The organism is Vibrio sp. 10N.247.311.49 (assembly GCF_041467655.1).
GTDB classification, from domain to species: domain Bacteria; phylum Pseudomonadota; class Gammaproteobacteria; order Enterobacterales; family Vibrionaceae; genus Vibrio; species Vibrio crassostreae_C.
This window is the reverse complement of sequence record NZ_JBFSVA010000007.1, coordinates 57,672-115,342: the sequence shown is the minus strand read 5'-3', so window position 1 is coordinate 115,342 and position 57,671 is coordinate 57,672. Positions and strand designations below refer to the sequence as shown.

At 44.0% G+C, this 57,671-nt stretch carries 53 protein-coding genes (2 of these 53 cut by a window edge); 25 read left to right on the top strand and 28 right to left on the bottom strand.

Features of this window, described 5'->3' with window-relative positions; all coding sequences use genetic code 11:
* A protein-coding gene (locus AB6E54_RS09515; RefSeq protein ID WP_102428867.1) for an OmpA family protein crosses the window boundary here: on the bottom strand, positions 1 to 275 show its start. It extends 562 nt beyond the left edge of the window; only the first 275 of its 837 coding nucleotides appear in the window; the start codon lies at positions 273 to 275; the stop codon falls past the left edge of the window.
* A gap of 62 nt (positions 276 to 337) precedes the next feature.
* Positions 338 to 667: an STAS domain-containing protein gene (locus AB6E54_RS09510; RefSeq protein ID WP_102333326.1), complete on the bottom strand. Its 330-nt coding sequence runs from the start codon at positions 665 to 667 to the stop codon at positions 338 to 340.
* A gap of 311 nt (positions 668 to 978) precedes the next feature.
* Here AB6E54_RS09510 and AB6E54_RS09505 point away from each other — a divergent pair, with 311 nt between their 5' ends.
* On the top strand, positions 979 to 1,821 hold the full coding sequence (locus AB6E54_RS09505) for a DNA ligase (protein ID WP_372106309.1): 843 nt from the start codon (positions 979 to 981) through the stop codon (positions 1,819 to 1,821).
* A gap of 101 nt (positions 1,822 to 1,922) precedes the next feature.
* On the opposite strand, the gene AB6E54_RS09500 is transcribed toward AB6E54_RS09505, so the two are convergent.
* Positions 1,923 to 3,293, bottom strand: coding sequence for an MATE family efflux transporter (locus tag AB6E54_RS09500; RefSeq protein WP_372106279.1), 1,371 nt, complete (start codon positions 3,291 to 3,293; stop codon positions 1,923 to 1,925).
* A 453-nt stretch (positions 3,294 to 3,746) separates the two neighbouring features.
* On the opposite strand from AB6E54_RS09500, the gene AB6E54_RS09495 reads away from it, so the two are divergent.
* A complete protein-coding gene (locus tag AB6E54_RS09495; protein ID WP_017065861.1) occupies positions 3,747 to 4,355 on the top strand; it encodes a riboflavin synthase in 609 nt (202 codons plus the stop codon).
* Between the two features lie 168 nt (positions 4,356 to 4,523).
* On the opposite strand, the gene AB6E54_RS09490 is transcribed toward AB6E54_RS09495, so the two are convergent.
* Both AB6E54_RS09490 and AB6E54_RS09485 read right to left on the bottom strand, forming a co-directional pair.
* Positions 4,524 to 4,727, bottom strand: coding sequence for a CPXCG motif-containing cysteine-rich protein (locus AB6E54_RS09490; RefSeq protein ID WP_004733789.1), 204 nt, complete (start codon positions 4,725 to 4,727; stop codon positions 4,524 to 4,526).
* A 63-nt stretch (positions 4,728 to 4,790) separates the two neighbouring features.
* Positions 4,791 to 5,657, bottom strand: coding sequence for a fructosamine kinase family protein (locus tag AB6E54_RS09485; protein ID WP_372106280.1), 867 nt, complete (start codon positions 5,655 to 5,657; stop codon positions 4,791 to 4,793).
* Between the two features lie 585 nt (positions 5,658 to 6,242).
* Between AB6E54_RS09485 and AB6E54_RS09480 the strand changes: the two genes are divergently transcribed.
* Entirely contained in the window at positions 6,243 to 6,587 is a 345-nt protein-coding gene (locus AB6E54_RS09480) for a DUF3802 family protein (RefSeq protein WP_010440912.1), read from the top strand.
* A 107-nt stretch (positions 6,588 to 6,694) separates the two neighbouring features.
* On the opposite strand, the gene AB6E54_RS09475 is transcribed toward AB6E54_RS09480, so the two are convergent.
* A complete protein-coding gene (locus AB6E54_RS09475; protein WP_017059602.1) occupies positions 6,695 to 7,180 on the bottom strand; it encodes a C40 family peptidase in 486 nt (161 codons plus the stop codon).
* Between the two features lie 104 nt (positions 7,181 to 7,284).
* Between AB6E54_RS09475 and AB6E54_RS09470 the strand changes: the two genes are divergently transcribed.
* Entirely contained in the window at positions 7,285 to 9,330 is a 2,046-nt protein-coding gene (locus AB6E54_RS09470; RefSeq protein WP_372106281.1) for a methyl-accepting chemotaxis protein, read from the top strand.
* Positions 9,331 to 9,536: 206 nt separating this feature from the next.
* On the opposite strand, the gene AB6E54_RS09465 is transcribed toward AB6E54_RS09470, so the two are convergent.
* Positions 9,537 to 10,340: a sterol desaturase family protein gene (locus tag AB6E54_RS09465; RefSeq protein ID WP_065584420.1), complete on the bottom strand. Its 804-nt coding sequence runs from the start codon at positions 10,338 to 10,340 to the stop codon at positions 9,537 to 9,539.
* Between the two features lie 68 nt (positions 10,341 to 10,408).
* Between AB6E54_RS09465 and AB6E54_RS09460 the strand changes: the two genes are divergently transcribed.
* A complete protein-coding gene (locus AB6E54_RS09460) occupies positions 10,409 to 11,155 on the top strand; it encodes a tRNA-uridine aminocarboxypropyltransferase (RefSeq protein ID WP_017080483.1) in 747 nt (248 codons plus the stop codon).
* A 163-nt stretch (positions 11,156 to 11,318) separates the two neighbouring features.
* Positions 11,319 to 12,227, top strand: a complete 909-nt coding sequence (gene nagK, locus AB6E54_RS09455; RefSeq protein ID WP_004733781.1) for an N-acetylglucosamine kinase — start codon at positions 11,319 to 11,321, stop codon at positions 12,225 to 12,227.
* 188 nt (positions 12,228 to 12,415) lie between these two features.
* Here the strand turns inward: nagK and AB6E54_RS09450 are convergent, their stop codons facing one another.
* Entirely contained in the window at positions 12,416 to 12,682 is a 267-nt protein-coding gene (locus tag AB6E54_RS09450; RefSeq protein ID WP_017063882.1) for a DUF2960 family protein, read from the bottom strand.
* A gap of 180 nt (positions 12,683 to 12,862) precedes the next feature.
* Here AB6E54_RS09450 and AB6E54_RS09445 point away from each other — a divergent pair, with 180 nt between their 5' ends.
* The gene (locus AB6E54_RS09445) at positions 12,863 to 15,058 is read left to right on the top strand and encodes a diguanylate cyclase (RefSeq protein WP_372106282.1); all 2,196 of its coding nucleotides are present in this window, start codon (positions 12,863 to 12,865) and stop codon (positions 15,056 to 15,058) included.
* Between the two features lie 120 nt (positions 15,059 to 15,178).
* On the opposite strand, the gene AB6E54_RS09440 is transcribed toward AB6E54_RS09445, so the two are convergent.
* The 5 genes from AB6E54_RS09440 to AB6E54_RS09420 all read right to left on the bottom strand — a co-directional run bounded on the left by AB6E54_RS09440 (position 15,179) and on the right by AB6E54_RS09420 (position 20,003).
* A complete protein-coding gene (locus AB6E54_RS09440) occupies positions 15,179 to 16,996 on the bottom strand; it encodes a bifunctional molybdopterin-guanine dinucleotide biosynthesis adaptor protein MobB/molybdopterin molybdotransferase MoeA (protein WP_372106283.1) in 1,818 nt (605 codons plus the stop codon).
* Complete coding sequence (mobA, locus tag AB6E54_RS09435; protein WP_004733776.1) at positions 16,996 to 17,580, bottom strand: molybdenum cofactor guanylyltransferase MobA; 585 nt, start codon at positions 17,578 to 17,580, stop codon at positions 16,996 to 16,998. The genes AB6E54_RS09440 and mobA overlap by 1 nt, the downstream gene beginning before the upstream one ends.
* Positions 17,558 to 18,277, bottom strand: a complete 720-nt coding sequence (locus tag AB6E54_RS09430; RefSeq protein ID WP_102333334.1) for an energy-coupling factor ABC transporter ATP-binding protein — start codon at positions 18,275 to 18,277, stop codon at positions 17,558 to 17,560. Before AB6E54_RS09430 ends, mobA begins: the two co-directional genes overlap by 23 nt.
* 10 nt (positions 18,278 to 18,287) lie before the next feature.
* The gene (locus tag AB6E54_RS09425) at positions 18,288 to 18,986 is read right to left on the bottom strand and encodes an ABC transporter permease (protein WP_017059610.1); all 699 of its coding nucleotides are present in this window, start codon (positions 18,984 to 18,986) and stop codon (positions 18,288 to 18,290) included.
* A 210-nt stretch (positions 18,987 to 19,196) separates the two neighbouring features.
* Entirely contained in the window at positions 19,197 to 20,003 is an 807-nt protein-coding gene (locus AB6E54_RS09420; RefSeq protein ID WP_017068185.1) for a substrate-binding domain-containing protein, read from the bottom strand.
* 302 nt (positions 20,004 to 20,305) lie between these two features.
* On the opposite strand from AB6E54_RS09420, the gene AB6E54_RS09415 reads away from it, so the two are divergent.
* Together AB6E54_RS09415 and AB6E54_RS09410 are read left to right on the top strand one after the other, a co-directional pair.
* Complete coding sequence (locus AB6E54_RS09415) at positions 20,306 to 21,769, top strand: sigma-54-dependent transcriptional regulator (RefSeq protein WP_372106284.1); 1,464 nt, start codon at positions 20,306 to 20,308, stop codon at positions 21,767 to 21,769.
* On the top strand, positions 21,759 to 23,786 hold the full coding sequence (locus AB6E54_RS09410; RefSeq protein ID WP_102333335.1) for a cache domain-containing protein: 2,028 nt from the start codon (positions 21,759 to 21,761) through the stop codon (positions 23,784 to 23,786). Before AB6E54_RS09415 ends, AB6E54_RS09410 begins: the two co-directional genes overlap by 11 nt.
* A 368-nt stretch (positions 23,787 to 24,154) precedes the next feature.
* Here AB6E54_RS09410 and AB6E54_RS09405 read toward each other — a convergent pair whose 3' ends face one another.
* Positions 24,155 to 25,042 (bottom strand): mechanosensitive ion channel family protein, encoded by an 888-nt coding sequence (locus AB6E54_RS09405; RefSeq protein WP_017063876.1) that lies wholly within the window; start codon positions 25,040 to 25,042, stop codon positions 24,155 to 24,157.
* A 1-nt stretch (position 25,043) separates the two neighbouring features.
* The gene (locus tag AB6E54_RS09400) at positions 25,044 to 27,389 is read right to left on the bottom strand and encodes an ATP-binding protein (RefSeq protein ID WP_372106285.1); all 2,346 of its coding nucleotides are present in this window, start codon (positions 27,387 to 27,389) and stop codon (positions 25,044 to 25,046) included.
* 462 nt (positions 27,390 to 27,851) lie between these two features.
* Between AB6E54_RS09400 and AB6E54_RS09395 the strand changes: the two genes are divergently transcribed.
* Positions 27,852 to 29,435, top strand: a complete 1,584-nt coding sequence (locus AB6E54_RS09395) for an ABC-F family ATPase (RefSeq protein WP_009846736.1) — start codon at positions 27,852 to 27,854, stop codon at positions 29,433 to 29,435.
* A 222-nt stretch (positions 29,436 to 29,657) separates the two neighbouring features.
* On the opposite strand, the gene fdhD is transcribed toward AB6E54_RS09395, so the two are convergent.
* Positions 29,658 to 30,479: a formate dehydrogenase accessory sulfurtransferase FdhD gene (gene fdhD, locus AB6E54_RS09390; protein WP_372106286.1), complete on the bottom strand. Its 822-nt coding sequence runs from the start codon at positions 30,477 to 30,479 to the stop codon at positions 29,658 to 29,660.
* A 455-nt stretch (positions 30,480 to 30,934) separates the two neighbouring features.
* On the opposite strand from fdhD, the gene AB6E54_RS09385 reads away from it, so the two are divergent.
* The 11 genes from AB6E54_RS09385 (at position 30,935) to cobB (ending at position 42,524) form a co-directional block, all read left to right on the top strand.
* Positions 30,935 to 31,396 (top strand): DUF3305 domain-containing protein, encoded by a 462-nt coding sequence (locus AB6E54_RS09385; RefSeq protein ID WP_017059618.1) that lies wholly within the window; start codon positions 30,935 to 30,937, stop codon positions 31,394 to 31,396.
* Positions 31,386 to 32,069, top strand: coding sequence for a DUF3306 domain-containing protein (locus tag AB6E54_RS09380; protein WP_102333337.1), 684 nt, complete (start codon positions 31,386 to 31,388; stop codon positions 32,067 to 32,069). Before AB6E54_RS09385 ends, AB6E54_RS09380 begins: the two co-directional genes overlap by 11 nt.
* Positions 32,070 to 32,368: 299 nt before the next feature.
* The gene (locus AB6E54_RS09375) at positions 32,369 to 34,036 is read left to right on the top strand and encodes a 4Fe-4S dicluster domain-containing protein (protein ID WP_372106287.1); all 1,668 of its coding nucleotides are present in this window, start codon (positions 32,369 to 32,371) and stop codon (positions 34,034 to 34,036) included.
* 9 nt (positions 34,037 to 34,045) lie between these two features.
* Positions 34,046 to 34,684, top strand: coding sequence for a molecular chaperone (locus AB6E54_RS09370; RefSeq protein WP_017059621.1), 639 nt, complete (start codon positions 34,046 to 34,048; stop codon positions 34,682 to 34,684).
* A gap of 78 nt (positions 34,685 to 34,762) precedes the next feature.
* The gene (locus AB6E54_RS09365; protein ID WP_371724615.1) at positions 34,763 to 34,963 is read left to right on the top strand and encodes a twin-arginine translocation signal domain-containing protein; all 201 of its coding nucleotides are present in this window, start codon (positions 34,763 to 34,765) and stop codon (positions 34,961 to 34,963) included.
* 10 nt (positions 34,964 to 34,973) lie between these two features.
* Positions 34,974 to 37,829 carry a formate dehydrogenase subunit alpha gene (locus AB6E54_RS09360; RefSeq protein WP_372106288.1) on the top strand — a complete coding sequence of 952 codons (2,856 nt, stop codon included), beginning with the start codon at positions 34,974 to 34,976 and terminating at the stop codon, positions 37,827 to 37,829.
* An 11-nt stretch (positions 37,830 to 37,840) separates the two neighbouring features.
* Positions 37,841 to 38,449: a formate dehydrogenase FDH3 subunit beta gene (gene fdh3B, locus AB6E54_RS09355; RefSeq protein ID WP_004733723.1), complete on the top strand. Its 609-nt coding sequence runs from the start codon at positions 37,841 to 37,843 to the stop codon at positions 38,447 to 38,449.
* A 13-nt stretch (positions 38,450 to 38,462) separates the two neighbouring features.
* Positions 38,463 to 39,536: a formate dehydrogenase subunit gamma gene (locus AB6E54_RS09350; protein ID WP_102333340.1), complete on the top strand. Its 1,074-nt coding sequence runs from the start codon at positions 38,463 to 38,465 to the stop codon at positions 39,534 to 39,536.
* On the top strand, positions 39,520 to 39,936 hold the full coding sequence (locus tag AB6E54_RS09345) for a hypothetical protein (protein WP_017059624.1): 417 nt from the start codon (positions 39,520 to 39,522) through the stop codon (positions 39,934 to 39,936). Before AB6E54_RS09350 ends, AB6E54_RS09345 begins: the two co-directional genes overlap by 17 nt.
* Before the next feature lie 376 nt (positions 39,937 to 40,312).
* Positions 40,313 to 41,533, top strand: a complete 1,221-nt coding sequence (locus AB6E54_RS09340) for an ammonium transporter (RefSeq protein ID WP_017059625.1) — start codon at positions 40,313 to 40,315, stop codon at positions 41,531 to 41,533.
* Between the two features lie 256 nt (positions 41,534 to 41,789).
* Complete coding sequence (gene cobB, locus AB6E54_RS09335; RefSeq protein ID WP_017063867.1) at positions 41,790 to 42,524, top strand: Sir2 family NAD+-dependent deacetylase; 735 nt, start codon at positions 41,790 to 41,792, stop codon at positions 42,522 to 42,524.
* Positions 42,525 to 42,618: 94 nt separating this feature from the next.
* Here the strand turns inward: cobB and AB6E54_RS09330 are convergent, their stop codons facing one another.
* The 5 genes from AB6E54_RS09330 to potA all read right to left on the bottom strand — a co-directional run bounded on the left by AB6E54_RS09330 (position 42,619) and on the right by potA (position 47,777).
* Complete coding sequence (locus AB6E54_RS09330; protein ID WP_017059627.1) at positions 42,619 to 43,656, bottom strand: extracellular solute-binding protein; 1,038 nt, start codon at positions 43,654 to 43,656, stop codon at positions 42,619 to 42,621.
* Positions 43,657 to 43,866: 210 nt separating this feature from the next.
* Complete coding sequence (locus tag AB6E54_RS09325; protein ID WP_017059628.1) at positions 43,867 to 44,901, bottom strand: extracellular solute-binding protein; 1,035 nt, start codon at positions 44,899 to 44,901, stop codon at positions 43,867 to 43,869.
* A gap of 149 nt (positions 44,902 to 45,050) precedes the next feature.
* Positions 45,051 to 45,821, bottom strand: coding sequence for a spermidine/putrescine ABC transporter permease PotC (potC, locus tag AB6E54_RS09320; RefSeq protein WP_102333341.1), 771 nt, complete (start codon positions 45,819 to 45,821; stop codon positions 45,051 to 45,053).
* Entirely contained in the window at positions 45,821 to 46,678 is an 858-nt protein-coding gene (gene potB, locus AB6E54_RS09315; protein ID WP_017059630.1) for a spermidine/putrescine ABC transporter permease PotB, read from the bottom strand. The genes potC and potB overlap by 1 nt, the downstream gene beginning before the upstream one ends.
* Positions 46,662 to 47,777: a spermidine/putrescine ABC transporter ATP-binding protein PotA gene (potA, locus tag AB6E54_RS09310; RefSeq protein WP_017059631.1), complete on the bottom strand. Its 1,116-nt coding sequence runs from the start codon at positions 47,775 to 47,777 to the stop codon at positions 46,662 to 46,664. Before potA ends, potB begins: the two co-directional genes overlap by 17 nt.
* A 329-nt stretch (positions 47,778 to 48,106) precedes the next feature.
* On the opposite strand from potA, the gene AB6E54_RS09305 reads away from it, so the two are divergent.
* From AB6E54_RS09305 to ttcA, 4 genes are all read left to right on the top strand, one after another.
* On the top strand, positions 48,107 to 48,934 hold the full coding sequence (locus tag AB6E54_RS09305; RefSeq protein WP_017059632.1) for a hypothetical protein: 828 nt from the start codon (positions 48,107 to 48,109) through the stop codon (positions 48,932 to 48,934).
* Complete coding sequence (locus AB6E54_RS09300; RefSeq protein ID WP_372106289.1) at positions 48,927 to 49,775, top strand: glucosaminidase domain-containing protein; 849 nt, start codon at positions 48,927 to 48,929, stop codon at positions 49,773 to 49,775. The genes AB6E54_RS09305 and AB6E54_RS09300 overlap by 8 nt, the downstream gene beginning before the upstream one ends.
* A gap of 123 nt (positions 49,776 to 49,898) precedes the next feature.
* Positions 49,899 to 50,549, top strand: a complete 651-nt coding sequence (locus AB6E54_RS09295; protein WP_372106290.1) for a DUF2987 domain-containing protein — start codon at positions 49,899 to 49,901, stop codon at positions 50,547 to 50,549.
* A gap of 320 nt (positions 50,550 to 50,869) precedes the next feature.
* Positions 50,870 to 51,763, top strand: a complete 894-nt coding sequence (ttcA, locus tag AB6E54_RS09290; RefSeq protein WP_017059635.1) for a tRNA 2-thiocytidine(32) synthetase TtcA — start codon at positions 50,870 to 50,872, stop codon at positions 51,761 to 51,763.
* 103 nt (positions 51,764 to 51,866) lie between these two features.
* On the opposite strand, the gene uspE is transcribed toward ttcA, so the two are convergent.
* From uspE to ccoP, 7 genes are all read right to left on the bottom strand, one after another.
* Complete coding sequence (gene uspE / locus AB6E54_RS09285) at positions 51,867 to 52,817, bottom strand: universal stress protein UspE (protein ID WP_372106291.1); 951 nt, start codon at positions 52,815 to 52,817, stop codon at positions 51,867 to 51,869.
* A 132-nt stretch (positions 52,818 to 52,949) separates the two neighbouring features.
* Positions 52,950 to 53,696: an FNR family transcription factor gene (locus AB6E54_RS09280; RefSeq protein WP_017059637.1), complete on the bottom strand. Its 747-nt coding sequence runs from the start codon at positions 53,694 to 53,696 to the stop codon at positions 52,950 to 52,952.
* 86 nt (positions 53,697 to 53,782) lie between these two features.
* Positions 53,783 to 54,457: a sulfite exporter TauE/SafE family protein gene (locus AB6E54_RS09275; protein WP_102428850.1), complete on the bottom strand. Its 675-nt coding sequence runs from the start codon at positions 54,455 to 54,457 to the stop codon at positions 53,783 to 53,785.
* The gene (ccoS, locus tag AB6E54_RS09270) at positions 54,447 to 54,683 is read right to left on the bottom strand and encodes a cbb3-type cytochrome oxidase assembly protein CcoS (protein ID WP_017059639.1); all 237 of its coding nucleotides are present in this window, start codon (positions 54,681 to 54,683) and stop codon (positions 54,447 to 54,449) included. The genes AB6E54_RS09275 and ccoS overlap by 11 nt, the downstream gene beginning before the upstream one ends.
* Positions 54,683 to 57,055, bottom strand: a complete 2,373-nt coding sequence (locus AB6E54_RS09265) for a heavy metal translocating P-type ATPase (RefSeq protein WP_372106292.1) — start codon at positions 57,053 to 57,055, stop codon at positions 54,683 to 54,685. Before AB6E54_RS09265 ends, ccoS begins: the two co-directional genes overlap by 1 nt.
* Before the next feature lie 5 nt (positions 57,056 to 57,060).
* Positions 57,061 to 57,540 carry a FixH family protein gene (locus AB6E54_RS09260; protein ID WP_017059641.1) on the bottom strand — a complete coding sequence of 160 codons (480 nt, stop codon included), beginning with the start codon at positions 57,538 to 57,540 and terminating at the stop codon, positions 57,061 to 57,063.
* Between the two features lie 108 nt (positions 57,541 to 57,648).
* Positions 57,649 to 57,671, bottom strand: partial view of a cytochrome-c oxidase, cbb3-type subunit III gene (gene ccoP, locus AB6E54_RS09255; protein WP_017063857.1) — the final stretch only. 952 nt of this gene lie beyond the right edge of the window; only the last 23 of its 975 coding nucleotides appear in the window; the start codon falls outside the window, past its right edge; its stop codon occupies positions 57,649 to 57,651.

Below are 57,671 nucleotides of genomic sequence, written 5' to 3'. Positions count from 1 at the left end.
TCGATTGCTTGAACAACAGCAGCTGGGAAACACCAACGAGCACCTTCTTGGATCAAAGCATCAAGGTGCAATTTAGCGAGCTGCCAATCAAAGCGTAATCCATGTTCTGGACCAAGAGGCTCGTCTGGCATGACAGGAGAGAAGTCTGAGTTTTGATAGTTAATAGAATCGTAACTTTCAGCCAAACCCCCTGTGCCTTGTTCAGGATAGCTAGTACAGCCACCCAGAACGAGAGCGGACAGAGAAAGGGCTATGTAGTTTTTCAGTGTTTTCATGCCAACGTCCTATGTTTCTAATTTTTCTTATTATTTTTTGTTACTTCTAGCTTAGTGGGTCTTCATGAATTTGCAGGATTTTTTGAATTTACTGGGATAGCGTGGCCAATACGCAGCAAGCTCATAATTTCAAGCGGTTGCCCCGTCACATTTTCAAGTCGCATATTGCGCTCGCGTTCAGTCAGACGTTTGAACATATAAACAATTGCGCCAACCCCAGATGAATCTAAAAACTCAACTTGGCTAAAATCAACTTCGATTTCAGGGTGGCCATCGTTAGAAATCACATCATCGATGTCGGTTTGTGCATCACGACTGCCTGCTGCATCCAGATCACCGAAAATAGAAAGTATCAGTGTCGTTGTGTTTAAATCAATCTTACGTAGTTCCATAGCGATATCTCCTTTTAAGTATGTATGGACAACTGCACTGAATGTGCCAACTTTTATGTTGTTATTTTTCAATAAGTTATGTTTAGTACGAATTCCTATCTCAAATTGAGAAAAGACGTTTCTCAATATGAGAACTAAAAACGGCGGAATATATGAGAGTTATAGGTCATTAATTTAATGAATAAATGAAAAGGTTAGATAAGGTTGATGAGTGGATCGCATCTTCTAGCAAAGGTTGTCTACCTACGTGTCAGAACGCTTAGGATTAAAGGCGTTTGTTGACCACTACAGATATCAATACGGAGCAGATGATGAGATTAACTAAATTGGCGATAGCAACTCTATGGGCGTGTTCGCTCTCTTCTCATTCATCCTATTTACCTCCCGACCATTTGGTACTGGCCAATACATACCAACAAGGCATTGATGTTTCTGAATACTGGAAGAGTGAAAAGCTTGATGGGATTCGGGCTCTTTGGGACGGACAACATCTTTATACACGCAATGGTAATCGCATTTACTCACCCAAGTGGTTTACTGAAAACTTGCCTAAGGTCCATCTCGAAGGAGAGTTGTGGGCAGGAAGGGGCAAGTTCCACCTTGTTCAATCTACCGTTCTCGACCATACGCCGAGTGACACAGCATGGCGCCAAATCGATTTCATGCTGTTTGATATGCCCGGCGCTGCGGGAGATTATCAAAAGCGCTATTACAACATTTTGCATTGGGTAAGCGTGATTGGAGAATCTCATGTCAGCTACATAGAACATGTACCAATTCACAGTGAAGAGGCTTTGTTTCATCAACTTGATAATGTCGATGAGCGTAATGGCGAAGGTTTGATGCTTAGAAAAATCACCAGTCGTTATCAAGCAGGCCGAAGTAATGATTTGTTAAAACTGAAAAGGCATCATGATGCCGAAGCCACAGTTATTGGCTACAAGGGTGGGACAGGGAAGTATAAAGGGATGATGGGTTCAATCTTGGTTCACACAGAAGAGGGTGTGGAATTTTATATAGGTAGCGGGTTCACTGACCAAATGAGACTTGTACCGCCAGAGATCGGCAGCCGTATTACCTTTCGCTACAATGGTTTTACTCAAAACGGAAAACCCAAGTTTGCGCGCTTTGTTCGAGAGAAGAGTGAATATTAAGGCAGATACGATCTACCTGACCATTAAACGAAAAAGAGCCCTGAAAATCAGAGCTCTTTTTTTTATTCGAAATCAGATAGACCGACTTAGCGAGTACGAATCTAGCGAGAACTAAATTCTAACTGAACGTCATCGTCCTGCTTGTGCATCCAGTGTAGACGCATACCCAGCATAATCGCGGCTGACGTTAGACCGACGATGAAACCAATCCAGAAGCCGTGCGCACCCATAGGGTCAACAATCCAATCTTTCATACCCAAGATGTAACCGATAGGAAGACCAAGCAACCAGTAAGCCACAAAGGTGATGTTGAAGATTGAACGCATGTCTTTGTAGCCACGCAGAGCACCCGCAGCGATAACTTGGATGGCGTCAGTACATTGATAAACCGCCGCGAACAACAGCAACTGCATTGCAACGGTAATTACCGCAGTGTTCTCTGTGTAAAGTAATGCAACCTGTTCTCTGAACAGGACAGTTAACGCCGCTGTCATTAAGGCTGTCACTAAACCAACAATGATACCTACGTGTGTCGCGATCTTAGCGCCTTCGGTGTTGTTTTCGCCCAATTTATGCCCAACACGAATACTCACGGCTGCACCGATACTCATTGGAATCATGAAGACCAGCGAAGAGAAGTTGATCGCGACTTGGTGCGCGGCAACAATCAATGAACCCAATGGTGCAACTAACAGAGAAACCACCGCAAACAGAGTTACCTCGAAGAAGATAGCGGCCGCCACAGGGAAACCAAGTCTAAACAGACGAATTTGAGCTTTAAGTTGCGGTTTATGGAACGTACCGAAGATGTTGATTTTCGCCAAACGCTTTGATGTTAAAACGTAAGCGAACAGTAGTGTAAACATCACCCAATATACGATAGCCGTTGCAACGCCACAGCCAACACCACCCAGAGCAGGAGCACCAAGTTTTCCGTATACGAACATCCAGTTCAGCGGGATGTTTAATAGCAAGCCAATAAAACCAATCACCATCGCAGGCTTGGTTAAAGACATACCATCGGTAAAGCTTCGCAATGTTTGGAACAACAAAAACGCAGGTACAGCAAACATCACCGCATTCATATAGCCGATGGTCTTTTCCGCCATGAGTTGTTCAATGTCCATCCACTCCAATATCAATTGTGTTTGAAAAAGCACACCAATGATTGGAAGGGAGATGACGAGCGCTAAAAATGCGCCTTGTTGAATTTCGAATGGAATTTTTACTTGTCGACCAGAACCATTCAGTTGTGCAACGACAGGAACCAACGCCATCAATAGACCAACACCAAATAGGATTGATGGTAGCCAGATACTTGCTGCAATCGAAACCGCCGCCATATCGATAGCACTTACGCCACCGGCCATTACGGTATCAACAAAACCCATTCCAGTTTGTGCAACGGATGCGATCAATACTGGGGTCGCAAGTTTGATTAGATTCGAGGATTCTTCTTTGTAACGATGCACAAACAACTCCAAATAAGAGGGAAAATTAGAATAATAGTGTAGGAAAGGACATTCTGAAGGAATCAGAGACAATGATCTTAAGCTTCCACTGGACGAATCATAAAGAAATGTCACAATAACTGCTATGAAAAACTGTTATTAGGGCGTGTTGATCTTTCGAGCTGATTTTTGCAGCGAGTTGCTGGGCCTTTATACAAGGCAGAGGCTTTGATGTGTAGCTAGCCTACATGAGAAGCCGATAACGTAGTAAAAATGACCAGCAAACGCTGCCCGAAGGGTTCGAGCTGGGCGCCCCCGCAAAAAGCGTTTTACTCTTTGTTGAGGGAGATTTGCTTAGGATGCTAGGCTACTTCCCCCTCGCCGCGATTAAAACGTTTTTGACTAGGCGTCCCCATCCGAACAAAATTTAACCGCGAAAGGTCAACACGCCCTAGAATACTAAATAGGAATCTTATGTTTACAGGTATCGTTCAAGGCATGGCAACACTGGTTGCTATCAACAAAAAAGAGTCGTTTCAAACTCATACCATTGAGCTAAGCGATGAAATGGTTGAAGGATTAGCCATTGGTGCTTCAGTAGCTCATAACGGTTGTTGCTTAACGGTAACGGAAATTTCAGGTAACCAGATTGCTTTTGATTTAATGCAAGCGACATTGCGATTGACGAACTTAGGCCAACTGAATGTTGGTGACAAAGTGAATGTTGAGCGTGCAGCAAAGTTTGGTGACGAAATTGGCGGGCATAGCATGTCTGGCCACATTACTCTGATGGCTAACCTAGTCGATGTGATTAAAACAGAAAACAACCGTACGCTTTGGTTTGAGCTGCCTCAAGAATCAATGAAGTATGTGTTGAGTAAGGGTTACATCGGCGTTGATGGTTGTTCATTGACGATTGGTGAAGTGGAAGAGAACCGTTTCTCTGTTCACCTGATCCCAGAAACACTGAATCGTACTCTGTTTGGCGGCCGTGAAGTAGGCGACCAAGTAAACATTGAGTTTGATCCTCAAACACAAGCGATTGTTGATACTGTTGAACGCGTACTAGCAAACCAAAAATAGTAGTAGCGGTTTATCAACAGCATTTGCCTAAAAAACGCTGACTAAGTAAGAGTCGCAGACATTAAAAAAGAGCAAATTGAGTGCTCTTTTTCTATTTGTGTGTCTCTGCGTTTTTCTAGGCTAGCCTCAAAATCGAGGTGTAGAGCCAACTCGACAAGAGAGTAGGTGTTAGAAGACTTGTTCGTCGTCTGCATCAATCGAGAGATTAATCCTGTCTCTTACCTCATCTACCTGCATGTCGAGGTGAATGGCATTGCAACATGCTGGGCAATCGTCATAAAAATCTTGGCTCCCATTAGAAGCATCAAGCGTTATGCTGATGGCATGCCCACAGTGGGGGCAGGAGACATGTTTCTCTGTGTATTTATGCATGGCAAATTCTCCTCACTGTAACTGATACCAATCGTATTCGGTTATAAACAGCTGTAATTGGTATTAAACGGCCTGTATCTTCTGAATGCATGCTTCAGTGTGTGCTAAATATTCGCCGCCAAATTGATTGCAGTGGTTAAGAAGATGGTACAAGTTGTAAATGTCTTTCCGATCAGTATAGCCAACGTCGAGTGGATTGACGCTCTGGTAACCTTCATAAAACTCTTTAGGGAAACCTTCAAACAATTCAGTTAACGCCAAATCACACTCATGGTCCCCCCAGTAACAAGCAGGGTCGTAGCAAATTGGGCCAAACGCAGAGTTAGCAACATTGCCATTCCAAAGATCCCCATGAAGCAAAGAAGGGCGAGGGTTGTGGCCAGCAAGACGCATATTCACCACATCAACGATGTCATCGATATCACCAAACTCGATGCCTTTCTCTTTGAGCAGTTGCAGTTGGAAACCAATGCGTTGCTCAGAGAAAAAGCGACCCCATTTCTTATGCCAAGGGTTGGGTTGAAGTGTGCTGCCGATATAGTTGTCTTGGTCGCAACCAAACTCTTTTTGCTCGCCCCATTGATGAAGCCGCGCAAGCTGAACGCCGAAATCGAAGCTATTGTTGCCCGTCTCGAGCGGTTTGGTCGGCAAGTAATTCAGAATAATGAACGAGCACTCTTTGGTTTTGCCAATAAGCACCAACTCAGGAACGTAAACAGTGGAGGTTTCTCTTAACAAGCGTAAGTTCTCAGCTTCAATTTCAAACTTAGGTAAAAATTCTCGCTGATTCACTTTCACAAAGTAACGCTCATTACCATCGCTGATCATATAGCAATCGTTAATGTCGCCACCAGAAACCTTGGCACGTTCAGTAATCTGAAAGTTAAATAGAAGAGTATCTGAAAGTTGTTGAGAAATGGCCTGCCACATAGGAAATCCTCAAAGACTGAAAGTTAAAAAGATTGAAGGTTAGAAATACTGTTTGTTTAATAGCAATAGTTTAGGATAAATCTGAACAATTTATAGACGCACTCGTCAATGTTCTTAGCTCTTCTTCATCTTACGTAGAATCAATTGGCCGAATTGTGAACTCGAACTGATTCAAGCTCTTTGAAATACAAACATAAATTGAAAACCTGACGTGATGAAATAGTTTGGAACTGGTCTCACAATCGAAACGGTTTTGAACGCCACAAACTGGAAAAGAGGTTTGAGCTTGTTATTGTCTAGCGACTAAATCAAATGAGCTTTTAGAGTAAGTTGAAAGGGCTATTGTTAACTGGCGCAATACTTTGCTTCAAAGTTTGTCTTACACTTCTTTAGCGTGAATTTACTTATGTCGTAAGTAGGCAGGTATACCACATAAAGCTATATCGATTTAATTTTAAGCTGAAATACTAACTAGGATCATTTAAATGTAGTTTTGGGCAATAAAGTGATGACAAATAGCTTCATTTACATAGTATTAGGCAAGTACGTATTAATCTGCTCTAGAGCTTAAAACGGAGAATTATTGTGGTTGTAGAAACCGATGGCTATTTGGCTTTAATCGAGCACCTATCATTCAACCTTGATGTGTTTACCAATAGTAATGGTGATACTGGAAACGAAAGTGTCGAAGACATTGTTACCGACATGATTTCAACAAACATCATGGCTATTTTCGAGCAAAACCCAGAGTTGCATTCGAGCGTTCGTTTTCAACTTTTGAAAGAAGCAGATGCCGTAGTAGCGGATCTTGGTGAAGTATTAGCGGGTGTGTGGGCTAAGAAAGCGACTAACGAACAAATTGTATTCCTCGATGAGTACATCGCGTTAGTCAAGAACCTGTTTGATACTGCTGTTGCTAAATACGATTAACGGTTTGTTTGCTCATTTATCGTCGTAATTAATCAGCATAATAACAACGGGCGTTTAAGTCGTATCTTTCTAGAGTTACCTCGCTCAGCGGTTTATCTTTCGAACCGCTATAAACGCCTAAAGTGCCAAAACTTGGATGCCCAGTAAGGGTTATCTAACCTAGAAATAATGACACCTTTCGATGTCGAGGCATGTAGAAATTGGTTGTTTCCTAAATAAACGCCTACATGTCGCACCGTCATCGAAGTCTTGAAAAACACCAAGTCACCGCTTGTTGCCTGCCCATACGCAATTTCTTTTCCCTTTTTACTCTGGTCTTTTGTGGTTCTTGGTAGAGCTTGTTGAGTCGCATTTTGCACGGCGATTTGAACAAAAGCAGAGCAATCTATACCTCGAAATGAGGTCCCACCGAAATGGTATGGCACGCCTTTCCACTGTTCATACACGCTCATATAAGCGTTTGTAGTCAATTGTTCTGACTTTGATAGGGGTTTCTGTGCGGTTTGACTAAGCTGAGAAGGCGAAGGTGACGAGCTACAAGCAGCCAATGTTGCTAAAGTTATTGTAACTACGGCCATTTTTCTGATTTTCATATGTAACTCTTCTGACAAAAAACTGAAATAAAAACGTCATCAAGGACTTCTAGTATACGACCTAACTTAAGGATATCTCTTTTCGTAGTCAAACTGGATTTCACATGCCCGACACAAATTTATCAATAAAACCCTCACGTTATACATTCTCGCTCATTCAAACCGTCACTGCTGTATTTATTTCCATTCTTTTACTTGTTACTTTTTTATCAATGGTTAGCATTCGGGGCGTTGAACGGGTCGGGGGACATTTTGATGCACTCTCGGAACAAGCATTACCCCTTGCTCTACATAACGCCGAATTAACGCAAAGCGTATTAGAACAAGTAAAACTTCTCACTTACAGCACCCAATCAACCGACTTAGATACACTGAATGCCACAAGGGGCTCAATTGACCAACTCGCTACAGAGAGCAATACCACGCTAGAGGAACTCCTTTTTATCTCCCAATCTTTTCCTGATGCAATCTCTTTAGAGCAACAACAAAACCTTGTCGATGACATGGCGCAACTGCAAACCATGACCAACACGGTACTGCTGGCACAGATCGAAATTCAAAGTAAGCAAAATCTGATCGACAGTAAAATGGGCGAGTTCCGTTATGGCGTTGGATCTATCGGACCAGAAATGAATCGAATCAGCTCATTCTTGGTTGAAGACAACCCAGAAGCGAGCGATGCAGCGAACCGATTCACATCCAGTGCGTCTGCTATGGCGAACACCTTCTTGATGTTGATGATGCAACCTGACATTGATAAAGCACAAGACGAATACCGTCAATTGAGAAACCGAATCGCAGGCCTTAACTTGGCTTACAGCGATTTTGCCGATTGGCATCCAGACATCGTTGAGTTCGCGAGCTTGACGGCGCCTTACGAGATGGTGAAAGAAGGCTTTACCGAAGAAGGCGTGATCAAACAGATCCTCTTGAAACTCGAACTGGTTCAGCAGCAAGAGCAAAACTTAACGCAAGTCATTAACTTAGCGAACACCGTCATTAGCACATTGAGTCAGCTGTCTTCCACCGCTTCCCACCTGATTGATGAAAGTGAACTGGTTGTAAATCAAACCATTACCAATATTGATCGTGTGTTGTTTATCAGCGGGCTAGTGATTGCCGTAATCATTGTGATTTCATGGTTCGTGTTACGCCGTTGGATGAATAAAGGGCTTAAAAACATAACTCAACAGTTGAGTTCACTGGCAGATCATGACTTCTCTAAACAGAGTGAATTACTGGGGCCGCTAGAGCTGCAAGTTATTACTTCAAAACTCAATACGGTCGTTGATTCAACCGCAGATTCGGTTCGTTTAGTAACGCGCAACTGTGAGACGCTTTATCAAACGGCAGAAGTAAGCCACGACGCTGCAGAGCAAACCAATTCGAGCTTGAACGAGCAGAACGAATCACTTCAGAATATGATCACCACCATTACGGAGCTGGAAGCATCGATTGGTGAGATTGCTCGTATCTCTAACGCATCGAACGACGATGCTCAAATAGCAGAAGATGAGTCAGTGAATGGCAGCCAAGTGGTTGGCCTTAACCAACAACGATTACAAGCGCTTGAGCACTCTCTTAGCATGAGTGAAGAGTCGATGGCTGACTTGGATGGTCGAGTGAAACAGATTCGTGAAATGGTCGACATGATCAGTGGTATCGCTGAAAACACCAACTTATTGGCACTGAACGCTGCGATAGAAGCGGCGCGAGCAGGTGAACAAGGTCGAGGTTTTGCGGTAGTTGCAGACGAAGTGCGTAAATTGGCGAGCGGCACATCCCAGCAAACCACCAATATTCGTAGCATGATGAACGAACTAGTAGCGGCAGCAGATCGCTCACGTGCTTCTGTAACGGAATCGAGAAGTGAGATGGCCAATGCACTGGAAACCAGTGGCGATGTAAGACAAGCCTTCGAGAAAATCGAATTTGCGGTTAGCCAGATCAAAGGGCGTGTTGAGCAAATCATGGTGGCTACCGAAGAACAAGCTCGTGCAACTGTCGATGTTACCCATTCAATCACTCGAGTATCTGAGCAGGGCGAGAATACTAAGCTGCAACTTGAATCTATGATCGAGAGTTCAGAGCAAGTCGGAGAGATAGCAGGGCACCAACAAGCCATGCTTCATAAGTACGTGCTGAAATAGACGAGCGTGATAGTTAAGCTAGTGTGCGAAAGAGTTTAAGCACTAGCAGTACTTAATCATTAACTACGCTTATAACGACTATCGATACAGAAGCGCCCTTAAGTTCTCACAAGAATCTAAGGGCGTTTTGTTTTCGGATTAAGATAACTTTGGTATTAAGCTAAGGTTGGTCTCAATATAAGCTTGAGACTCAACTGAATTCGAACTTAATCTTTCGTTGTCGGGAATCGTGCAAATGGCTGACGTAACATTAAATCTAGCCGTTGCTCTTTACCATCTTGAATCTCGGGAACACCAATATGCACCTTGTCATGACCAAGCTTGGGTTGGGCGCGGTAAGTCTTAAACCAGATGTCCCACACTGATAAAAAGAAGCCAAAGTTTGAGTGCGTTTCCTTAACAATGACTGAGTGATGAACGCGGTGCATGTCTGGTGTCACAATCACTTTTCTCAATCGTTTATCGAACCATAGCGGAAGACGTGCATTACTGTGGTTAAACATCGCACTTGCATTAAGAACAATTTCAAATATCACGACCGCAATGACAGGCACACCAAGTGCGATCACCAAACTCACTTTGATGAGCATTGAAAGAATCATCTCAATAGGGTGAAAGCGCGTTCCGGTTGTGACATCAATATCTAGGTCCGCATGGTGAACTCGATGTAGCTTCCACAACCAAGGAACACGATGAAACACCAAGTGCTGCAGGTAAATGGCGCAATCTAACAGTAATACGCAGACCAGAATGGTGAGTTCTTTCGGAAGTGACAGGGTATTGAACAGACCCCATTGGTTTTCTTGCGCAATGACCGCCGCTTGGAATGCTGCAATAGGAATCAGAGTGGCTAATAGAAAGCTGTTCAAAGCGACCAGCGCAAAGTTGTTTCCCCAACGAAACCACTTGTTTTGAGTCAGTGTTTTACGCGGAAAACGGTATTCCCAAAGCGCACACAATCCAAAAACGACAATAAAACAAACAAGGCGAAGCAGTGATGGGTCTTGCATGGGAATTCCTTCTATCATTCTAAGGACACTGTAAGTACAATCGTGCCACTTTTCTAGAGTTATCGTTATTGTCCATGAGAATCCACGCTTTTCACCGTTTATATCAACATCGTTTATCCATTGCTACCAAACCGTTTAATGCGCGCGGGTGTAAAGTCGTGCGATGTGAATTCTGCAAAATCAAACAAGACAGCTGTATCTGTGAGCATCAACCTAACGTTGATACGAACGTCGCGACTATGTTGATCTTGTCAGACAACGAAATCTTAAAGCCAAGTAATACCGGCCGTTTGATTGTTGATACGGTTAAAGACAGTTACGCCTACCTTTGGCATCGTACTGAGCCAAATCAAGAGATGTTGGATGTCCTCAAAGATGACAAATACCAACCTGTGATCGTATTCCCTGAAGACTATACCGACGACAAAACGCGCGTAGTTCAAGATCTGCCACAAATGCGTGACCCAAACAAAACACTATTGCTGATTTTCATTGATGGCAGTTGGCGCGAAGCACGACGTATCTTCCGTCGCTCAGAGTATCTGCAAGATTTACCGGTGTTGTCGATTGAGCCGGAATCGGTTTCTCAATACATGATGCGTAAGTCAGACAACGAACAACATCTATCAACGGCCGAAGTAGCGAGCTTAGTTTTGAAACAAGCCGGTGAAGAACAGGGCGCTAAGACTTTACAGCTATGGTTTGAAGCATTTCGTGAAAGCTACATGTTGAGTAAGACGCGTTATAAGTCCGATCCAACCAAACCAAGCCTGAATGCTTTCATAGAGCATACTAAAAGTGAGACGTCACTCTAACCTTTAACCGCTTTGTGCTGACTTGTTGTTCAAACAGATTCGAACACGAGATAAGTTTGTTATCTATCACGGTTTGTAGGGGGAGTGTTATGGATAATGCTTCCTAGTTGTTTAATTTAAAAATTTTATTTGCCCGAATTTAGGGAAAAATTGGAGAGATTTCATGTATTACGGCTTTGATGTTGGCGGCACAAAAATTGAGTTTGGTGCGTTCAATGAAAAACTTGAGCGAGTAGCAACCGAACGCGTACCAACGCCTACTGAAGATTATCAACTGCTACTTGATACGATTGCCGGTTTGGTAAAAAAATACGATAGCGAATTCTCTTGCGAAGGCAAAATTGGCCTTGGTCTTCCAGGCATGGAAGATGCGGACGACGGCACTATGCTTGTTGTTAACGTACCGGCTTCAACAGGTAAGCCATTACGCAAAGACTTAGAAGCGCTGATTGGTCGTAGTGTTAAAATCGAGAACGATGCGAACTGTTTTGCGCTGTCTGAAGCGTGGGATGATGAATTGAAAGATGAACCATCAGTAGCTGGCCTAATTCTAGGTACTGGTTTTGGTGGTGGTTTGGTTTTTGATGGCAAAGTATTTTCAGGACGTAACCACGTTGCTGGCGAGCTCGGCCATATGCGTCTTCCTATTGATGCATGGTTCCACCTTGGCGACAACGCACCGTTACTAGGCTGTGGTTGTGGCAAGAAAGGTTGTTTAGACAGCTACCTATCTGGTCGCGGCTTTGAACTGATTTATGAGCACTACTTCGGTGAGAAAAAGAAAGCGATTGAAATCATCCAAGCGTACAACGAAGGCGAAGCAAAAGCAGCTGAGCACGTTGACCGTTTCATGGAACTATTGGCTATCTGTTTCGCAAACCTATTTACTGCACTTGACCCGCATGTTGTAGCACTAGGTGGTGGACTTTCAAACTTCGAACTTATCTACGAAGAGATGCCAAAGCGTGTTCCTAAATACCTATTGTCTGTAGCGAAATGTCCAAAGATCATCAAAGCGAAGCACGGTGATTCAGGTGGCGTTCGTGGCGCAGCATTCCTTAACATTAAGTAATCATTACTTACCGTTAAGCTAATTAAGGTTAGATAGTTAAAAGCATAAATAAAAATGCCGCAATCTCAAAAGAGGTTGCGGCATTTTTTATTGTTCGGTGCTTTCTTTAGCTGTTAGCTGTTAGCTGTTAGCTGTTAACTACAAACGAAAAGCTAGAAACGACATATCAAGAAAAGAGCCAAGAGGGCTTACTTCTTCTTTTTACCAACACCAAGATTGTCTTTTTGCTTCAACGTAAGCTTAGTAAAGCCAAGCTTGCGGAAGTAGTTGTCTTGGTAGTTGCGAACCGCTTTAGTATCAGAAATCAACTCAAGCTGTTGCTCAGTTTTTAGATACTCAGAGATATCGATGCCTTCAGCTGCAGCAACAGCTTCTTGGATCGTGCGGTGTTCTTGTTTTGAAAACAGTAACTCTTTGTCTTCGTCTTTGTAAGTGTACAGAATGGTACGAGCCATGGTGCTCTCCAATAGAATTATTACTTTGCGCGCACTCTACATAAAAAGCGTACGTGGCTCAAGGTTATGATAAAAAATCTTGAAATATTAGCGATATCAATAAAGCGAGCAGTAAGTCGCAAAAATATTTTATGGTACACTAATCACAATTTATATGTTTGATCGGCTTAAATCTAATTTATGATCAACACGCTTTACCCTCAGATTATGGGAATCATCACTCGAATTCAAAACTATCCTGGAATCAAAGGATTAGAAGAAGTTGATGCGCGAGTAAGAAAGATATGCCGTGACCATAATCAACCGTTCCCAGAGTCTATTGCGCTTTTTCTGAAGGCGTACAAAAGTGATCGCCAAGACAATCTACTTGATGCTGTCGAACATTATAAAACCTGCTTAAATGCAACCCAACCAGAAGAAGTTCAACTCACTGTTTTCGTCAACGGTCTATTGGCGTCGGTTTATAACGATTGTGGTGAATACCAATCGGCTTATGCGTGTTATGCAAAGACGTTAGAGAACTTACATCTTGTTGATGACAATATTCGAGCGCTCATCTATTGCAACCTGAGTGACATGCATTTGAGCTTAGGAAAGTTCGAAGAAGCAAAACAGTATGCACGTAAAGCGGTAACGTCATCTCAGAATGCTAACCGCCAGCTAGATTGTGCAGTGAGCCACCTTAACCTCGCTTATGGTTGTGCGTATACCGGAGAATTTGACCAAGCGATTCGAGCAATCGCTGAAGCGAAGAAGATAGCCGAGTCACTCTCAAGTAATAGAACGTTCGCACTGTGTCACGGATACCTAGCTCAAACTATGGTTCAGCAAGGTAGGGTTCAACAGGGCTGTTTTGCTCCAAGTGACGTGCTTGATGTGTTTTATCAAGCGGAACAATATTTCCTGAAAATCAACGACGACCATAATCGAATGGAAAACTTGGTGTGTTGGTTTCAATATTTGGTGGAAATAGGGGAGCTTGAACAAGCCCAAGAAAGATGTCTTTTCCTTGAGCAGAACTTTGAGCTCAAAAACAGTTACCACTTCTATAGTATTTACGCGAAGACCAAGGCGAAAATCTTTCACCTTCAACAAGATTGTAATGGCCTTGCATCACTGCAAACGGAACATATCGAGCTTTCGGAAAAATACCTCAAGGCTTACGAACGCAAACAAAGCAACCGTATTCTACAAAGCGTGGACACTCTAAGAGACAAACAACAGCACGAAGTGTTTACCCAAATGCAAAAGTACATGGGCGCGATTACCGATATCGGTCAGTTCATTGCTACCGCTCCTGATCTGTATAGCGTGCTTCCTGAAATCCTCAGTAAGATAAACACGATTCTGCCGACGTTCGAATTTGGTATTGCGCTGTATGACGACGAGTCCGACATACTCGACTACCAATACTTTGTCGATACTCAAGGCTTGGTACAAAACCTCAAAGTCACTTGCCAAGATAACCAAACCGTCGGTACTTATGTAATTCGTAAACGAGCAACAGTGCATTTGAACAGCGTCACCGATGATGCGCTAGAGCCTTATGTTGACAAGGCCTCACGTAAAGATGACGACTTAGTGGTGGTTAAAGACAAACCAGACACCAACTCCATCATTCTGACGCCGATCATTCTCAATGAAAGAGTGATAGGGCTGTTGTCCATACAGCATCATTTACCCAACCAATACCAACAACACCATTGTCAGTTAATCGAGCATTTGGCGAGTTTCATTGCTGTCTCGCTTGAGAATCAAAAGCAAAGACAGCGCTTAGAGAGTGCCAATCAAACGCTTGAGGTATTGAGCACGACAGACCCATTAACGGGTTTATCGAATCGCTATCAACTCGACAAAATTACACCTGTGTTGATTCGTAATGCTTATACGCAAAAACGGTCACTTGCAGTATTGATGATTGATATTGATGAGTACAAAGCCTACAACGATTTTCATGGTCACTTACAAGGTGATGAAGCGCTTCGTATTCTTAGTCGTTTGCTGAGAAGTACATTCTCGGCCAAGAACGATTACTTGTTCCGATATGGCGGGGACGAGTTTATGGCAATCTGCTTTGGTCAAAGTAGCGAAGATATCGAAAAGAAAGTCGTTACTCTTAGAAATGCATTGTATGAGTTGGCGTTAGTCAGTCCTAAAGCGATCAGAGCCAAGCAACTTACCTTATCAATCGGCGGGGTAAACGTTGAGCTTGTTAGCGACAACGTGGATAGCAACTTCAAGATGATTTGTGACATCGCAGACAAGCAACTGTATCGAGTGAAAGAAGGTGGTCGTAACAATTATAATCTTATCGACTGCTATCTGAATAACTGCGACTTATCCAATTGTCCGTTAGATAAGCCCACGGTCGTTTAAACTAATCGGCATATCACTCTAGCTTTCTCTGTACGAACAAAAAAGAAGCCCGCTTATATCGAATATAAGCGGGCTTCTTTTGTATATTGAGAAGCTATGGTAAATCGAGGTCGTGCTAAATCAAACGCGACCTTGTAGCGGAATGATCGTTACCGTTTCACCAACTTTCACGGTATCAACCGCTGGCGAGATTTCAATTAAGCAGTTCGCTTCGCTCATTGAACGCAGGATACCTGAACCTTGCTTGCCCGTCGTTTTCACTTCAAGCACACCCAATTCATTCATCGAGAACACACCACGGCTAAACTCAGTACGACCTTGGCGTGAACGCAGTTGTTCAGTCGCTACGGCATTTGCTTTCACTGGCGTCCAGTTCGTTTGACCTTGTAGCTTGCGGATCGCGGGTTCTACAAAGTTAATGAATGACACCATCACGGCTACTGGGTTGCCAGGTAAACCGAAGAAAGGTTTGTCTTCAATTTTGCCGTAAGCAAGAGGGCGACCTGGACGCATGTTGATACGCCAGAAGTTAATCTCACCCAACTTATCTAACGCGAGTTTGATGTAGTCAGCATCACCAACAGACACGCCACCAGAAGTCAGAACCATGTCGGTTTCAAGCGACGCTGAATGCAGCACGTCCATCATCTTCTGCTCATCATCTTCAATGATGCCGTAATCTACGATGTCACAGCCAAGCTTTTGAAGCATGCCGATAATAGTAAAACGATTTGAGTCATAGATAGAGTTTGGTTTTTGCTCGCTGCCCGGTGCTTGAACTTCATCACCCGTCGAGAACACACCCACTTTAACTTTACGCAGGACAGGGCAGGTACCAAAACCTAACGACGCCATCATGCCCATTTCAGGTGCTTCGATGCGTGTACCACGAGTAAAGACAGGTTGGCCGATTTCTAAATCTTCACCCGCCATACGGACATTTTGTCCAATTGAGATTTTCGCACCTGGGAAGCTAACCTTCTCGCCATCTTGGACGGCTTGCTCGCGCATCACAACAACATCAACGCCTTCAGGCATTGGTGCACCCGTCATGATCTTAACGGCTTCACCTTGTTGAACAGTTTGCTCGTAGCTGTGACCAGCCATAACTTCAGCAACCAGTTGGTAACTATCCAGCTCTAAATCTTCACTACGAATTGCGTAGCCGTCCATTGCTGAGTTGGTGTTTTGAGGCACATTGATTGGCGAGATTATATCTTCAGCCAAAACACGACCGTAGCCCTGCAATAGTTCAACACTCTCTGTGAGATCAAGCGCGTCAATGCTATCAACAATCTTTTGTTGGCCTTGAGTAACGGTTAAACCAGCAGGAGAGAACGAATCACAACACACTGCGGGCGTGTTGTCTTTTGAAGACGAACAAGAAACGGTTTCGCTTATTTTCGAGGAACCGTCAAACGACTGAGCATATTCAATAATGAAATCACGAATCGCTTCTAAGTCACTGATCGCCATTTGTGGCAGTTCGGATTCCACTTGGCTGTCTGCCGCGATAGCAATAATGTTGTTATCGTTTGGATATAACCAAGGTTTGCCCACTTCATCTCGGTGCAGTTCAATTTTAGGGAAGGCGATGTTCTTACAGCCTTCAACCAAAATCAGATCAAGCGTGTTGGTATCAAATCGAGTCAGCAGGTAATAAAAATCTGCTTCGGCTTCTGGTGTTTCTGTCATCATCACGTGACGATTACGAGAAGCAATCAACATTTGGTTCGCGCCCGCTTTACGTAAGCGGTAACTGTCTTTACCCGGCTTATCGACATCAAAATCGTGGTGAGCATGTTTTAACACGCCAACTTTTAAACCCGCATCAGTCAACAGAGGAAGCAGGGCTTCAAGTACGGTCGTTTTGCCTGTACCGCTATAAGCAGCAAAGCCCAATAAAGGAAGGTTAGGGCGTTGTTTAGAATCTTTCATTATTGAAGCGTTCCGAATTGGGTGAGTTCTTCTGGCGTGTTGAGATTAACAAAGCAGTTAGGAGAATCGCTGAAATCAACGTATTCGGTAACACACTCTTTGTATAGCAAGATGATTTTACGATCACCACGTTCCAAAAACGCTTCTAACTTTGGTAGAACACGTTTGTGGAATAGGGTGAATACAGGTTGCTTAAATTCGCCATCATGCGCGACAAGAATGTCGCTGTCTTCTTTAACTGCAGAACAAAAACGCTCAACAAGGTCGTCACTGATTTGTGGGCTGTCGCAAGGGACAAAGCCGACCCAGTCTGTACTCGCGTTTTTAAGGCCAGCATGAATGCCGCCCAATGGACCTGGATAGTCAGGGAAGGAATCGGAAACAACCGGAGCAAATGCTTGGTAACTGTCTAAGTTACGGTTGGCATTGATAGTGATGCTGACATCTTGCTGTGACAGCTTGTTTATAACGTATTGAATAAGCGGAGAACCGTTGAGCTCAACAAGTCCTTTATCTTTTCCACCCATGCGGCTGGCCTGTCCGCCAGCCAAAATAACCCAACTAGTTTGCGTTGGAAGCAGCATAAATATTCTCTTGTGCTTTATCTTTCTGAATAACTTGCAGAAGCGGGGATTCGGTCAAAGTATTGTCTTTGATCCACCACTGCTTCTTACATAAATCGGTTAACGCGTTAGTTTGGTGACTGGTGATGACTAAACTCGCGCCTCTCTGAAGAAGATCTTCGGCCATAATCACCAATCTTTCAATAGATTCTTTGTCTAAAGAAGCACTTGGTTCATCCATAAGCAAGATTGACGGCTTAAGAATCCAAGCTCGTGCCATTGCAACGCGTTGACGCTCACCACCAGACAACACAGAAATGTGTTCATCTGCCAAGGTTTCTAAACCTACCATTCTCAATGCATTAATTATTTGAGCTCGCTTATCTTTTTGGCTCTCTTTGTTAAAGCGAATGCCATAAGCGACATTTTGGTACACCGAACCATCAAAAAGATAGGGGGTTTGATGCAGGTAGATAATGTCTTTGAACTTGAGCCTAGGGAATAAGATCTGCTGCCAGCTTGGTGTCGGAGACTGAATGCGGCCAGAGCTGGGCTGAATCAATCCAGACAATATTTTAAGTAGGGTCGTTTTACCCACACCATTATCTCCTTTGAGATAAATGGCATCGTTGGGGCCGATCGACAATTCGGGAATATGGAACAAAACACGCTCTTTGTAGCGCATTGAAATTTGCTGCGTTGTTATTTTTATACTCATGACAGCGTTCCTAAGTTCTTAAATAGCCTTTTCCTCTCACACTGGAAAGGAAAAAGTTAAGGGCTAATGCCAATGCTAATAACACCATACCGAGGGCGACGCCTTGAGCGAATGCGCCTTTGTGGCTTTCCATAGCGATAGCTGTTGGGATGTTTCTTGTCATCCCCATAATGTTGCCACCGACCATCATTGAACAACCAACCTCAGTGACGATACGAGAGAAGGCAGCGATAGTTGCAGCTAAAAGAGGGAAGCGCGTTTCCCAAATTAACGTACACGCCACACGAGTCGTTGATACGCCAAGCGTGCGCGCCGTTTCAACCGCTCGGCGGTCACTGGCCTGCAGAGCGCCGTGCATCATCGCGACTAGGATTGGGAAACAGATCAGCATCTGACCTAGAATCATCGCCTTTTGGGTGAACAGTAATTCCCAATCACCTAACGGGCCAGAGCGAGAGAGCATCATGTACATCAACAAACCGATAACCACGGTTGGGATAGCTTGCAGGGTGTTGATCACCGATAATAATGCCCACTTCCCGGGGAACTCGGTATAAGCCAATAAGAAAGCCATGATGATTGCAGGAATAATCACTAATGAGATGGCGGACAAAGATACGCTGAAAGATACCGCGACGATTTTCCACAATTCGTGGTCAAAACTCACTAGTAGGTTCATTGCATCAATCGTTGTTTGCCATAGGGTCATGAAGTATCTCGTGTGAATCGATAATAGGTCTTTATCGTTAATGACTGATGTTAATCATAGCTGACACAATATTATTGAGCCTATATTGGCCAGCTATTGTTTCTTTAAATGCTTCAGTTAACTGGTTAGTTAAGCGTAGTGCTAATTGGAATTAGTACTTACAACAAACCATTCTCAGCTTGTTATAAACGAATCTACGCTGACGAAAAACTACTCTGCGCTCGCTACAAACAGCTGTTTGCCATGCAGTTTAAAGTCGTTAATCAGTTTCTGACCTTTAGGGTTCACCAACCAATCACTGAATACTTTCGCTGCTTGGTAGTTAATGCTTGGGTAGCGCTCTGGGTTAACAAGGATTACTTGGTAAGGGTTGAATAGGTTCTTGTCACCTTGGAAAAGGATTTTAAGATCCAGTTTGTTTTGGTAAGCCAACCATGTGCCACGGTCTGTCATGGTGTAGCCTTGCATTTCAGACGCCATGTTCAGAGTAGGGCCCATGCCTTGACCAACACTGCGGTAGCCACCAAAGTTTGGTTCCATTTTGGTCTGTGCCCAAATGCCCATCTCTTTCTTGTGCGTGCCTGAATCGTCACCACGAGACACAAACGTCGCGTTGTTGGTTGCGATTGCTTTGAATACATCAGCTACAGCTTTTTGAGATTCAATTTTTGCTGGGTCACTTTGAGGGCCCACAATCACAAAGTCGTTGTACATCAGCTTACGAGGTAAAACGCCGTAGCCTTTTTCTACGAAATTCGCTTCAGCTTTTGGTGCGTGAGTCATTACCAAATCAACATCACCATTTTCGCCCATGCGAAGTGATTTACCGGTACCCGCAGCTAGAACATCAACCTTGATACCAGAATCTTTTTCGAACTCAGGCAATAAGTAGTCCAGTAGACCAGAGTGATAAGTACTTGTGGTTGTCGCCAACTTAATATGAGTGGTGTCTTCCGCGCTGCTAGCCGTGTAACTGACGATAGATAGAGCTGCAATAGTTAGGGGAATTGCTTTCATTATTATTATGTCCATTCTGTTATAAATGAATGACATGCCTTCAATTTTAAAGGGCTCAAAGAGGGCATGTGCATAAGACGCTAATTGTTGTAATTAGAAATCTACACCTTATAAGCAATCTTAATGCCAACAAATAATGCATCAGATTTCATTAAATTGCTGTTATTTCGGACAAAACTGAGTCTTTTACCCCGTTAAAATGAATCAAAACATGAGCTAGGACAAAATGTCGCACATTGTCCCTGTTGGAGAAAAGGTTAATTGGTACACTCTGTCCCAACTTTTCTCACCGGCTAATCATTATGTCTTTACCTAGTTCATCTGCATCCAATCTCAACCCGAACACATTGACTCAGTATCAGGCGTTTTCCGTCTTGGTGGTCGATGATGAATTGGGTATGCAGGCTATCTTAAAGAAAGCACTGGGTAAGTTCTTTGGCAAGGTGTCGAGCGCAGGATCGGTTGAAGAGGCTGAAACGCTGCGTTCGAGCGAACATTTTGATCTGATTGTCCTTGATATCAACCTACCAGGCCGCTCTGGCATTGAGTGGGAAGAGGCGTTTAACGACAACGACAAACGCGCCGATGTGATTTTCATGACGGGTTATGCCGATCTAGAGATGACCATATCCGCGCTTAAGCTTGGTGCTTCAGATTTTATTCTTAAGCCGTTCAACCTCGAACAGATGATACAAGCGGTTCTGCGTTGTATGGACAAGCGCCTTGACCAAAGAATGCAGTATGCGTTGAAGCGTGATGTTAGCCGTCATATCAAGACCGAATTGATCGGCAATTCAGACAAGACTAAACAGCTCAAATTGCTGATCAGTCAATTTGCACCGTCAAGAGCATCAGTTCTTATAGAAGGTGAGTCGGGTACGGGTAAAGAGTTAGTTGCTCGTGGTGTACATGAAGCCAGCAAGCGTAGCGGCCCATTTGTGCCAATCAACTGTGGAGCGATTGCGCCTGAGCTTTTAGAAAGCGAATTGTTTGGACATACATCAGGCGCATTTACCGGTGCGAAGAAAAACCGTGAAGGTCTTTTCCGAGTCGCGAGTGGCGGCACCTTGTTCCTTGATGAGATCGGTGAAATGCCACTGCCAATGCAAGCTGCATTGTTACGTGTGTTAGAGCAAAGAACCATTCGTCCAGTCGGTAGCGAGAAGGAAATTTCCGTTGACGTGCGAGTAGTGGCGGCGACTAACCGAAATCTTCAAGAAGAGGTCGACAAAGGGCACTTCCGCCGCGATCTGTTCTACCGACTAAATGTACTTAAGATTGATGTGGTGCCATTGAGAGAGCGCCCATCAGACCTGATTGAACTTGTTCCATACTTTACTCGTCTTTTATCGAGCGAGCTTGGCATGCCAGTTCCAAATTGGGCACATGAAGATATCTTGGCGTTGAACGAATACGAATGGCCGGGAAATATTCGTGAGCTTAAAAACTTAGTCGAACGATGCATTCTTTTAGACAAGCCACCAGCACACTATTGGCGCGAGATTAATGGTGATCCTGTTCCCGCTAGCATTTCAGTGACGGTGTCACATGGTGCGGAAATGCCAAACTTGAATAATGCAGACGCTGCCGAGGGTTATCCAAACACTTGGACACTCAAAGAAGTAGAAAAATCTCATATAGAACAGCTGGTTAGTTTTCATGATGGCAATAAATCGGCAGCTGCAAGAGATCTTGGCGTCGCACGTAAAACGCTAGAGCGTAAATACAAAGATTGGAACACGGAAGGCTCTGAATATGCCGATTAGACGTCGTTGGTGGTCAAAGTGGGCGTTCCGATTCAAAACCATGGTTCGCTACCGATTATTATTCCTAACATCAGCTCCGATCATTCTGACCTTGTGCGCGCTTGTGGCTATCACACTGTATTGGTCAATACGTTACACGTGGCAGGGCGCTCTGATTGATGTTGATGAACGCTTGGATGTTGCCGATAACAGTATTCACCTGATCCAAAATCAGCAAGCATACAACGTTCGTGCGTTCGCCGAGTCTTATAACTTTCGAACCAAACTCGCGAGTGATCTTTCACACGAAGAGCTAACTCGCTGGGTGTCTGAGAACAAATCTCGCTATGAGCTCGATTTTCTGCGCTGGCGCAGTGTCGAGAGCATGGAAAAGAAACTCGAATATCTAAACTTAACTCACAAGCCTTCATTTTTCAGTGTCTTAAGCCGTAATGAACTCAATTATCTCGATCGTGACCTCGCTAAAAAAGCGGAAGTTCCGATGCTCAACGGGCAAGAGGTCGAGACTCGCGGATTGGTAAGCCGAACCGTTGTATCCATCAAAGATGAACATGATCATGTGATTGGTTTTCTGGATGGTGGGATCTTACTGAATAACAGTACTCAACTTGTTGACCAAATCAGTAACCTTATCTATCCACAACGAGAAGGTTTTAATCGTCATATTGGTACGGTCACGGTCTTCCTTGATGATCTTCGTGTCAGCACCAACGTGCCTTTGAGCAGTGAAGACAGTGTAGGGCGCGCCATTGGTACACGTGTTTCTCACGAGGTTCACTCGAAAGTCTTGAATGAAGGTAAAGAGTGGCTAGATCGAGCGTATGTTTACGATGCTTGGTACATCACAGCTTACCAACCAATCCATGACCAGTTTAATAATGTGATCGGCATGCTTTACACCGGTTATTTGATTTGGCCGTTGATAGAAACCTACTTGACCAACCTTGGCGAAATTAGCATTACCATTGTGTTGCTGTTGTTGGCATCCGGTTTGATCGTTCACCGTGGCGCGCGTGATCTTTTCAACCCAATCGAACGCATTCATAAAGTGGTGAAGCTAGTCCAGATGGGTCAAGACAAACGAATTGGTACGCTAGGTTTAGATGATCAACACGAACTGACACTGCTCGCTAAACAGTTCGATAAGATGTTGGATCTACTGCACGAGCGTAATCAAGAGATTCAACAAGCGGCGTCTGAACTAGAGTGCAAAGTGCATTCTCGTACCGCGAGTTTGAAAGAGAAAACTGAAGAACTCGAACTGCACATCAAGCTTCTCAATCAAGCCAGAGATAAGCTGGTGGTCAATGAAAAACTAGCCGCGTTAGGTGAATTAACGGCTGGTATTGCTCATGAGATCAATAACCCAACCGCCGTGATTCTTGGCAACGTTGAACTGATGAAGTTTGAACTGGGCGATGAAGTGAGCCGTGTAGATGAGGAAGTCCACGCGATCATGGAGCAGATTGACCGAATTCGAAATATCACACGAAGCCTGCTTCAATACAGCCGTCACGGCGGCGTACAAGACGAAATTACGTGGCAACATATCAACCCAATAGTGGATGAAAGTATTACGCTCGTAAAAACAGGTGCGAAGAAGAAAGGCATTGTGTACGTATCGCAGCTGAACGCTAAAACCTCAGTCGAGGTCAATCGAAACCAATTGCTACAGATTCTGGTTAACCTACAAATGAACGCGATTCATGCAATGGACGGTCAGGGCACGTTAACCATTTCGAGTGAAGACTGGGTTGAAAATGGTGTGTCTCATGGCGCTATCGTTCATGTTCAAGATGAAGGCTGCGGTATTAAGGAAGAACAACTGAAACGTATCTTCTCGCCTTTCTATACCACCAAACGAGATGGCACGGGCTTAGGGTTGTCAGTATCTCAGAGTATCTTGAGCCAAACTGGCGGCGAGATCCGAGTTGAATCTGAGGTAGGTAAGGGAAGTTGCTTTAGTATCTATCTTCAACAGAAAGCGACACCTCAATTGCTTGTATCAAACCTATAAGTTCTAAGAACTCATTCACTGATATTATCATCTGATAATATTTCTAACGCGCTTGGGCTATTACACGAACGTTTTAGCCCAAGCACGAAAATTCCGCACTACTAATCTATCGCAAACCAAATCTCAACTCGCTGCAAATGAGGTACTCCAAGCCTCACAATCGCTCGCAGAAGACAGTCAGAAAATGGCGAACATTACAGAACACCTTACTGAGCAATTGAAATACTTTAAGGTTTAGCATCAATAGGACTATTAGCTTAAAGATAAAAAGCTCATAAAAAACACCTCCGCACTTGCGATAAGTTCGGAGGTGTTTTTATTTATGGCTAGTCATTTGCTATAAGCAACAAACGTCTAAAGCATCAAGCCTAATGCGCCGCTACTGAAATTTTCGGTGGGTTGATGTTGTGCTTCTTAAACTCTTTCATCACACGCAAAGTAATGTCGGTTTCAAACAGCTTCTCATACGCAGTATCCACAACGTAAGCCTTACAAGTTAGCTGTATTGCTAGGTAGTTATCGGTAATCGTCTGTTTAACCAAAACCGTTACAGGTTTCGGCAAGTGGATATAACGACTTGAAGACGCCGCTTCTTGAATTAGATCGCGGGCTAGGGTGATGTCTTCATCCATACCAACGTAAAACGGAATCACCACCTGCATGTCCAACGCACCGTAGTTACCACTGGTGGTCACTTCATTTAAGAACTTGTTGTTCGGAATGGTAATGATGTCATCGTTCAGGGTTCTCATTCGCACTGAACGCAAACCAATGGTAATGATATCACCGTAGTTGCCTTCGAACGTGACGCGGTCACCAACTTGAAAGGGCCTATCAATCATTACCGTGATGCCCGCGATGAATGAAGCTGCCAAATCTTTAAGCGCAAAGCCGACTGACACGGCGAGGGTACCACCAATCAAAGCCAGTATTTGGTCGTTGATTCTAAAGCTCATCATGAACACGATAAGACCGGTGCTCACATAGATGAAGAACTGAGTAAACGACTGCAGTTTTTGCAGTAGCATTCGATATTGCACGAACTGACTTCCAAAGCTGGTCACTAACGAGTTGATGAACTTAAGCAATAACCACATCGCAGCAATAACGATCATGGAGAAGAACACGCCGCTCCATCGCACAAGGCTCGCTATTTTAGAGATGTTTTCTACGTTAGCTAACTCTTCCGTCGCAAAGGTCGGGAAACTGACAGCACTTGCCAAGCCAACAAATAGTAGGATAAATAACTTCTTCATTTTACTTCACCAGTAGATGTTGACGGTCGAGAACGTTCGTAATATGGCGGAACCAGTGCTCGGAAATTCGAGCCTTTTCTTCATGCCAACCAATATAACCACGGCTTTCAAAGTAACGCAGAATGCCGGTTATCTCTGCCGTGCTCAGCTGTGTACATTCAGACAATACTTCCGGAGAAGCGATTTCCAGTTGTACGATAGAACGAAGTACAGCCAGCATAGGTTTCGGCATATTTTCCAGCTCCTGGGCTTCAGGAACATGGAACAGACGCACCACTGCTTGATCTGTCTCTTTGTTTCGGTTCAAAGAGAGTCGGAAGAAACGCAGCGCAACGGTAGGGTTGCCATCAGAATAGTGCCACAAAATTCGATAGAAACCTTGGCGTGCACGTTCTTCTTCACTCATATCATCTTGGTCCCATTGCTTAGGGACTACTAAACCATCAAAAGACAACGGCTTCTCAAGCTCCGTATTGATACGGCTATTTAGAAGTTCACCCACTTGTTTCTCTGTCCAACGCGGAAGGAAACACACCAAGTCAAACAGCAAACGTTCGCCACGCGCTCTATCCACAAATCGCCAGCTTGATTTGGCGATCGATATCACGACACGGTGGTTCTTTTTAGAACGACGCAGAAGGTTGGTTAAACGTATCAGATCAGACAAGCCGCCAACCATTGGCTTAACTAGACGTTGTGCATTATCGATCGCAATCAAGTACGTGGTCTTGCTTTTACGAAGGTGAGCCAAGATCTGAATCTCAGTCGCTTTCTCTTCCAAGCCGATGCTCACCGCTAGATGCGCTAACAGCTCTTGATAACCAGCGTAAGGGCAACTTACGTAGACAGGTTCAGCGTTAGAGACTTTGTGCAGCAGGGTATAAAGCAGCGTTGTTGCGCCCACACCACGTTCACCTGAAACAATACAGATAGCAGGGCTGTCTGACATCAAGTAGCGAGACAGTTGCTTAACCTCATCACCGGCGTAATCAATCAGCGTGCTGTCGATATTACCCGGAAGAATGTATTCATAGGTTTGATCGCCTTTGATTCGAACCAAGTTTTGCTGATTCTTGTCAAGGTCAGACTGCTTAGCCACTTCAATTCTAAACAGGTACGCCAAAGCTTGGCTAAACAGTGTGTAATTAGACAGTAAGGCCATGATGCGGTGTTGGAAGTTGTAAACACTCAACCATACGATGCCAATGGCCGTCGCCAATATATTAAGTAAGAAGGTATCCTTGCGGTTTACTGCCCAGTTCACCCATACCGGGCGATCAGAGATGTGTTGCAACGTATTGAAGACCTTCGCTCTCCATAGTCTGAGAACTGAGATCGTGACCAGCACAAACCAGAAAAACAGAGCGCTGTAAATCCAGCTGTAAATCGTACCTTTGCCTAGCGTGATACTCGATATTTGCAAAGTCACACCCGCAACGATGAAACTCCACACGTAACGACGAATAGTCGATAGACGTAGTACTATCACTTCTTGATTTGATGTACGACCTAAACGGTAGGCAAATTCCAAAATAAAGCTGATGGCAATCGAACCACCTAGAATCCACCAAGTGAAGATCTCCAGGAAAATCAAATGTTGAAGACTAGGGATACTAGAAAGCACTCTCAATGACAATGTGATGGCAATTAGCCAAGCAATCGCACGATCAGCGCGGCTGATATACCAAATCACGCGAACCAGAAAAGGAGGGTTCGTTTTCGCTTCAAGAAAGTTAATTCGAAACAGTTCAATCAAGCGGGTGCTGTTGGCAAGCCACCACACTAAACCGAAGTAGATGAATAACACTTTTAGTGAGGCACCAATCACTGGCACTGGCGAAATAAAGATGTCTTTAACGAGCGCTTTAAAGCTACGAATTTGGAAGTAAACAAGATACTCAATGTTGAGCTTGGTTAATTCCCACTCTTGCTTAAATTGAGTTACGCCGTAGGGGCCAAAACCCGTTAGGCGCTCTTTATTAGCGGAATTCGTCTGCTCTAACAGGTGTTGCTTGCTCACATTCAAGCTATTCAAAGTGACGTAACTGGTTTGAACGGCAAACCATTGATCGGCGTCGTTGTTCGCTCTGTAGGCTTTTATCTGTTGCTCGAAGGTTTTGATTTCCTGCTTTTGAACTTGTAGCACTTCAGCGAGCAATATATTGACTTGGCGTCTGTCCGACGGTTCCATAAAGAGGGGGTCGGGTAACGAATCAATTCGATCATCGAGATCAACAGCAGAATCGGATACCTGCGGCTGAGATTGTAAGTCATATTCCAAGTTGGCATGACTAGGCCAAGAGAGAATGGCCAAAGTGAGGATTAAGAAGCGCGATAGTGAACGCATAAAAGTCTCTTAGAATTATGAGGTTAGGATTACTATAGTTAGATAATCTGACTTTGTGAAATCCAACCCCGTGTCGGGGGCGAGTACTTTATTCCTGTTTCGAGCGATTTTGTCATGAAATTGTCAGGGATTAGGCTAGTATTTGAGCATCTTTATTATGTCTTCTGTTGCGTTGATCGGGTTGGCTTTTACTGTGACCAATCAGCATACGATATATTCAATGGTTGGCATGATTTGGGACGTTATATACCGCCCATTATGGTGCGCTGTTCGATATTTTGTTTTTCCTTAAAATCGACGGTTTTACGGCGATAAATAGAAAACCAAAAATGTGAGTCAGTTCAAACTATGATTTGGCTAGGTTATCACTCACTTAATGGCCAGTAATTGCAATCAATACTTGCAGTTAAAGCCCTGAACAAGTAACGTTGCGGCGTTTTTCACATTAAAAAGGTAATGGCATTGATCTCCACAGCAAATATCACCCAACAATTCGGCGCTAAGCCACTTTTCGAAAATATTTCAGTTAAGTTCGGCGAAGGCAACCGCTACGGTTTAATCGGCGCGAATGGCTGTGGTAAATCGACGTTCATGAAGATCCTATCTGGTGAACTTGAGCCAAGTGCTGGTAACGTAAGCTACGATCCAAACGAGCGCGTTGCTAAGCTAAACCAAGACCAGTTTGCTTACGAAGAATTCACGGTAATCGACACGGTTATCATGGGTCACAAAGAGCTTTGGGCTATTAAGCAAGAGCGTGACCGCATTTACTCTTTGCCAGAAATGAGCGAAGAAGACGGCATGAAAGTGGCTGACCTTGAAGTTCAGTTCGCTGAAATGGACGGTTACATGGCAGAAGCTAAAGCTGGTGAGCTTCTTCTAGCGGTAGGTATTGAAGAATCAATGCACTTCGGTCTGATGAGCGAAGTAGCACCGGGTTGGAAACTTCGTGTTCTATTGTCTCAAGTACTGTTTGCAGACCCGCATATCATGCTTCTTGACGAACCAACGAACAACCTGGACATGGACACCATCAAGTGGTTGGAAGACACGCTAAACCAACGTAACTGCACAATGATCATCATTTCGCACGACCGTCACTTCCTAAACTCTGTTTGTACACACATGGCTGACCTTGATTACGGCGAACTTCGTCTATTCCCAGGTAACTACGATGAGTACATGACGGCTGCGACTCAAGCTCGTGAGCGTCTACTGTCTGACAACGCTAAGAAGAAAGCACAAATTGCTGAACTTCAAACGTTCGTATCTCGTTTCTCTGCTAACGCATCTAAAGCGAAGCAAGCAACGTCACGTGCTAAGCAGATCGATAAGATCCAACTAGACGAAGTTAAAGCGTCTAGCCGTCAAAACCCATTCATCCGTTTCGAACAGTCTAAAGAGCTATTCCGTAACGCACTTGTGGTTGAAAACCTATCTCAAGGTTTTGAAGAAGACCTATACAACAAGTTCGACGGTATTTTCGAAGTAGGTGAGCGTGTTGCTATCATCGGTGAGAACGGTGTGGGTAAAACAACACTACTTAACACACTAGCTGGCGCTCTTGAGCCTCGCACAGGTGAGTACAAGTGGTCTGAAAACTCAAACATCGGTTACTACGCTCAAGATCACGCACACGATTTCGAGACAGACATGAACTTGTTTGATTGGATGAGCCAATGGCGCCAAGAAGGCGAAGACGAGCAAGTTGTTCGTGGCTTCCTAGGTCGTATGCTATTTGGTCAAGACGACATTAAGAAATCTGTAAAGGTTATCTCTGGTGGTGAGCAAGGTCGTATGCTTCTTGGTAAGATCATGATGCATAAACCAAACATCCTGCTAATGGATGAGCCAACAAACCACATGGATATGGAATCTATCGAAGCGCTTAACTTGGCTCTTGAGAACTACAAAGGCACATTGTTCTTCGTATCTCACGACCGTGTATTCGTAGACTCGCTTGCAACTCGTATCCTTGAAATCAAAGATGGCAAGATCAACGATTTCCGCGGTACTTACGCTGAGTTCTTGAAAGCACGCGGCTAAGCTTTAAGTTAGCCTTAGTTTTCAACTCTATGCGTTGGAAATTAAGCTATAAATTGAAAATTAAAAACGCCGTCATACTAAAAAGCATGACGACGTTTTTGTATCTAGCTAAGTTTCTATGTATTTATCCTTGATGGGTCACTAACTATTTACATCAGAACTTTACAATTAGAAGCGGTTAGTGAATCACCAATCAAACCTACGCTTTTTTCCGACTGCTGATTATTCACCTTTCACATCAAAGTCAATCTTGTCTGCACCCGTGAACACTTGGAAGCGCAAGCCTTTAGCACGAGCAATCGTTGTTATGCCGAACTTCTGCGCTAAATCTAAGCCCATTTGTGTAACGCCAGAGCGTGACAGTAGAACAGGGATTCCCATCTGCGCAACCTTAATCACCATCTCAGACGTTAAACGGCCTGTGGTGTAGAAGATCTTATCTTCACTTGTCTCTTTGTTAAGCCACATCTCACCAGCCAATGTATCAACGGCATTGTGTCGGCCAACATCTTCAACAAACGATAGAACCTTGTCGTCTTTGCAAACAGCACAGCCATGAACCGCACCCGCTTTCTTGTAGGTGTCGTTATAATGAGTCAGCGCTTCTAGAGCCGTATAGATTTCAGATTGCTTAATCTTGGTTTGAGGCACTTGGTAATCTTCCAATTGCTTCATCACGTTGCCATACATGGTACCTTGGCCACAGCCAGAGGTAACTGTCTTCTTCTTAAGCGCTTGCTCAAGTTGGCTTGTATCTTCTTTGGTGATAACCGCAGCAGAGCTGGTTTCCCAATCGATGATAATAGATTCAACCGCTTCCGGATCGGAAAGGAAGCTTTGGTTTTTCAAATAGCCTAATACTAATGACTCAGGACGAGAGCCCAATGTCATTAAGGTTACGATCTCTTTCCAGTTCAACATCACGGTAAGAGGGCGCTCACACGCGATCTGTTTCGTTAGCTTTTCGCCATATTCATCAAACACTTCAACTTCGATTGTCTGAAGAGGGTTCTCACTGGTTTTTATTATGTTTGGTTTTACCACAGTCATTTCCTACTTAATGAGATAGCGATTTTATGAGATAAGAAGTCAACAAGAGCAATAAGGCTCTCATTCATTAATGCGCTAGTTTGTTGATTCGCTATGGCCTAGATTTCGATTATCGTTCTCGAACATGCCATAGATCTGTGAATACATAGCTCTGTGAAGAACATTAGCGAATTAGCTAAAGCAAATCTTATTCCAAAATAACGGGGATTGATGGAAACATGAAGCATTAGATTAAAATAGCGCAAAATATGAGAGTTCACCGGGTGGAGTTGTCTGAAATAACCAGTATCGACTAACGTTATAGTGACAACTTGATAACGAACGCTATAGATACGCTCTCGCAGTTAATCCGTATTGGCGTGTTTATTGCTTTATGGGGTGTATATGAATGCACACAGTACAAAATGTCCTAAGTGCATTCAGACCAAAGAAAATCAATTGGGTGAAGTATGTCTGAGATAAAAGAATTCAAAGAACAATATGAAAAAACAGAAGCAGCTTGGCCAATCGGTGTCCAAAGAATAGAGAAAGAGATCAAAACTGGCATTTGGGTAACAACTCAATGGGAACTCATCGGTTTTGAATTATCACCTGAACATGAAACCCCAGACGTATGTTTGCTTCAGTTGCACAAAGACGAACGTACCGACTACCGCTTCAATCTAAGCTCTCAGCAACCTAAGCTATTCTTAGTTATGGATAATGTTGACTCCGGTAAACCTATTATTCAATTACTGACAGCATCACAAACAGTCGCAGGCCAATACATGGACGGAGATAACCAAGTATTGTCTTACGACATGCCATTGCCTGTACAAGCTTGGATGGAAGCATTCATCGGTCGTCATGGCGAGTTATTAGAAGCAAGACGTAAGAAACGTAAAGGCGCGGGTCGATCAAATGGCAACTAACTTTTTTAGCCGTTGGTCTCAACGAAAGCTTGATGAATCAACCGACCAACCTTTAGAAGCGCAACAAACGCTTGAGGAAACTGAGCTTACTTCCGCAAAGACTTCGTTTGCTGCTTCATCTATAGACGCAGAAACATCGGAGTCACTAGAACGTGGAACTTTGGAAAAAGAGTCTCCAGAACACGCTGTCGATTCTCAAACTATTGACTCTCAGGAGATAGCATCAGAAACGACTGAAGACTTGTCTGTTGCTCAATTATTGGTGTCAGAAGCTTCAGAAAGCGTAAAAAAAGCGGCATTGCGTAAATTATTCCTCTCAGAAGAATTCAACGTTCGTGATGGTTTAGATGATTACGACGACGATTACAGTAATTTGAAGTCTCTTTCTGAAGGGGTTGCGGAAACCTTGCGTGATTGGGTTAAAGACAAAACGGAAGAAGAAACTGCGCCAGAAGAAGAGCAAATCATTGATAATAAAGACGAAGGTGAAGTTTTAGAAAATTCTGAAAGCGATCTTGAGGTATCTGATAATAAACTTGAAACGTCAGAAAGTGCCGAAATAACCGAACAAGAAAAAGAACTGTATAAAAACACAGTATCGGATAATAACGCTACAATGTCAGACGAAGCAGACCTGAAAGAGGTGGGACAAAATATACCACACAAAGAATAGGTACATTTTGACTAAACACTCAATGAACCGCTTGCGACAAAATGTCCCAAGCGGTTTTTTTATACGCACAATAAACGTTATATAGGATTAAATCACTGAAATATAAGGCATATTAAATTGGCATGGCATTTGCAAAATAACGTTCATTATCAACTTTTTTGTAGATAGACGAGTTCACGGTCTGACGAACGACACACTGGCTAAAGGGTTAGTTGTTAACGGATTACTCAGCAAGTTCTCTCTCGCTTACTACAATAAAGGTTGAACAGATTATCCATGTCCAAAGATGGAACTGAGCAATGCTTAAACAATTATTAGAACAAGCAAATTCAAATAACGCTAAAGCAAGACTGTATGCATTTGAAAATACAGTTGAGTTAACAAATCTGATTCCACCTACTGTTAGCTACGAAAGCGGCGGTAATACACTTGTTATTGGTCCAACTGCGATCATTGAAAGTGCTGCGGCTCAATTACCTCAGTTAACAAGCCTAACACTGCTTTCGACAGATGGTGTGAAGGCAACGAATACTGAGTCAGAGCTTTACTACGCAAATGCTGTTCAGGTTTCAGGGTTCCTTGGTACGTTCGAAGTTCTAATCGAAAACAAAGGCCGAACCAATAACCTTGCAAAAGTAGCAATCAATCATGACTGTTTTGATGTGGTTTTGGACTTATGTCTGAATAGCTGCATGACTGAAGAAGTGCCTGTTCCTGGTTATTACCCAGTAGGTCGTGGTTATCCAAAACTGGCTGAAGCGTTAGAAGAAATTCCTACGTTAATGGGCGCGTTTGATAAGCCTAAGTTCTTCCGTTTGGACACAGACCTATGTGCACACAGTTCTCGTGGTGTTAAAGGTTGTGAGCGTTGTGTTGATGCTTGTCCTGCTGGTGCACTTTCAAGTGAAGGCTCAGATAAGACGGGTCATAAGATCGAGATTAACCCTTACCTATGTCAAGGCGTGGGTACTTGTGCAACGAGCTGTCCGACAGAAGCTATCTCTTACGCATTACCTAACCCTGACGATACTCAAAAATTCATTGAACGTACGCTAGCTAACTACGAGCAAGCGGGTGGTCTGGATCCAATCGTACTTATCTGTAGCTCACGTCATGAGACTTACAACGTGATGGCTCTTAAAGCGCTACCAGATAACGTGATTCCAATTGTCGTAGAAGAACTGCCATCTATTGGTATCGATACTTGGTTTGCAGCTTTAGTTAATGGCGCAACTCAGGTTCTGTTTGCCGCATCTCGCTTTATGCCAGAAACGATCATTCGTGTTCTGAATAACGAAGTAGGGATTGCTCAAGAACTACTAGATCAAATCGGTATTCCAAAAGAAACCATCGATATTCTGTACTTAGAATCTCTACGTGAATGTCCTCCAACACTTTGTGTGGATTCATTCGACCTTGCACTTGGCGATCTTCAAGGCAACAAGCGCCAACGTCTATTTACAGCACTTGATGCGATGTCTTCAGCTCGTATTCCTGTTGAAAATATTGTTGAGCTTCCGTCAAACGCACCTTACGGCAACGTTTCGTGTGATAGCAAAGATTGTACGTTATGTATGAGCTGTGTGGCTGTGTGTCCGACACGTGCACTTCATACCGACGGGGCTTCTCCATCACTTAAATTTGTAGAACAAGACTGTATTCAATGTGGCTTGTGTGAAAAGGCATGTCCTGAAAATGTTCTGACTCTTACGCCTCGTATGAACTGGGTAAAAGAAGAACGTCAAAAAGCAGTTGTGATTCATGAAGAGAAAGCTGCGGAATGTGTACGTTGCCATAAACCATTCGCACCTCAGTCTATGATTGACATGTTACAGAACAAGTTACGCGGTCACTCTCACTTTTCAGATGAAGCAGCGATTAATCGTATTGCTATGTGTGAAGACTGCCGTGTGGTGGATATGTTCGATTCAATGGCTCAAGACCCATTGAAACAATTGAAATACTAGGAGTTAGCCTTGGAAACGAATTTGGATCAGGCACAAGAACAGACACTAAGAACTGAGATCTATTTGGTTCTATCCGCACTGTTTCGCAGCGCACCTTCTGAAGAGGTGATCGACTTTCTAAAAACACTCGATATTGAAGCGTCTGAAAGCGCAATGCAAAAGGCTTGGATTGCCATTCAACAAGCGGCAACAGAATCAAACCGTGAAGCTCTTGAAGACGAATATCAAGATTTGTTCATCGGTATTGGGCGTGGAGAAGTCGTTCCATTTGGTTCTTGGCATCGCACTGGCGCCATGATGGAAAAACCATTGGCAGAGATTCGTCATGACTTAGAGCTTTTAGGCATTGAGCGTGACGATCAAGTGAAAGAGCCGGAAGATCATATCGCAGCACTGTGTGAAGTGATGGCGATGCTAACGGCTGAAGAAGAAGCACTGCAACAGGCGGTATTCAATAAGCACCTTGGCCCTTGGTTTAACTCTTTCACGCGTCAGCTTGAAGGGGCAGAAAGCGCGAACTTCTACAAATCGGCCGCTCAACTGTGTGAAGCATTCTTAACGTTAGAACAAGTGCGTTTTAGCGTGAATACAAAAAGCAGTAAGCACAAATTAAAGATTGATGTGAAAAACGTCACTGATTACGAGTAATCGAGCAGTACGCGATTATATCGATAGAGGGGCATTAAGCCTCCAAAAAAAGATCTACCGTAAGGTAAGGAAGCAATGATGAAAGATAATAAAGATATAAATACAAGCCGTAGGGATCTACTCAAAGGCTTGACGACTGCAGCCGTTGCTGGTGCCGTTGTCGCTGGTACAACTAAAGTGGCAACCGCTTCAGAAACTGTTGAAATTTCGACAGAAGACGTGAAGAAGACAGGGTATCGTGAGACGCAACACATTCGCGATTACTACGACACACTTTAGGAGATAACGGATGAAACTTGTCAAACGCTCCGATAGTGTGAGCAAAGAAACCAATCAGCTAGGTGTGTCTCGACGTGCCTTCATGAAAAACACTTCATTAGCTGCTGGTGGCGCAGTGGTAGGCGCAAGTCTATTTGCACCAGGTATGATGAAGAAAGCACAGGCTAAATCAGTCGATCCAGAATCGAAAACAGAAGTGAAACGTACTATCTGTTCTCACTGTTCTGTGGGTTGTGGTATCTACGCTGAAGTTCAAAATGGCGTATGGACAGGTCAAGAGCCGGCATTCGATCACCCATTCAACGCTGGTGGACACTGTGCGAAAGGTGCAGCACTTCGTGAGCACGGCCACGGTGAACGTCGTCTTAAGTACCCAATGAAATTGGAAGGCGGTAAGTGGAAGAAGCTTTCTTGGGAACAAGCGATTGAAGAGATCGGTAACAAAGCGCTAGAACTTCGTAAAGAGTCTGGCCCTGATTCAGTTTACTTCCTAGGTAGTGCGAAACACAGTAACGAGCAAGCTTATGCATTCCGTAAGATGGCTTCGCTTTGGGGCACCAACAACGTTGACCACCAAGCACGTATTTGTCACTCAACCACAGTAGCCGGTGTTGCGAACACTTGGGGTTACGGTGCAATGACAAACTCGTTCAATGACATGCACAACTGTAAATCGATGCTGTTCATTGGTTCAAACCCAGCAGAAGCTCACCCAGTAGCGATGCAACACATCTTGATCGCGAAAGAGAAGAACAACTGTAAGATCGTTGTTGCGGATCCTCGTCGTACGCGTACTGCTGCGAAATCAGATCACTACGTTTCTCTTCGTCCAGGTTCTGACGTTGCGTTTATCTGGGGTGTGTTATGGCACGTCTTTGCAAACCAATGGGAAGACAAAGAGTTCATTAAACAACGTGTATTCGGCATGGACGAGATCCGTGAAGAAGTCGCGAAGTGGAGCCCAGCTGAAGTTGAGCGCGTTACTGGCGTAAGTGAACAAGACGTATACCACACCGCGAAACTACTTTCTGAAAACCGTCCGGGTTGTATCGTTTGGTGTATGGGTGGTACTCAGCACACGACTGGTAACAACAACACACGCGCTTACTGTGTACTTGAGCTTGCGCTAGGCAACATCGGTAAATCAGGCGGCGGTGCAAACATCTTCCGTGGTCACGATAACGTACAGGGCGCAACTGACCTTGGCGTACTGTCAGACACACTTCCAGGCTACTACGGCTTGTCTGAAGGTTCTTGGCGTCACTGGTCAAAAGTTTGGGATATCGACTTTGACTGGGTGAAAGGCCGTTTCGACGACAACGCATACGGCGGTCAAAAACCAATGAACAGTGCAGGTATTCCTGTATCTCGTTGGGTTGATGGCGTACTTGAAGACAAAGACAAGATTCGCCAACGCGAAAACATCCGTGCCATGTTCTACTGGGGTCACGCGGTGAACTCTCAGACTCGTGGTCCAGAGATGAAAAAAGCGATGCAGAAGCTGGATATGATGGTTATTGTTGACCCATACCCAACGGTTGCAGCGGTAATGAATGATCGTACCGACGGCGTTTACCTGCTACCAGCAACGACTCAGTTTGAAACCTACGGCAGTGTAACGGCGTCAAACCGTTCTCTACAGTGGCGTGACAAGGTTGTTGATCCTCTATTCGAATCTAAACCTGACCACGAAATCATGTACCTGCTTTCTAAGAAGCTTGGTTTCTCTGATCAGCTGTTCAAAAACATCCGTGTTGAGAACAACCAACCACTGATTGAAGATATTACACGTGAATTCAACAAAGGTATGTGGACAATCGGCTACACAGGCCAAAGCCCTGAGCGTTTGAAAGAACACCAACAGAATTGGCACACATTCCACAAAACGTCTCTAGAAGCAGAAGGCGGTCCAGCAAATGGCGAGACTTACGGTCTACCTTGGCCATGTTGGGGCACACCAGAGATGAAACATCCGGGTACACACATCCTTTACGATACGTCTAAGACGGTTGCTGAAGGTGGTGGTAACTTCCGTACTCGTTTTGGTGTTGAGTTTGAAGGTCAAAGCCTACTGGCAGAAGACAGCTACTCGAAAGGCTGTGAGATCAAAGACGGCTACCCAGAGTTCAGTGACAAACTACTGAAACAACTGGGTTGGTGGGATGATCTAACTGCAGAAGAGAAAGCGGCTGCTGAAGGCAAAAACTGGAAGACTGACGTTTCAGGTGGTATCCAACGTGTGGCAATTAAACACGGCTGTATCCCATTTGGTAATGCGAAAGCACGTGCGATTGTTTGGACATTCCCAGACCGTGTACCACTGCACCGTGAGCCACTTTACACGCCACGTCGCGACCTAGTTGCTGATTACCCAACGTGGGACGACAAAGAAGCTATCTTCCGTGTTCCTACGCTTTACAAGTCGATTCAAGAGCAAGACAAATCTGGCGAATACCCGATTATCCTGACCTCTGGTCGTTTGGTTGAGTACGAAGGTGGTGGTGAAGAAACCCGTTCTAACCCTTGGCTAGCAGAACTACAGCAAGAGATGTTTGTTGAAGTGAACCCGAAAGATGCAAACGACATCGGCTTTAAAGACGGTGACGATGTTTGGGTTGAGGGTGCAGAGAAGGGCCGTATTAAGGTGAAAGCGATGGTTACACGTCGTGTGAAACCGGGTCTGGCATTCATCCCATTCCACTTCGGTGGTAAGTTCCAAGGCGAAGATTTGCGTTCTAAATACCCAGAAGGCACTGATCCTTACGTTATTGGTGAAGCTGCTAACACAGCAACCACATACGGTTACGACCCTGTCACGTTGATGCAGGAAACGAAAGTAACCCTTTGTAATATTCGTAAAGCGTAAGGAGTCTTAAAATGGCTAGAATGAAATTTCTTTGTGACACCAAGCGTTGTATCGAATGTAACGGTTGTGTCACTGCATGTAAGAATGAAAATGATGATGCTCTGGAATGGGGTATTCAACGTCGTCGCGTTGTGACACTGAACGATGGCGAACCAGGTGAAAACTCTATCTCAGTAGCGTGTATGCACTGTACTGATGCCCCTTGTATGGCAGTTTGCCCGGCAGACTGTTTTGAACATACGGAAGACGGCATCGTACTTCACAATAAAGATCTGTGTATCGGTTGTGGTTACTGCTTGTTTGCTTGTCCGTTTGGCGCACCTCAATTTCCTAAACAGGAAGCCTTTGGTGAGCGCGGTAAAATGGACAAATGTACCTTCTGTGCTGGCGGCCCAGAAACAGAGCCAGGTTCTGTGGAAGAACGTCAGAAGTACGGTGCGAACCGTATTGCTGAAGGCAAGCTACCAATGTGTGCTTCTTTATGTTCGACCAAAGCACTGCTAGCGGGTGATGCAGAGAAAGTCTCTGATGTATTCCGCCAGCGTGTTGTTGAACGTGGTGCGAAGGGTGCAGGCTGGACAGACGGCAATGACCTTTCTTACGATGCGATGAAGAGCTAGTTAGGAGAGACATATGCTTACAATGTTTAAGCGTCTCTTCCTTGTTGTGCTGCCAATGTTGGCAGCACTAACAATGCTGTCTCCTTTGAGTCATGCATCTGAGACGAACTCATCACAAACTCAATCGAGCTCTGCTGAAAGAGAAATCACACAACTTGCTGGCGCTGATTTTTGGCGACAAGTAAGAAACGGTGAAGAAGGTTACACCACATCTCAATCGGCTGAGCACGGTGTGTTGATCAGTACCCCAGGTCAAGCGTGGTACATATTGAAAGAGAAGTGGATGTCACCAGCCGGTGCTGTCGCTATCTTTGGCAGTATTGCTTTCGTTACTCTAATGTACGTTGTGATTGGCCCATTAATGCTGAGTGCGCCAAGAACAGGCCGTAAGATCAAACGTTGGTCTCGACTAGACCGTGCCTTGCACTGGAGTATGGCCTTTACCTTCTTAACACTGGCGTTCAGTGGTTTGATGTTGGTTTACGGTAAGCACTTCTTGAAGCCGTACATTCCAACAGACCTTTGGGGCTTCATCGTTCTATTGGCGAAGCAATACCACAACTACATCGGCCCGATTTTCTATGTGCTGTTGATGGCTGTTCTCATCAAGTGGTGGCGCAAGTCTATTTTCAAGATGGTCGATGTACAGTGGTTCATGAAACTGGGTGGTATGGTCGGGAAACATAAAGGTTCTCATCCATCTGCAGAGTTTTCGAACGCGGGTGAAAAAGCACTGTTCTGGCTATTGATTGTTATGGGTAGTGTGGCTGCGATCAGTGGCTTGGTTTTAGACTTCCCAATCTTCGGTCAAACCCGTCGAGATATGGAGCTCTCAAACCTAGTCCACATGTTGGCTGCTTTGATCCTTATCTGTGGTTTCGTGTTCCACATCTACATCGGCTTGTTCGGTATGGAAGGGGCACTAGAAGGCATGGTAACAGGCGAAGTTGATGAGACTTGGGCTAAAGAGCACCATGATCTTTGGTACAAAGAAGTGATGGAACAAGAGAAAAACGGCGTTGAACAAAGCGCTAACGCAGCAACAGAGAAAACGGAAGGGGTGAATAAGAATGAACAAACCTCATAAAGGTATTTGGGTCGCTTACATACTAAGCTGCTTTACGCCATTTACTTGTCTTCTCTCTGGTGTGGTTGCCATCATCTACGCGGGCTATCGTTTAGATAAAGGCGAAGATGGTGAAGTAGTGGATACCCATTACTACGGCTTGATTCGCTCGTTCTTCTTGAACTTGACGTTCTTTGTTGTACTTATCGTGACAGTAGCGACCTCTAATGGCGTGTTGATCGGTGTGAACGATTACTGGTATCAAAATCATATTATCGATGACATCGCTTACTACATACCGTATGTAGGCATGTTGTTCGGTGGTGTTGCGATTGTGGTTTGGTTTATTCGTATGTATCAAGGTATGCAGCGTTTAAGTCAAAACCTACCGCAAAACCCGACAACAGGTCCAAACTTGTAGTCGAGTATCGGCTCACTAGATAGCGAATTATCTAGCACAATAGTCCTTTTGAAAGCCCAATGATTTCGGTCATTGGGCTTTTTGTTTCTAATCAGCAACGAAACTTAATGAAGCATAGTATTGACCGCTTCAATATGGTGCAACTCCCTTAATTGGTGCAATTCTTGTTTCCATTTTCACGCTCATTAAGAACCAAGAAAGTGCACCGATAAATTTATTATCAATTAATCAGTAAGTTAAAAGCAAAAACTGTTGCACGAAAATTACACCACACACTTGGAACGCATCTTGCGTTCACTGTTGAGTCTTTAATTAATTACAACATTGAATCGCACGATATCAGTGCAAATCAAATAAAGCGAAGGAGAATGCTTTAATGAGTGAAACGGTGACTCAAGTTCATAGTGCAGTACAAACCCTTACCCAAAGTTCAGATACTTTATTCCTATTACTCGGCGCCATCATGGTTTTCTTGATGCACGCTGGCTTTGCATTTCTAGAAGTCGGTACCGTTCGAAAGAAGAACCAAGTCAACGCGCTGGTTAAGATCCTTTCCGACTTTGGTGTCTCCGCCATTGCTTACTTCTTTATCGGTTACTGGGTTGCTTACGGTGCACACTTTTTTGCAGACGCAGAAACACTTTCGCAAGGCAACGGATATGAACTGGTTAAGTTCTTCTTCCTAATGACATTCGCAGCGGCAATTCCTGCGATTGTTTCTGGTGGTATCGCAGAGCGTGCTCGTTTCTATCCAATTTTGATTGCGACACTGTTTACGGTTGGTTTCATCTATCCATTTTTTGAAGGCATCATTTGGAACGGCAACTTTGGATTCCAAGATTGGCTAGAAGGTCAGTTTGGTTACGTGTTCCATGACTTCGCAGGCTCGGTAGTGGTTCACGGCGTAGGTGGTTGGATTGCTTTGGTCGCAGTTTACTTCTTAGGGATGCGTAAAGGTCGAATCCGTGCAGGCAAACACACCAACTTCGCACCATCGAATATCCCATTCTTAGCACTAGGCTCTTGGATCTTATGTGTGGGTTGGTTTGGCTTTAACGTGATGTCAGCTCAAGCGATCAATGGCATCAGCGGTCTCGTGGCAATGAACTCTCTCATGGCCATGGTTGGCGGTATTCTTGCGGCTCTAATTGCAGGTAAAAATGACCCGGGCTTCATCCACAATGGTCCTTTGGCTGGTCTCGTCGCTATCTGTGCGGGCTCAGATTTGATGCACCCACTTGGCGCTTTGGTGACGGGCGGTGTGGCAGGTGCGCTGTTTGTTTACCTATTTACTTATATGCAAAACAAAACACAGATCGATGATGTACTGGGTGTATGGCCTCTACACGGCGTATGTGGTGCCTGGGGTGGCGTTGCTGCTGGTATCTTCGGCCAACAAGCTTTCTGGGGTCTAGGCGGCGTGAGCTTTGCTTCTCAGTTGATTGGTACAGTCGCAGGTGTTGCTGTTGCTTTCGTCGGCGCGTTAATCGTATACGGTGTGTTGAGCAAACTAACAGGCCTACGCTTAAGTGAAGAAGATGAATTCAACGGTGCGGATCTTTCTATCCATAAGATCTCTTCTATCAACGAAGACTAACGTTGTTCACTTGGTGGGGTAAAGCACATCAAGTAGACAACTGTTGAACAGAACTAAGCGGCTTCGGTCGCTTTTTTGTTTCTATGGATAGCAAAACAGAGAATTTGAGTAACAACAACCACAACTATCAAGCGAGTTATGTCACAAATAGCCAATGAATTCAGTTGCCTAAGACTATGGTCTAATCCCCAAAACTATTGTTGGAATTTGAACAGTGCTAAGCTGTTACAAAGTGACATATCTAAAAGGACGTTATATGCATTTCCCATATCGAAATATCGTAATTCTTACTGGCGCTGGCATCTCTGCAGAGTCGGGGATACAAACATTCCGAGCACAAGACGGGCTATGGGAAAACCACAAAATCGAAGATGTAGCGACGCCTGAAGGGTTCGCAAAAGATCCTGACTTGGTACAAGCCTTCTATAACAAGCGTCGTCACGGCCTGCAAAGTGAGAGCATTCAGCCCAATTCAGCCCACAAGGCGCTAGGAGAGCTCGAAGACAAGCTTGATGGCAAAGTTACCATCATTACTCAAAACATCGACAATTTGCACGAGAGAGGCGGTAGCAACAACATTATTCACATGCATGGTGAACTTTTAAAAGCGCGTTGCAGTGAATCCAATCAAGTTGTAGAGCACAAAGGCGATATTGAAACGGGTGAACTTTGTCATTGCTGCCAAATCCCTGCACAAATGCGTCCACATATTGTTTGGTTTGGCGAAATGCCACTAAGAATGGGCGACATTTATTCCGCACTGGAAGAAGCGGATCTGTTTATCTCTATCGGAACTTCAGGTGTTGTTTATCCAGCGGCAGGCTTTGTTCACGATGCGAAAATGCATGGTGCACATACTATCGAGATAAACCTCGAACCAAGTGCGGTTGAAAGTGAATTTGAAGAGAAGCGCTACGGCAAGGCGAGTATCGAGGTGCCTAAACTGGTTGGCGAGTTATTATGTACAGAGAAAGGTTCTTTAACGGCCTAAGCCTTGTCTTTAATAACACACATCAGTTTCTGAATCTGAAAAAATAAAGCGGCTTACGCCGCTTTATTTACTTAACTTCTTAACTAACAATAACTTAGTTGTTTACTTTAAGTTTTTGGAAGTACTCGTCATAAATAACGCTCGCTTCACCAACTTCATCTTGCCACACACCGTTATCCATCACTGATTGTGGTGGGAAAACGTTCTTGTCTTCAGCAAATTCTTTAGGAAGAAGAGGGTAAGCGGTTTTAACTGGTGTCGGGTAACCGATCTCTAGAGCAATTTTCGCAGCGTTCTCTGGGCGAAGAAGGAAGTCGATCATCTTATGAGCCGCTTCAGTGTTCTTAGCGCCTGCTGGAATTGCTAGGCTGTCCATCCAGAAGATAGCGCCTTTTTCTGGCCAGATAATGTCAATCGTTGCGCCTTCTTGGCGTGCCATGTAAGCAGAACCATTCCAAAGCATACCAAGAGACACTTCACCTGCTAGGTAAGGGTTCGCTGGGAAATCTGAGTTAAATACCAATACGTTTGGCATTAGCTTACGAAGTTCTTCGTAGGCTTCTTTGATTTCTTCAGGGTTAGTCGTGTTTGGAGAGTAGCCCAGTTTAGATAGAGCGATATGGAAAACCTCACGAGAGTCATCCATCATCATCAGTTGACCTTCCCATTGCGTATCCCACAGATCGCCCCAGTTTTTAACTGAAGACTTGTCTAGCATGTCTGAGTTGATACCAATACCCGTCGCACCCCAGATGTATGGGATTGAGTAGTTGTTATTTGGGTCAAATGGCTTGTCTAAGTAATTTGGATCCAAATCTGCAAAGTGGCTTAGCTTGGTTTTATCAAGCTCTTGAAGCATGCCTTCTTTACGCATCTTAGAAACGAAGTAAGTAGAAGGAACCACTAAGTCGTAACCCGTACCTTGAGTTTTTAACTTAGCGTACATGCTTTCGTTAGACTCATAAGTTGAGTAGTAGACTTTAATGCCCGTCTCTTCTGTGAAGTCTTCTAGTACTTCATTTGGAATATATTCAGACCAGTTGTAAAAATACAGTTCTTGGTCAGCTGCGAAAGAGGGTGTAGAAAGTAAAGTAGCAGCACACAATGCGCCGGTATACAGTGTTTTTTTCATTACTGTTCCGTTCATTTGTTTGATTTGGAGCTGGGTAGTGAACCCAAGGTAAAGGATTTCGAAAAATCGCGCTATATTATAGCAGCGATATCAATGAATAGGCAGCCTAAGCTGCCTATTCATTGATATTCTTATTTTTAACTTATTGATTATCTACGTTGACCTGTTAAGTAAACTGGTTACTTAGCCACAGTTAGATAATAAGCTAAATTACTGACCTGCTTTAAGTTTCATGAAGTAATCTTCGTACTTCACTGTCTTATCGCCAACCGCAGCTTGCCATTCAACACGATCAAGGTCTTCTTGCGATGGGAATAGCGCAGGGCTATCTTTGAACTTCTCGTTAGACGCTTTAACGGCCGTTAGGTAGCCTGTGTCACGAGAAATTTGCTCAGCAATTTCAGGGCGAAGTAGGAAATCAATCATCTTATGAGCTGCTTCTACGTTTACCGCACCAGAGCTAATCGCAAAGTTATCAACCCAACCGATACCGCCTTCTTTAGGGAAAACCAGTTTGATTGGTAGACCTTCGTTTTGCGCTGCAGCAGCAGAACCGTTCCACAGCATACCAAGACCCACTTCACCAGACATGTAAGGCGCGCCTGGGTTGTCCGAGTTAAATACTAGAACGTTTGGCATAAGCTTTTGTAGCTCAGCGTACGCTTCGTCGATCTCTTTTTCGTTGGTTGTGTTACCAGAGTAACCTAACTTACGCAGTGCGATGTGGAACACTTCACGAGTGTCGTCCATCATCATCAGTTGACCTTCAAGCTCTGGCTTCCATAGATCAGCCCAGCTTTGGAAATCTTCTGGATCGTACATGTCAGTGTTAACAGCAAGACCTGTGATCGCAACTACGTGTGGAATAGAGTAGTCGTTGCTTGGGTCGTAGGGCTTATCTAGATAGTTAGTATCTAGATTCTTGAAGTTGTTCAGCTTAGTTTTGTCGATCTTTTGTAGCATACCTTCGTCACGCATCTTAGATACGAAGTAAGTCGACGGCACAACTAGGTCATAGCCTTTGTTGTGTGTTTTTAGCTTTGCGTACAGGGTTTCGTTCGACTCGTAAGTCGAGTAGATCACCTTGATACCAGTTTCATCAGTGAACTGTTCTAGAATCTCACTGTTGATGTAAGGTCCCCAATTCATGAATACCAATTCTTTGTTATCTTTTGCAAATGATGGTGCAGATAACATTGAAAGCGCACATGCACTACCAGCTAATAGAGTAGCCCATTTTTTCATTGACGTTAGCTCCAAACTAAACGTTGCCCGAAGGCAGTAGATAGAAAAACAGAATGGCAATTTACCATTCTGTTTATGATTAACACTTTTTTTGAACTTGAAGTCTCTTAACTTCTTAATCAAGCCAGTCTCTATATAGAGTAGGAGACTTACTTGATTTTTTCTCTCGCTAATGACTGAGAAATGATCACCAGTATTAACGACACCACTAACATCACTGTTGCTAGGGCGTTTACCTCAGGAGAGATACCCACTTTAACCATTGAGTAAATCTTCAGTGGTAAGATTTCATACGTTGGGCCGGTTACGAAAGAGCTAATGATGACATCGTCCAAAGACAGAGTGAAGCTCAATAACCAACCCGCAGCAACCGCTGGCTTAGCAAGAGGCAGAATGATCTGTTTTAGAATCGTCCATTCACTTGCACCTAAGTCTTTTGCTGCTTCTAGCATCTTCACATCAAAGCCATTCAAGCGACTGTATACCGTTACTACAACAAACGGTAGACAGAAGGTAATGTGAGCAGCAAGTAGGGTAAAGAACCCAAGTTGAACACCCATTACCAAGAATAGCGCAAGAAGCGAAATCGCCATTACGATATCTGGAGACATCATTACGATGAACAGCATGCCATTTACGATGCCTTTACCTTTAAATTGGTAACGGAATAGGGCTACTGCTGTAAGGCTCCCGACAATCGTTGCGGCTGTTGCTGAGAACACCGCTACGTTGATCGAGTGCCACGCAGCCTGCATTAGGCTGTCGTTGTTAATAAGCGCGTCATACCATTTAGTGGTGAAGCCACCCCATTTCATACCAAACTTATTGGCATTAAACGAGTTAGCGATCAATACGATAATAGGTAGGTATAGAAAGCCGTATACCAGCGCCATAAAGCTGAACTTAACTGTGCGCCCCATTAGTCTAGCTCCACTTTCTTGTTCAATAGCTTACCTGCTCGGTAGTAGGCATACAGCATCACAGCCATTGCCATGGTCAGTGCGATACTCGTCGCTGCGCCAAACGGCCAGTCTCGAGCGTTGAGCACTTGGCTCTTAATCACGTTACCAATCAATAGGTTCTTAGCTCCGCCTAATAGGTCAGAGATGTAGAACATACCTAACGCTGGCAGTAGCACTAACAAACAGCCGCCAATAATGCCCGGCATTGTTAGTGGTAGTACCACTTTCAATAGCGTTTGCAGTTTGTTCGCACCTAAATCTTTAGCCGCTTCTAAATACGTATCGTCCAGTTTTTCAATCGCTGAATACAGCGGAAGAATCATAAACGGAAGTAGGATGTACACTAAACCGATCATTACTGCGGTTTCTGAGTACATGATACGTAGCGGTTTATCAATGATATCTAACGCCAACAAGCTTTTGTTCAAGACACCTTGCGTACCCAGTACAATTTTTAATCCGTATGTACGAATCAAAGAGTTCGTCCAGAATGGTACTATCACTAGGAACAACATGATTGGACGCCACTTCGCCGGCATTTTTGCCACGATGTAAGCGAATGGGTAACCAATAATCAAACAAAGTAGGGTTGCGACAATTGCCATATAGAAAGAGTGCATCAACACTTTAAAATACAGCGGGTCAGCCAAACGCACGTAGTTATCGAGAGTGAAGGTCATCTCGATCAAGTTCGCTTCATCACGAGTTAAGAAGCTAGTACCAATGATCATGATGTTTGGAATCATCACGAACAACACTAACCAACCTGTGATTAAAGCAACAATTGCGTTTTGTAAATTAAACTTCTTGCTCATCTTCTAATACCACTTCCCAGCTCTCAACCCAAGTTACTGCAACTTTTTGGCCCAGTGAGTGATCAACATCAGGGTCATCTTCGTTGAAGAATTCGCTAACCATGACACGCATACCAGATTCAAGTTCTACGACTGAATCTAATGTCATGCCTTTATAGGTTCGCTCGACAATGTGGCCAACAATACCGCGTTGCTCTGACTCTTTAATTTCTTCGATTCGAAGATCTTCAGGGCGAAGCAATACTTGCAGTTTTTGACCCGGTGTTACGTCTTTATCGTGATAGATAATGGACTCTTCACCTTCGATTGTCGCAACAATGCGTTTTTCATCTTGACGAGATTTCGCTGTCGCTTCGAATACGTTAATTTCACCAATGAAACGCGCTACAAATAGGTTCTTAGGCTCTTCGTAGATCTCTCTTGGTGTTCCGTCTTGTTCAATCACGCCATCACGCATAACAATAATACGGTCAGACATAGACAGCGCCTCTTCTTGGTCATGCGTTACAAAAATGAACGTGATACCAAGTTGGCGTTGTAATTGTTTCAGCTCGATTTGCATCTGTTTACGTAGTTTGTAATCCAGAGCAGATAGAGATTCATCCAACAAAAGAACTTTAGGCTTATTAACGACAGCACGAGCGATTGCGATACGTTGCTGTTGGCCACCAGATAGCTGGTGTGGCTTTCGTTGTGCCATTTGTTCTAGGCGCACCATTTTCAAAGCATCCATTACACGAGGTTCAATCTCGCTGTTTGGAACTTTCTGCATGCGTAAGCCAAATGCCACATTGTCGAAAACGGTCATATGCGGGAATAGGGCATAGCTTTGGAATACAGTGTTTACATGCCTTTGTTCAGCAGGAACTTGGGTTACGTTTTGTTCAGCTAATAGTATTTGACCACTATCTGCCGTTTCAAAACCCGCAATCATTCTTAGCACGGTTGTTTTACCACAACCTGATGGGCCTAAAATCGTGAGAAACTCACCATGATTTACGTTTAAATCCAGATTGCCGATGACTTCCTTACCATCGAAACTTTTACTGATGCCAGTTAGCTGTACTACTGGCTTTCCTACTGATTTTTTAGCGTTCAACGTCTGTTTTTCTCCACCTTGGTTCTATTTGAGACCTGTTGCTATACACCTTTAAGGCGCGCATCATAATCACCAAAAACGTGAATTCAAAGCATTTTTTACCTTTCGAAGATAAAAAATTTCGCAGGTAAAAGTAAACATCCTTTACCATACTGTTATTTACTGGGTTTACACCCTAACAAGTGTCTAATTATTAACCATCAAGACGCAAAAGCAAGCCTTGTTACAGATTCATATTTTAGTTTGTATCCGACATATGAGTATAATGAAGGTAATTTTTTATCAATAAGTTAGGTGGCTTCGCTTAATCGGCACACCTAGGTATCAATATGAACAACGACATCGAAAAAGATTTTAATTTGGGCGGTAGTATCAACCGTGCACTTTCTGGCGATTATGAGCTCAAAGCAACGGCTGTATTCCAAGAAGCTTGGAAACATACGATAAGTCACTTTCTTTCGTTTTCCCCAGCGATTATTGCTTTGATGTTTGTGCAGCTCGCTATCTTTTATATCGCACTAAAACTACAGCTTGGTGATCCCGCGGTTATCTTAGATGCAGTTATCGACCCAGAGTCGTTTACGCCACAAATCGTTGAATCGATTTTTATCGCGAACTTTAGCTATGAAGTGATCAGTGCGCCTATCTATGCGGGTATCTGTTTAATGGCAATGAGTCACGCCGCTGGCCTACAAACCAAAGTACGCCACATCGGTAAAGGTTTGCAGTTTACGGTTCCGGTTATTCTAGTGACTTTGTTTAGCCTAATGCTTCAAGGCATCGCAGGTATGATTCTGCCGTTCTTGTCTATCTACTTCTCACTGGCGTTCAGCCATTCGATTCTGCTGATTTGTGATAAGAAAGTGCCGCCAATGCAATCGCTGCTGCTTTCTCTGCGTGCTGTCAACAAAAAAATCTTCACCGTTGCTTCTATCTACCTATTAGTAATGCTGATGTTCATCGTCGCGGCAATGATGTACGGCATTGGCTTAATCTTCGTTCTTCCATTCTTCTTCCACGTGAAAGGTATCCTTTACCGTGAAATGTTTGGCATCAAGTTGAAACTGATTGCTTCAGATCGTCCAAAGAGTGATGACGATAACAACGACAGCAATAACGACGACAATAACAAAAACCCACAGGTGTTCGATGCATAAAGAAACACAGACAAGCGCAAGCAAATCACTTGCGCTTAAAGTGACGGCACTGGCTCTTGTTGGCTCTATTTCACTAATTGGTCCTTATATTTACCAAGAAGAGGAGCGTCGACGTACGACAGAGCAGAGCGCCAATTCCACTGACCAATTTGGTGACTTGACGGTTTCTTCGAGCACACCAAACTTTGCGGCCATCGAAGATGTGAACGAGAAAAAGGACACATTTTTTTCGTTCCTACGTCCAAGCATCAATATTGAAAACAAACGTATCACCAAAGAGCGCGCGTTTTTAACTAAGCTCTCTGAGTCTGGTTTAAACAAAATTGATTCTGAAGACGCATCTTATGCGAAAAGGTTAGGGAAGTTATACAGCTTACCTGTGCCTAGTGAAGGTTTAGATCAGGCATGGCTGACAGAGATGCTTAATCGCGTCAATGTACTGCCAGAAGCGCTCGTACTGACACAAGCAGCGAATGAGTCAGCTTGGGGAACGTCGCGTTTCGCCACCAAAGCGAACAACTATTTCGGACACTGGTGTTACACCAAAGGTTGTGGCCTTGTTCCGCTACAACGTAACGAAGGTAGCTCCCATGAAGTCGCAACATTCTCTTCAAGCCAAGAGTCTGTGCACCGTTACTTCATGAACCTAAACCGAAACCGTGCTTACGCAGACCTAAGAGCAATTCGCGCAAAACTAGCGGCACAGGGCGACGATCTGTTAACGACCGAAACCGCAACAGAGCTCACCAACGGCTTGCTAAAATATTCTGAGCGAGGTTCAGACTATGTGACTGATTTACAAGCTATGATCCGTCACAACGAGGTATACTGGAAAAAGTAACTCATTTTGATACCAACTTGGTTGCCTTCGATAGTCGGCTTATACCAAGTAATATCACAAAAAGAGCAGCTCATTGGCTGCTCTTTCTATTTATAAACGCTCAACTTCGACAAGATTATAATAATGAAAAAGACAGCACTCGCTTTATTAGCCTCATTAAGCCTTGGGGTTTCTCTTCCTGCTACAGCGCAAGAATACATGTTCACGTATTCTAAGCTTTATACTCAGCTGAAAAACAACACCAAAGAAGGGCATGATGATGTCAAAGTTGCGGTCTTCTTTGTTGATCAACAAGCTCAGCAAACCTGTCACATCAGCAAAGCTTGGATGGAAAAAGAAGAGCACTACGAAGAGCTAAAAGTCTCTCCAGCCAATGAACTGCTTCTACCGGTAGATCAAAACCTTCGTTCAGCAAACCCTCTTATCTTTGTACAAACTCAAGAACAAGAATGTGCGTATTCTTTGGTCGTGATGACTCAAGAGCCTTTAGTTGGAACTGTTGAAGTTACACAGATAGAAAATCTATTGCCACAGATGCAGGCGATGCTTGAAGACGTCAGCGGCATGTTCTCTGGTTGGTTCACGCCAGATATCCAAGGGTTAACGCTAGAGTTCGCTAATAAGCTGGAAGGCAACATCGAGCTTTCAAATGGTAAGCAACTACCAATCAAAGAAGGGCGAACGAAATTCACCTTAGAAGAACTTCATGGAAGTGACAGCATCACGTTACCAGAACCAACAGTTCGCGTATTGCCGTACATTCCCGCGCAATAGTTTTTAACGGAATCATTGTTAGTGAAGTAAAAGCTTAGCGGAATCATTCCCCTAAGCTTTTACGACATATCTTAAAGCAGCCTCATCGAATTAGATCAGGCTGCTTTTCTTTATCTGCGATACCAACCGAGAGCATGTGAAACCGCGTTTCTCTACCAGCTAGGGAGCTTATCGAACAATAAAAGCAGAATCTTTCTATTACTCAGCTTGTTTATCCTGCCGTTACTATTTCAACATTAAATAAAAATCCGTATAATCCACGCCCTAAAACAGTCCCACTAGCAATCTACAGTCGGTAATACGACGGTGTGAGAGTCGCAATGAACCAAAACGATAATAGAAAAGAAACACTTGAATTCAACAAACTTCAGAAACGTCTGAGAAGAAATGTTGGAAATGCCATCATCGACTACAACATGATCGAAGAGAATGACGTAGTAATGGCATGTATTAGTGGCGGTAAAGATTCATTTGCGATGCTAGATATTTTGCTACGTTTACGTGAAGCAGCACCGATCAAATTTGATGTTGTGGCAGTAAACCTAGATCAAAAACAACCTGGGTTCCCTGAACACATTCTTCCTGAGTACTTTGAAACGCTGAACATTCCTTACTACATCGTAGATAAAGACACGTATTCAGTGGTTAAAGAGAAAGTGCCAGAAGGCAAAACAACGTGTGGCCTATGTTCTCGTCTTCGTCGTGGTACTTTGTACTCATTTGCAGAGAAGATTGGCGCAACTAAGATCGCACTGGGTCACCACCTAGACGACATCGTTGAAACCATGTTCCTAAACATGTTCCACGGTGCGCGCCTAAAGGCTATGCCACCAAAGCTTCGTTCAGATGATGGTCGTAACGTTGTTATTCGTCCACTGACTTACTGTCGTGAAACGGACCTAATCAAATACGCTGAACACAAAGAGTTCCCAATCATTCCTTGTAACCTATGTGGCTCTCAAGAGAATCTACAGCGTCAGAACATTAAAGCGATGCTAATTGATTGGGATAAGAAAACGCCAGGTCGTGTTGAGAAGATCTTCAAGTCAATCCAGAACGTAAGTCCAAGCCAACTGGCTGACCGCGAGCTGTTTGACTTCGTGAACCTTCCACTAGACCGTAGTGAAGACCGCAAAGCGTACGAATTCGAAGAAGCTGAAATTTCATCTTCTAACATCGATGAGTCAATGTTCATCGACGTAACGAACGTATAATAAGAATAATCGTTGTAGAGCAATAGATGCGCCTACAACAGACAAACAAAAACGCCTCAAGCAATGCTTGAGGCGTTTTTTTATAAGTTAAACTATCCCTGACCTAACCTTTCGAAAGGTTAGGGTCTAGTGGGCTAACGTAACCAGACGGTTTAAGAGCCAACACATCACAGTTAATCTTATCGATAACATGTTCCGCGGTATTACCAATAAACACGGCAGACAAGCCAGTACGACCCGTTGTACCCAGAATCACCATCGCAGCGTTATTTTCAGAAGCGACGCGAGGAATAACATCTTCTGGCAAGCCTTGTTCAACCACAGTTTGTTCTTCACACATACCGTGCTTCTGGCGCAATGCTTTCATTGCCGTTAAGTGATGGCCACGAACCGCATCGGTATAAGACGTTGGATCAAACTCTGGCAGTTCAATGGTAATATTCGCAGGTGTCACAGGGTAGGCATTCACCAAGAACGGTTCCGCATCCAAACGACCGGTGATCTCTAGCAATCTATCGACCATCGTATCGTTAAGCTCTAAATGAGCTTCTGTTTCAGAACCTACATGAACTGAAGCAAAAATCTTCGCGTGATCTGGCCAGAAATCGTTTTTAACCAATAGCACTGGGCTAGGGCACTTTCTCAACAGATGCCAATCGGTTGGAGTGAAGATGACAGATTCCAAAGTATCGTGTTTACGCGTACCTTTGATTAAGATGTCGTGCTCGCCGCTGTAAACCTCAGCAATGATCGCTTCGTACGGGCGGTTATGCCAAACCACTTGTACATTAAATTCAATAGAATCATCTAGGTAAGGTTCTACGACTTTATTCATCCAAATTTCGCGTTGGTGAATTACGCCTTTGCGCATTGCGTCTCTTTCATCGATAGAGAGCATAGATGTCATTTCATACGAGAAGTCGTATATCGACAAAAAGAAAGTGATGTGGCTTGTTGAGGTGCTTTTCTTAGCAAGTTGGATAGCACGAACTAGAGCAGGTTGCTCATCGTGATTAATGTCTGCGACAACTAAAATTTTGTTATAGATACTCATAACTAAGCCTACTTTTCAGACCGAACATATAAATAATGTAGCGTAGTTATGGAGAGATTAAGAGAAATATAAGAGGTTTTAAGAGAGAAACATGATGTAGCTCATTATTGAACTACATCATTGATATCTAGACTATTCTTTTGAAACGCCAGCAAGTTCCATCAACGCATCGTGATCTTCGATAGTGATATATTTGCCTTTAACGCTCAAGATGTCTGCTTTTTGGAAACGACCTAGAAGACGGCTGATTGTTTCAACAGTCAAACCAAGGTAGTTACCAATATCACCACGAGTCATCGTTAGGCGGAACTCACGCGGGCTGAAGCCACGTTGAGAGAAGCGAGTAGAAAGGTTGTAAAGGAATGCAGCAAGGCGCTCTTCCGCGTTCTTCTTAGAAAGAAGCAGAATCATTTCTTGGTCACCTTTAATCTCGTTACTCATCAGGCGCATAATTTGCTGACGCAATTTAGGCATTTTTCCTGATAGGTCATCAAGAATCTCATATGGGATTTCACAGACCATAGAAGTTTCTAGCGCTTGTGCGAAACTAGGGTGTTGGTCACCAGTAATCGCATCGAAGCCAACAAGATCGCCCGCTAGGTGGAACGCAGTAATCTGCTCATCACCTTGCTCAGTAATCGTGTAGCTCTTGATCGTTCCAGAGCGAATAGCATATAGAGATTTAAGCTCGTCACCGGCTTTAAATAACTCTTGGCCTTTTTGAATAGGCTTTTTTCTCTCAATGATCTGATCAAGTTGATCGAGTTCAGATTCATTCAAAGTAAACGGAATACAGAGCTGGCTAATACTACAATCCTGGCAATGGATCGCACAGCCACCAGACTGAACACGTTTCGTCACAGGCTTTTCAGAAATCATAACAATCTTTCACTATTTGATATACGTCAATATTTTAGCATTCCTTTATCCAGTTGGGTAGTAAAAAAACCGGATTTAAAGATTGCCTATACGGTATAAATAATGAGCTGCAATGCCATATATCCGGTATAGAAACCATAAAGGAGGATTAAAATTGCGCCTAATTGGCGAAATAAGTCAGCTTGTTGCATTTTTTTGAGGAAATTAGCGCCCATACCTACTGTGAGCATTGCTGGAAGCGTACCTAAACCGAAAGCAAGCATGATACCTGCACCGTTGTACCAACTTCCTGATACGGCCGCCCACGTAAGCATTGAGTAAACTAAGCCACATGGTAGCCAACCCCAAATAAAGCCAAACGGCAAAGCATGGCTAGGGTGCTTCAAGGGTAGAAATGATTTACCTAAAGGAGAGATATAGCGCCATAGTTTCTGCCCGACTTTTTCAAAGAACAACAAGCCGAACCACCATTTACCGATATACAAACCTAAGACGATCATAAAGCCAGCTGCAAATAATCGCAGCCAACCTAGCAGAGCGTTAAAATCGCTTAGCTGACCTATCGAAGAGATTGCACCGCCAATCACACCACCAATCACGGCATAACTTAGCAAGCGCCCTAGGTTATAAAGTAGGGGAATAACAGGGGAAGGTTTACTGTTGCCAATCGAAAGAAGCGACGCAATACCACCACACATTCCCATGCAATGGCCTGCGCCGATCAATCCAACAACAAAGGCTCCGATCCAATCAGGCGTCATCGTTCTTTTTGTCTACGTTAGTTTGGCTTTCGCTGTTAGCTTTCTCATTCTTGACAGGTTTACTATCAGAATGGTTGTGAGCCTTTTCGTCTTCATCAAACAGTATATTGTGACCTTGACGTTCTAGGTCTTCAAACTGTTCGCTCTTCACCGCCCATAGAAAAATACCAACAGCGATGCACACCAGTACAATCGCAATGGGGATCAGGATGTATAAACTTTCCATTATTTACCTTGCTCTTTTAAAAGCCTTAACGAGTTAGACACAACAATAATAGAGCTGGCAGACATGCCCACAACGGCAATGTATGGAGCAACCAAACCCGCGACAGCCAATGGAAGGATAAGTAAGTTATATCCTAATGACCAAGCTAGGTTTTCACGAATTATCTTACGTGTTTTTAACGCCAAAGTACGCGACTTAAGTAATCTATCGAGCTTATCACCCAGTAACACCATATCCGCAGAAGCTTTCGCCACGTCTGTACCGCCGCCCATAGCGACAGAAAGGTGGGCACCTGCAAGAATAGGGGCATCGTTAATGCCATCGCCAACCATCATGGTAATGTCACTTGCATCTCGAGAGTTCAGGTAAGCAAGTTTATCTTCAGGTTTCGCGTTAGCAACAATATCAGTAATACCAATCTCTTCAGCAACAGGCTTCGCGTTAATCAAAGAATCGCCAGTAAGCAGAGTTGTTTTGATGCCCGCTTCTTTAAACTGCTTAATAAACTCGATGCTTTCTTTACGGATTGGATCTTCATAAGTAAATGTAGCGATATGACGACCCGCCATCGACAAGTAAATGCCGTTGCTTTCCGATGGTTGAGCTTCACCTAGAATGAATTCACTACTACCAATCGCAACTTCTTGGCCATTCCACTCACCAGTGATACCTGAACCAATCACGTTATTAACTGACTCTACTTCGATCTCATCAGAAAGATGAGTCTTGAACGCTTTAGCGATAGGGTGGTTAGCGTGTTGTTCCAGGCTCGCCGCTACTTTGAGACAAGTGTCTTTATCAAGTTCAGCGAAGGTTTCAACTTGGCTGATACGAATATCACCCTCAGTCAATGTACCTGTTTTATCGATGATCAAGTGATTCACTTTGCACAAGGTTTCGAATACGTGGCCTTTGCGCAGCAAAATACCGAAGTTACCCATGCGAGACGTTGAACAAGTAATCGCCGTCGGTGTTGCCAGTGACAGAGCACAAGGACACGTTGCTACCAATACCGAAAGCATGATCCAGAAAGCGTCTTCTGGTCGTGTTTGGTGCCAGTAAAACCAAGTACCGAATGAGATGATTAAGATCACCGCAACAAAGTATCGAGCCACAACATCAGCAATTTCTGCAATGCGAGGTTTAGACAGTTGCGCTTCGTCTTGCAGGCGAACGATGTTGGAAATCACCGAATCCGCTTTTGATGTCATCACTTCCAGTTCAAACGACTCATCACCATTCAATGTACCAGCGTAGACAGTATCGCCTTCGTTTTTGACCACATGGATAGATTCGCCAGTCAGCATCGATTCATCGATATGAACTCTGCCAGACAATACTTTGCCATCGGCAGGAATGTGCTCACCCGGTAGAACGCGAATTTGGTCGCCAACTTTTAAGGTTTTGACTGGAACTTGTTCGCCATCTAACGTTGTTGCCATAGCAGGAACGAGCTTAAGCAGGTTACCACTAGCAGCGGCGGCTTTACGACGAGCGCGCATTTCAAGGAAACGACCAAGCAGTAGGAAGAAGGTAAACATCGAGATAGATTCGAAGAATACTTCACCTTTCTCTGTCAACGTTGCGACCAAACTTGCAACGTAGGCAAACAAAAGAGCGATCGACACAGGTACATCCATACCCAATGTTCGACCTTTGAGGCTACGCCACGCGTTGATATAGAAAGGCAATGCAGAGTAGAGCAGAACCGGTGTTGCAAAGATTAAGCTCACCCAACGGAAGTAGCTTTTGAATTCGGGCTCAAGGTTACCAAAGACTTCAAGATAAAGCGCAACAGCCAGCATCATGACCTGCATGGTTGCTAAACCAGCAATGCCAAGACGATAGAGATAATTCTTCATCGATCGATGATAGGCGGCTTCTTGTTGATCAGCCTCAAAAGGTGCGGCTTTGTAGCCTAAGGTATGGATTGCAGACAACAGCTCGCTCAGTTTCGTCTGAGTGTTGTCCCAACTGAGCAGGGCGCGGTTAGTCGTGGTATTAACACGAATACTAACAACCCCTAACTTTGAAGAGACTTGCTTTTCAATAAGCCAAGCACAAGCAGCACAAGAGACACCTTCTAGTGACAATGTCACTTCAGAGGTGTTTTCAGAGTTACGGACGAACTCCAATTGAACATCTTCGTTGTCGTAATGACTGAGTGCCAGAAGTTGCTCTGGCACGAGATCCGCTTTTTCAGCTGGAGCGGTACGATATTGGTAGTAAGAGACCAGACCGCTATCAACGATTGTCTGGGCTACGGTTTCGCAACCCGGACAACACATAGGTCGCACCGATCCTAAGATTTCTACTTTAAAATCCGTTTCCGCTGGTACATCTTCACCGCAGTGATAACAGGATTCACACATAAGATTTAGTTCGTTAGTTGAGTAGGAGTATCAATAGGGAAGTTCATGCGACCTTGCACTAACCATTCAGAATCATGCGGAGAAAGCTCGATAAACCATGGACCTTGCATTTCATGATCCAGAGTCAACGTGTAGTTGCCTCTCGCATCAGCGGTCAGTAGCTGAGTAAAATCACGGTCAGGCAGCGTTCGGTGCACGAACATTGCGCTAATAGCAGGGAAGTGGTCTAGTTTGCCTTTGTCGAGAGTAATGATAACTGAGTTACCTTTCTCGCTAACTGAAGCTGATAAGCCAAGCTCTTTAGCAACATTTACTTTCGAAATGTCGACATTAATACCTTTACCTTTTTTATAGTAATCTTCAGTGACAACGTTAACTGAATGGTTGGTAAGTATCGCGACTCGAACCAATGTTAGCATAGAAACGCCAACGGTTAGGAAGATCAAAAACCACGGCCAAAACTGCTTATACCAAGGTTGTTCCATATTATTATTCTCAATATATACAATGAAATAAAACTAATTTTTACAAACACTTAAGGTTATAACTGTAAAAGAAAGACAGCCCCTTAAGAAGGGGCTGTTATTATTATGTTACTCTTTATCTGAGTTGCTGA

Coding starts and splice junctions, on each gene's coding strand:
- AB6E54_RS09510 (WP_102333326.1), bottom strand. CDS start 667: ATGGAACTACGTAAGATTGATTTAAACACAACGACACTGATACTTTCT.
- AB6E54_RS09505 (WP_372106309.1), top strand. CDS start 979: ATGAGATTAACTAAATTGGCGATAGCAACTCTATGGGCGTGTTCGCTC.
- AB6E54_RS09495 (WP_017065861.1), top strand. CDS start 3,747: ATGTTTACAGGTATCGTTCAAGGCATGGCAACACTGGTTGCTATCAAC.
- AB6E54_RS09490 (WP_004733789.1), bottom strand. CDS start 4,727: ATGCATAAATACACAGAGAAACATGTCTCCTGCCCCCACTGTGGGCAT.
- AB6E54_RS09485 (WP_372106280.1), bottom strand. CDS start 5,657: ATGTGGCAGGCCATTTCTCAACAACTTTCAGATACTCTTCTATTTAAC.
- AB6E54_RS09475 (WP_017059602.1), bottom strand. CDS start 7,180: ATGAAAATCAGAAAAATGGCCGTAGTTACAATAACTTTAGCAACATTG.
- AB6E54_RS09470 (WP_372106281.1), top strand. CDS start 7,285: ATGCCCGACACAAATTTATCAATAAAACCCTCACGTTATACATTCTCG.
- AB6E54_RS09465 (WP_065584420.1), bottom strand. CDS start 10,340: ATGCAAGACCCATCACTGCTTCGCCTTGTTTGTTTTATTGTCGTTTTT.
- nagK (WP_004733781.1), top strand. CDS start 11,319: ATGTATTACGGCTTTGATGTTGGCGGCACAAAAATTGAGTTTGGTGCG.
- AB6E54_RS09450 (WP_017063882.1), bottom strand. CDS start 12,682: ATGGCTCGTACCATTCTGTACACTTACAAAGACGAAGACAAAGAGTTA.
- AB6E54_RS09445 (WP_372106282.1), top strand. CDS start 12,863: ATGATCAACACGCTTTACCCTCAGATTATGGGAATCATCACTCGAATT.
- AB6E54_RS09440 (WP_372106283.1), bottom strand. CDS start 16,996: ATGAAAGATTCTAAACAACGCCCTAACCTTCCTTTATTGGGCTTTGCT.
- mobA (WP_004733776.1), bottom strand. CDS start 17,580: ATGCTGCTTCCAACGCAAACTAGTTGGGTTATTTTGGCTGGCGGACAG.
- AB6E54_RS09430 (WP_102333334.1), bottom strand. CDS start 18,277: ATGAGTATAAAAATAACAACGCAGCAAATTTCAATGCGCTACAAAGAG.
- AB6E54_RS09425 (WP_017059610.1), bottom strand. CDS start 18,986: ATGACCCTATGGCAAACAACGATTGATGCAATGAACCTACTAGTGAGT.
- AB6E54_RS09420 (WP_017068185.1), bottom strand. CDS start 20,003: ATGAAAGCAATTCCCCTAACTATTGCAGCTCTATCTATCGTCAGTTAC.
- AB6E54_RS09415 (WP_372106284.1), top strand. CDS start 20,306: ATGTCTTTACCTAGTTCATCTGCATCCAATCTCAACCCGAACACATTG.
- AB6E54_RS09410 (WP_102333335.1), top strand. CDS start 21,759: ATGCCGATTAGACGTCGTTGGTGGTCAAAGTGGGCGTTCCGATTCAAA.
- AB6E54_RS09405 (WP_017063876.1), bottom strand. CDS start 25,042: ATGAAGAAGTTATTTATCCTACTATTTGTTGGCTTGGCAAGTGCTGTC.
- AB6E54_RS09400 (WP_372106285.1), bottom strand. CDS start 27,389: ATGCGTTCACTATCGCGCTTCTTAATCCTCACTTTGGCCATTCTCTCT.
- AB6E54_RS09385 (WP_017059618.1), top strand. CDS start 30,935: ATGTCTGAGATAAAAGAATTCAAAGAACAATATGAAAAAACAGAAGCA.
- AB6E54_RS09380 (WP_102333337.1), top strand. CDS start 31,386: ATGGCAACTAACTTTTTTAGCCGTTGGTCTCAACGAAAGCTTGATGAA.
- AB6E54_RS09375 (WP_372106287.1), top strand. CDS start 32,369: ATGCTTAAACAATTATTAGAACAAGCAAATTCAAATAACGCTAAAGCA.
- AB6E54_RS09365 (WP_371724615.1), top strand. CDS start 34,763: ATGAAAGATAATAAAGATATAAATACAAGCCGTAGGGATCTACTCAAA.
- AB6E54_RS09360 (WP_372106288.1), top strand. CDS start 34,974: ATGAAACTTGTCAAACGCTCCGATAGTGTGAGCAAAGAAACCAATCAG.
- fdh3B (WP_004733723.1), top strand. CDS start 37,841: ATGGCTAGAATGAAATTTCTTTGTGACACCAAGCGTTGTATCGAATGT.
- AB6E54_RS09350 (WP_102333340.1), top strand. CDS start 38,463: ATGCTTACAATGTTTAAGCGTCTCTTCCTTGTTGTGCTGCCAATGTTG.
- AB6E54_RS09345 (WP_017059624.1), top strand. CDS start 39,520: ATGAACAAACCTCATAAAGGTATTTGGGTCGCTTACATACTAAGCTGC.
- AB6E54_RS09340 (WP_017059625.1), top strand. CDS start 40,313: ATGAGTGAAACGGTGACTCAAGTTCATAGTGCAGTACAAACCCTTACC.
- cobB (WP_017063867.1), top strand. CDS start 41,790: ATGCATTTCCCATATCGAAATATCGTAATTCTTACTGGCGCTGGCATC.
- AB6E54_RS09330 (WP_017059627.1), bottom strand. CDS start 43,656: ATGAAAAAAACACTGTATACCGGCGCATTGTGTGCTGCTACTTTACTT.
- AB6E54_RS09325 (WP_017059628.1), bottom strand. CDS start 44,901: ATGAAAAAATGGGCTACTCTATTAGCTGGTAGTGCATGTGCGCTTTCA.
- potC (WP_102333341.1), bottom strand. CDS start 45,821: ATGGGGCGCACAGTTAAGTTCAGCTTTATGGCGCTGGTATACGGCTTT.
- potB (WP_017059630.1), bottom strand. CDS start 46,678: ATGAGCAAGAAGTTTAATTTACAAAACGCAATTGTTGCTTTAATCACA.
- AB6E54_RS09305 (WP_017059632.1), top strand. CDS start 48,107: ATGAACAACGACATCGAAAAAGATTTTAATTTGGGCGGTAGTATCAAC.
- AB6E54_RS09300 (WP_372106289.1), top strand. CDS start 48,927: ATGCATAAAGAAACACAGACAAGCGCAAGCAAATCACTTGCGCTTAAA.
- AB6E54_RS09295 (WP_372106290.1), top strand. CDS start 49,899: ATGAAAAAGACAGCACTCGCTTTATTAGCCTCATTAAGCCTTGGGGTT.
- ttcA (WP_017059635.1), top strand. CDS start 50,870: ATGAACCAAAACGATAATAGAAAAGAAACACTTGAATTCAACAAACTT.
- uspE (WP_372106291.1), bottom strand. CDS start 52,817: ATGAGTATCTATAACAAAATTTTAGTTGTCGCAGACATTAATCACGAT.
- AB6E54_RS09280 (WP_017059637.1), bottom strand. CDS start 53,696: ATGATTTCTGAAAAGCCTGTGACGAAACGTGTTCAGTCTGGTGGCTGT.
- AB6E54_RS09275 (WP_102428850.1), bottom strand. CDS start 54,457: ATGACGCCTGATTGGATCGGAGCCTTTGTTGTTGGATTGATCGGCGCA.
- ccoS (WP_017059639.1), bottom strand. CDS start 54,683: ATGGAAAGTTTATACATCCTGATCCCCATTGCGATTGTACTGGTGTGC.
- AB6E54_RS09265 (WP_372106292.1), bottom strand. CDS start 57,055: ATGTGTGAATCCTGTTATCACTGCGGTGAAGATGTACCAGCGGAAACG.
- AB6E54_RS09260 (WP_017059641.1), bottom strand. CDS start 57,540: ATGGAACAACCTTGGTATAAGCAGTTTTGGCCGTGGTTTTTGATCTTC.